The sequence below is a fragment of the Simplicispira sp. GW247-4R2A genome, assembly GCF_059424465.1.
In genome coordinates, this window is sequence record NZ_JBWKZM010000002.1 from 234,277 (window position 1) to 290,656 (window position 56,380).

At 61.6% G+C, this 56,380-nt stretch carries 54 protein-coding genes and 2 pseudogenes; 47 read left to right on the forward strand and 9 right to left on the reverse strand.

Features of this window, described 5'->3' with window-relative positions; genetic code table 11:
* Positions 1–404 (forward strand): annotated as a pseudogene (locus AC07ZH_RS02630) (oxidoreductase dimerization domain-containing protein); the annotation flags it as partial.
* 58 nt (positions 405–462) lie between these two features.
* Here AC07ZH_RS02630 and AC07ZH_RS02635 read toward each other — a convergent pair.
* Positions 463–1,137: a Crp/Fnr family transcriptional regulator gene (locus AC07ZH_RS02635; protein ID WP_495198426.1), complete on the reverse strand. Its 675-nt coding sequence runs from the start codon at positions 1,135–1,137 to the stop codon at positions 463–465.
* A gap of 91 nt (positions 1,138–1,228) precedes the next feature.
* Complete coding sequence (locus tag AC07ZH_RS02640) at positions 1,229–2,221, reverse strand: GlxA family transcriptional regulator (RefSeq protein ID WP_495198427.1); 993 nt, start codon at positions 2,219–2,221, stop codon at positions 1,229–1,231.
* 114 nt (positions 2,222–2,335) lie between these two features.
* Between AC07ZH_RS02640 and AC07ZH_RS02645 the strand changes: the two genes are divergently transcribed.
* The 20 genes from AC07ZH_RS02645 to AC07ZH_RS02740 all read left to right on the forward strand — a co-directional run bounded on the left by AC07ZH_RS02645 (position 2,336) and on the right by AC07ZH_RS02740 (position 24,986).
* Positions 2,336–2,623: a hypothetical protein gene (locus AC07ZH_RS02645; protein ID WP_495198428.1), complete on the forward strand. Its 288-nt coding sequence runs from the start codon at positions 2,336–2,338 to the stop codon at positions 2,621–2,623.
* A 229-nt stretch (positions 2,624–2,852) separates the two neighbouring features.
* Positions 2,853–6,395 carry an indolepyruvate ferredoxin oxidoreductase family protein gene (locus AC07ZH_RS02650; protein ID WP_495198429.1) on the forward strand — a complete coding sequence of 1,181 codons (3,543 nt, stop codon included), beginning with the start codon at positions 2,853–2,855 and terminating at the stop codon, positions 6,393–6,395.
* 2 nt (positions 6,396–6,397) lie between these two features.
* On the forward strand, positions 6,398–7,126 hold the full coding sequence (locus AC07ZH_RS02655) for an enoyl-CoA hydratase-related protein (protein ID WP_495198430.1): 729 nt from the start codon (positions 6,398–6,400) through the stop codon (positions 7,124–7,126).
* Positions 7,123–7,845, forward strand: a complete 723-nt coding sequence (locus AC07ZH_RS02660; RefSeq protein WP_495198431.1) for an NAD(P)H-dependent oxidoreductase — start codon at positions 7,123–7,125, stop codon at positions 7,843–7,845. The genes AC07ZH_RS02655 and AC07ZH_RS02660 overlap by 4 nt, the downstream gene beginning before the upstream one ends.
* A gap of 15 nt (positions 7,846–7,860) precedes the next feature.
* Positions 7,861–8,694 carry an amidohydrolase family protein gene (locus AC07ZH_RS02665; RefSeq protein WP_495198432.1) on the forward strand — a complete coding sequence of 278 codons (834 nt, stop codon included), beginning with the start codon at positions 7,861–7,863 and terminating at the stop codon, positions 8,692–8,694.
* A 44-nt stretch (positions 8,695–8,738) separates the two neighbouring features.
* Positions 8,739–9,515, forward strand: a complete 777-nt coding sequence (locus AC07ZH_RS02670) for an enoyl-CoA hydratase/isomerase family protein (protein WP_495198433.1) — start codon at positions 8,739–8,741, stop codon at positions 9,513–9,515.
* A 164-nt stretch (positions 9,516–9,679) separates the two neighbouring features.
* Entirely contained in the window at positions 9,680–11,029 is a 1,350-nt protein-coding gene (locus AC07ZH_RS02675) for an MFS transporter (RefSeq protein WP_495198434.1), read from the forward strand.
* Between the two features lie 190 nt (positions 11,030–11,219).
* Positions 11,220–12,914 (forward strand): AMP-binding protein, encoded by a 1,695-nt coding sequence (locus AC07ZH_RS02680; RefSeq protein WP_495198435.1) that lies wholly within the window; start codon positions 11,220–11,222, stop codon positions 12,912–12,914.
* Between the two features lie 249 nt (positions 12,915–13,163).
* Positions 13,164–14,348 (forward strand): acetyl-CoA C-acyltransferase family protein, encoded by a 1,185-nt coding sequence (locus AC07ZH_RS02685; RefSeq protein ID WP_495198436.1) that lies wholly within the window; start codon positions 13,164–13,166, stop codon positions 14,346–14,348.
* Between the two features lie 95 nt (positions 14,349–14,443).
* Positions 14,444–15,949: a CoA-acylating methylmalonate-semialdehyde dehydrogenase gene (locus tag AC07ZH_RS02690; protein ID WP_495198437.1), complete on the forward strand. Its 1,506-nt coding sequence runs from the start codon at positions 14,444–14,446 to the stop codon at positions 15,947–15,949.
* 74 nt (positions 15,950–16,023) lie between these two features.
* Positions 16,024–17,190, forward strand: a complete 1,167-nt coding sequence (locus AC07ZH_RS02695) for an acyl-CoA dehydrogenase family protein (RefSeq protein WP_495198438.1) — start codon at positions 16,024–16,026, stop codon at positions 17,188–17,190.
* A 50-nt stretch (positions 17,191–17,240) separates the two neighbouring features.
* A complete protein-coding gene (gene mmsB, locus AC07ZH_RS02700) occupies positions 17,241–18,164 on the forward strand; it encodes a 3-hydroxyisobutyrate dehydrogenase (protein WP_495198439.1) in 924 nt (307 codons plus the stop codon).
* Positions 18,165–18,179: 15 nt separating this feature from the next.
* A complete protein-coding gene (locus AC07ZH_RS02705; protein ID WP_495198484.1) occupies positions 18,180–18,962 on the forward strand; it encodes an enoyl-CoA hydratase in 783 nt (260 codons plus the stop codon).
* A complete protein-coding gene (locus AC07ZH_RS02710; protein ID WP_495198440.1) occupies positions 18,959–20,059 on the forward strand; it encodes an enoyl-CoA hydratase/isomerase family protein in 1,101 nt (366 codons plus the stop codon). The genes AC07ZH_RS02705 and AC07ZH_RS02710 overlap by 4 nt, the downstream gene beginning before the upstream one ends.
* A gap of 27 nt (positions 20,060–20,086) precedes the next feature.
* The gene (locus AC07ZH_RS02715; RefSeq protein ID WP_495198441.1) at positions 20,087–20,302 is read left to right on the forward strand and encodes a hypothetical protein; all 216 of its coding nucleotides are present in this window, start codon (positions 20,087–20,089) and stop codon (positions 20,300–20,302) included.
* A gap of 150 nt (positions 20,303–20,452) precedes the next feature.
* Positions 20,453–21,310: a 3-hydroxybutyryl-CoA dehydrogenase gene (locus tag AC07ZH_RS02720; RefSeq protein WP_495198442.1), complete on the forward strand. Its 858-nt coding sequence runs from the start codon at positions 20,453–20,455 to the stop codon at positions 21,308–21,310.
* A 71-nt stretch (positions 21,311–21,381) separates the two neighbouring features.
* Positions 21,382–22,566: a pyridoxal phosphate-dependent aminotransferase gene (locus tag AC07ZH_RS02725; RefSeq protein ID WP_495198443.1), complete on the forward strand. Its 1,185-nt coding sequence runs from the start codon at positions 21,382–21,384 to the stop codon at positions 22,564–22,566.
* 106 nt (positions 22,567–22,672) lie between these two features.
* Positions 22,673–23,296, forward strand: coding sequence for a 2-hydroxychromene-2-carboxylate isomerase (locus AC07ZH_RS02730; RefSeq protein WP_495198444.1), 624 nt, complete (start codon positions 22,673–22,675; stop codon positions 23,294–23,296).
* Between the two features lie 5 nt (positions 23,297–23,301).
* A complete protein-coding gene (locus AC07ZH_RS02735; protein ID WP_495198445.1) occupies positions 23,302–24,264 on the forward strand; it encodes a hypothetical protein in 963 nt (320 codons plus the stop codon).
* A 2-nt stretch (positions 24,265–24,266) separates the two neighbouring features.
* The gene (locus tag AC07ZH_RS02740; protein ID WP_495198446.1) at positions 24,267–24,986 is read left to right on the forward strand and encodes a Crp/Fnr family transcriptional regulator; all 720 of its coding nucleotides are present in this window, start codon (positions 24,267–24,269) and stop codon (positions 24,984–24,986) included.
* Positions 24,987–25,085: 99 nt separating this feature from the next.
* Here the strand turns inward: AC07ZH_RS02740 and AC07ZH_RS02745 are convergent, their stop codons facing one another.
* Positions 25,086–25,550: an Lrp/AsnC family transcriptional regulator gene (locus AC07ZH_RS02745; protein WP_495198447.1), complete on the reverse strand. Its 465-nt coding sequence runs from the start codon at positions 25,548–25,550 to the stop codon at positions 25,086–25,088.
* 154 nt (positions 25,551–25,704) lie between these two features.
* On the opposite strand from AC07ZH_RS02745, the gene AC07ZH_RS02750 reads away from it, so the two are divergent.
* The 19 genes and pseudogenes from AC07ZH_RS02750 to AC07ZH_RS02840 all read left to right on the forward strand — a co-directional run bounded on the left by AC07ZH_RS02750 (position 25,705) and on the right by AC07ZH_RS02840 (position 43,666).
* Positions 25,705–26,802 (forward strand): branched-chain amino acid aminotransferase, encoded by a 1,098-nt coding sequence (locus AC07ZH_RS02750; RefSeq protein WP_495198448.1) that lies wholly within the window; start codon positions 25,705–25,707, stop codon positions 26,800–26,802.
* 83 nt (positions 26,803–26,885) lie between these two features.
* Positions 26,886–27,737: an acetoacetate decarboxylase family protein gene (locus tag AC07ZH_RS02755; protein ID WP_495198449.1), complete on the forward strand. Its 852-nt coding sequence runs from the start codon at positions 26,886–26,888 to the stop codon at positions 27,735–27,737.
* Between the two features lies 1 nt (position 27,738).
* Positions 27,739–28,446, forward strand: a complete 708-nt coding sequence (locus tag AC07ZH_RS02760) for an RraA family protein (RefSeq protein WP_495198450.1) — start codon at positions 27,739–27,741, stop codon at positions 28,444–28,446.
* A 123-nt stretch (positions 28,447–28,569) separates the two neighbouring features.
* Positions 28,570–29,428, forward strand: a pseudogene (panB, locus tag AC07ZH_RS02765) (3-methyl-2-oxobutanoate hydroxymethyltransferase).
* A 268-nt stretch (positions 29,429–29,696) separates the two neighbouring features.
* Positions 29,697–30,185 carry a YbaK/EbsC family protein gene (locus AC07ZH_RS02770; RefSeq protein WP_495198451.1) on the forward strand — a complete coding sequence of 163 codons (489 nt, stop codon included), beginning with the start codon at positions 29,697–29,699 and terminating at the stop codon, positions 30,183–30,185.
* Between the two features lie 204 nt (positions 30,186–30,389).
* Entirely contained in the window at positions 30,390–31,304 is a 915-nt protein-coding gene (locus tag AC07ZH_RS02775) for a LysR family transcriptional regulator (protein WP_495198452.1), read from the forward strand.
* A 25-nt stretch (positions 31,305–31,329) separates the two neighbouring features.
* The gene (locus AC07ZH_RS02780) at positions 31,330–31,557 is read left to right on the forward strand and encodes an EexN family lipoprotein (RefSeq protein WP_495198453.1); all 228 of its coding nucleotides are present in this window, start codon (positions 31,330–31,332) and stop codon (positions 31,555–31,557) included.
* A gap of 217 nt (positions 31,558–31,774) precedes the next feature.
* The gene (locus tag AC07ZH_RS02785; protein WP_495198454.1) at positions 31,775–33,781 is read left to right on the forward strand and encodes a conjugal transfer protein TraG; all 2,007 of its coding nucleotides are present in this window, start codon (positions 31,775–31,777) and stop codon (positions 33,779–33,781) included.
* Positions 33,778–34,242: a CopG family transcriptional regulator gene (locus AC07ZH_RS02790; protein WP_495198455.1), complete on the forward strand. Its 465-nt coding sequence runs from the start codon at positions 33,778–33,780 to the stop codon at positions 34,240–34,242. The genes AC07ZH_RS02785 and AC07ZH_RS02790 overlap by 4 nt, the downstream gene beginning before the upstream one ends.
* A gap of 50 nt (positions 34,243–34,292) precedes the next feature.
* A complete protein-coding gene (gene trbB, locus AC07ZH_RS02795) occupies positions 34,293–35,258 on the forward strand; it encodes a P-type conjugative transfer ATPase TrbB (protein WP_495198485.1) in 966 nt (321 codons plus the stop codon).
* Positions 35,255–35,632 (forward strand): TrbC/VirB2 family type IV secretion system protein, encoded by a 378-nt coding sequence (locus AC07ZH_RS02800; protein ID WP_495198456.1) that lies wholly within the window; start codon positions 35,255–35,257, stop codon positions 35,630–35,632. Before trbB ends, AC07ZH_RS02800 begins: the two co-directional genes overlap by 4 nt.
* A complete protein-coding gene (locus AC07ZH_RS02805) occupies positions 35,629–35,901 on the forward strand; it encodes a VirB3 family type IV secretion system protein (protein ID WP_495198457.1) in 273 nt (90 codons plus the stop codon). The genes AC07ZH_RS02800 and AC07ZH_RS02805 overlap by 4 nt, the downstream gene beginning before the upstream one ends.
* A 9-nt stretch (positions 35,902–35,910) precedes the next feature.
* The gene (trbE, locus tag AC07ZH_RS02810) at positions 35,911–38,367 is read left to right on the forward strand and encodes a conjugal transfer protein TrbE (protein ID WP_495198458.1); all 2,457 of its coding nucleotides are present in this window, start codon (positions 35,911–35,913) and stop codon (positions 38,365–38,367) included.
* A 10-nt stretch (positions 38,368–38,377) separates the two neighbouring features.
* Complete coding sequence (trbJ, locus tag AC07ZH_RS02815; protein WP_495198459.1) at positions 38,378–39,109, forward strand: P-type conjugative transfer protein TrbJ; 732 nt, start codon at positions 38,378–38,380, stop codon at positions 39,107–39,109.
* 12 nt (positions 39,110–39,121) lie between these two features.
* Positions 39,122–40,450: a P-type conjugative transfer protein TrbL gene (gene trbL / locus AC07ZH_RS02820; RefSeq protein WP_495198460.1), complete on the forward strand. Its 1,329-nt coding sequence runs from the start codon at positions 39,122–39,124 to the stop codon at positions 40,448–40,450.
* Between the two features lie 30 nt (positions 40,451–40,480).
* Positions 40,481–41,182, forward strand: a complete 702-nt coding sequence (trbF, locus tag AC07ZH_RS02825; protein ID WP_495198461.1) for a conjugal transfer protein TrbF — start codon at positions 40,481–40,483, stop codon at positions 41,180–41,182.
* Positions 41,182–42,177, forward strand: coding sequence for a P-type conjugative transfer protein TrbG (trbG, locus tag AC07ZH_RS02830; protein WP_495198462.1), 996 nt, complete (start codon positions 41,182–41,184; stop codon positions 42,175–42,177). Before trbF ends, trbG begins: the two co-directional genes overlap by 1 nt.
* 2 nt (positions 42,178–42,179) lie before the next feature.
* Positions 42,180–43,442, forward strand: a complete 1,263-nt coding sequence (locus AC07ZH_RS02835) for a TraB/TrbI/VirB10 family type IV secretion system protein (protein ID WP_495198463.1) — start codon at positions 42,180–42,182, stop codon at positions 43,440–43,442.
* Entirely contained in the window at positions 43,439–43,666 is a 228-nt protein-coding gene (locus tag AC07ZH_RS02840) for a DUF2274 domain-containing protein (RefSeq protein WP_495198464.1), read from the forward strand. Before AC07ZH_RS02835 ends, AC07ZH_RS02840 begins: the two co-directional genes overlap by 4 nt.
* Positions 43,667–44,181: 515 nt before the next feature.
* Here the strand turns inward: AC07ZH_RS02840 and AC07ZH_RS02845 are convergent.
* Entirely contained in the window at positions 44,182–44,367 is a 186-nt protein-coding gene (locus tag AC07ZH_RS02845; RefSeq protein ID WP_495198465.1) for a hypothetical protein, read from the reverse strand.
* Between the two features lie 24 nt (positions 44,368–44,391).
* The gene (locus AC07ZH_RS02850) at positions 44,392–44,676 is read right to left on the reverse strand and encodes a DUF3892 domain-containing protein (protein WP_495198466.1); all 285 of its coding nucleotides are present in this window, start codon (positions 44,674–44,676) and stop codon (positions 44,392–44,394) included.
* Positions 44,677–44,805: 129 nt separating this feature from the next.
* On the opposite strand from AC07ZH_RS02850, the gene AC07ZH_RS02855 reads away from it, so the two are divergent.
* The 3 genes from AC07ZH_RS02855 to AC07ZH_RS02865 are packed head-to-tail and all read left to right on the forward strand — an operon-like array spanning position 44,806 to position 46,507.
* A complete protein-coding gene (locus AC07ZH_RS02855; RefSeq protein ID WP_495198467.1) occupies positions 44,806–45,165 on the forward strand; it encodes a helix-turn-helix domain-containing protein in 360 nt (119 codons plus the stop codon).
* A complete protein-coding gene (locus AC07ZH_RS02860) occupies positions 45,162–46,040 on the forward strand; it encodes an ImmA/IrrE family metallo-endopeptidase (RefSeq protein ID WP_495198468.1) in 879 nt (292 codons plus the stop codon). The genes AC07ZH_RS02855 and AC07ZH_RS02860 overlap by 4 nt, the downstream gene beginning before the upstream one ends.
* A 56-nt stretch (positions 46,041–46,096) precedes the next feature.
* The gene (locus tag AC07ZH_RS02865) at positions 46,097–46,507 is read left to right on the forward strand and encodes a hypothetical protein (RefSeq protein ID WP_495198469.1); all 411 of its coding nucleotides are present in this window, start codon (positions 46,097–46,099) and stop codon (positions 46,505–46,507) included.
* Between the two features lie 238 nt (positions 46,508–46,745).
* Here the strand turns inward: AC07ZH_RS02865 and AC07ZH_RS02870 are convergent, their stop codons facing one another.
* On the reverse strand, positions 46,746–47,621 hold the full coding sequence (locus AC07ZH_RS02870) for a hypothetical protein (protein ID WP_495198470.1): 876 nt from the start codon (positions 47,619–47,621) through the stop codon (positions 46,746–46,748).
* Between the two features lie 306 nt (positions 47,622–47,927).
* Here AC07ZH_RS02870 and AC07ZH_RS02875 point away from each other — a divergent pair, with 306 nt between their 5' ends.
* Entirely contained in the window at positions 47,928–49,625 is a 1,698-nt protein-coding gene (locus AC07ZH_RS02875; RefSeq protein WP_495198471.1) for a long-chain fatty acid--CoA ligase, read from the forward strand.
* Between the two features lie 25 nt (positions 49,626–49,650).
* On the opposite strand, the gene AC07ZH_RS02880 is transcribed toward AC07ZH_RS02875, so the two are convergent.
* The gene (locus tag AC07ZH_RS02880) at positions 49,651–50,019 is read right to left on the reverse strand and encodes a PilZ domain-containing protein (protein WP_495198472.1); all 369 of its coding nucleotides are present in this window, start codon (positions 50,017–50,019) and stop codon (positions 49,651–49,653) included.
* 327 nt (positions 50,020–50,346) lie between these two features.
* On the opposite strand from AC07ZH_RS02880, the gene AC07ZH_RS02885 reads away from it, so the two are divergent.
* The 3 genes from AC07ZH_RS02885 (at position 50,347) to AC07ZH_RS02895 (ending at position 54,014) form a co-directional block, all read left to right on the forward strand.
* On the forward strand, positions 50,347–52,578 hold the full coding sequence (locus tag AC07ZH_RS02885; RefSeq protein WP_495198473.1) for a putative bifunctional diguanylate cyclase/phosphodiesterase: 2,232 nt from the start codon (positions 50,347–50,349) through the stop codon (positions 52,576–52,578).
* Positions 52,579–52,762: 184 nt separating this feature from the next.
* Positions 52,763–53,488: a 2OG-Fe dioxygenase family protein gene (locus AC07ZH_RS02890; RefSeq protein WP_495198486.1), complete on the forward strand. Its 726-nt coding sequence runs from the start codon at positions 52,763–52,765 to the stop codon at positions 53,486–53,488.
* Positions 53,489–53,576: 88 nt separating this feature from the next.
* On the forward strand, positions 53,577–54,014 hold the full coding sequence (locus AC07ZH_RS02895) for a universal stress protein (RefSeq protein ID WP_119110627.1): 438 nt from the start codon (positions 53,577–53,579) through the stop codon (positions 54,012–54,014).
* A 265-nt stretch (positions 54,015–54,279) separates the two neighbouring features.
* Here AC07ZH_RS02895 and bktB read toward each other — a convergent pair whose 3' ends face one another.
* Both bktB and AC07ZH_RS02905 read right to left on the reverse strand, forming a co-directional pair.
* The gene (bktB, locus tag AC07ZH_RS02900) at positions 54,280–55,464 is read right to left on the reverse strand and encodes a beta-ketothiolase BktB (RefSeq protein ID WP_495198474.1); all 1,185 of its coding nucleotides are present in this window, start codon (positions 55,462–55,464) and stop codon (positions 54,280–54,282) included.
* A gap of 88 nt (positions 55,465–55,552) precedes the next feature.
* The gene (locus tag AC07ZH_RS02905) at positions 55,553–56,311 is read right to left on the reverse strand and encodes an SDR family NAD(P)-dependent oxidoreductase (protein WP_119110633.1); all 759 of its coding nucleotides are present in this window, start codon (positions 56,309–56,311) and stop codon (positions 55,553–55,555) included.
* Between the last annotated feature and the right edge of the window lie 69 nt (positions 56,312–56,380).

The following is a 56,380-nucleotide window of genomic DNA, read 5'->3' on the forward strand; positions in this document are numbered from 1 at the left end:
GCCGAAAGCGCCCCACCCCTTTGAGCATTGTCTTCTCGGATCCACAGATCATGGTGGCGGGCCAGACGCATGCTCAGTTGAGCCAGTCCGGCGTGGATTTCACGGTTGGCACAGTGTCCTTCGCCAACCAGGGCCGCAGCCGAGTCATGCTGAAGAACAAAGGGGCATTGCACTTGTATGCGGCAAGCGACTCCGGGCAACTCCTGGGGGCGGAAATGATCGGGCCTGCTGCAGAGCATGTCGCTCACTTGCTGGCCTGGTCCATCCAGCGTGGTGACACCGTGCACGAGATGCTCGGATATCCCTTCTATCACCCTGTCATCGAAGAAGGCTTGCGCACGGGCTTGCGGAATCTCGCACGAGCCATGCCCGATCGGAAACAAATGGGAGCCTTTCTCGGCTGAGTGCGGTACTGTTCGGTCTCGGTCCGCAGCCGTCCGTTGTCAACGCGTGGCCGCGCTGTCAAATCCCGATGTAGTTGCGCAGGCGTTGTGTGTGGACGATCAAATAGCCTTTAGTGCCTTCGGTACGGACGATTCCATCCTGCTTGAACGAGGCCAGAGCCATATTCACTCGCTGGCGCGAGAGTCCGCAAATCAATGCCAACTCGTGTTGATGGATCGACAGCCTGTGCGCGTCTTCGCTTCCGTTCTTGGCGAGCATCAGGAGTGCCTTCGCAACCCGCTTCTCAGGCCCCAGCAGGCGCGACGCCACAAGCATCCCGACGAATTCGCCCATTCGGGCGTTCATGACATCGCAAAGAAAGTTGCTGAACTCAAGTGACGAACTGCGCAGCACATTGAAGGTGTTCGCAGGAACAAGGCAGAGATGTGCGGAGGTCAGCGAGCGCAGGTCGTACTGCATCAGTTCCCTCTTCAACAAGGAGCCGTCGCCGCACCATTCTCCTTCCCGGAGATAGTACAGCGTCGTCTCGTCTCCTTCAGGGCCGACGATGTACATCTGCAGGTGGCCGCGCATGACGCCGTACCAGTATGCGCTGGGCTCACCGGCGCGGGCAACATACTCGCCAGCGGCCACCTTTATCTCCGCTGACGTTCCTAGCGTCATGGCCCGAAGTTCGGCGGAGAGCGTGTGGAACCATGGCCACTTCCCGAGGAAGTCGGCTAAGCTTGCCATGGGAGTTTCGTCCACTGTGGATGCTTGGATGATTCTTTGTTCCATCATTCGTTTGCAACGCCTCAGCCACTGGCAACTGTGTTGATCCGGCCTAGATCGAGGAGTCCATCTGGAAGCGGCCGCGGTAGGCTCCCGGACTCATCCCAATGCGCTGACGGAAGAGTCTGGAGAAGGAACTGGTGTCGCTGTATCCGACCTGGCTCGCCACTTCTTCTACGCTATGTGAGCTTGTCTCGAGCAGTGCGCGCGCAGCTTCTAGCCGAAGATCTTGAAGATAGGCCAGCGGCGTTTGATCCAGAACGCTGCGGAAGCGCCGGATGAGGGTTCTGTCGCTGACCGCGAGCGCATCGGCAAGCTCGGTGATCCTCAGGTCATTGGTCATGTTGCTCTGCAGCCAGCGTTGGGCTCGATGCACCAGCTCGTCTGAGTGGTTCTTCTGTGCCAACAATGGAAGGTAGGGAATCTGGCTGGTTTGGCTCACGTCGATCAGCATTGCCTTCGCACACTGTGACGCGATGACCGGCCCAGCAAAGCGCTCGATGACCCGCACGGTCTGAATCAGGTACGACGCTGACGCGCCTGCGCAGATCAGTCGATCCATTTCCGTGATTACGGGGCGAAGTTGCAGGTCGACGCGCGGAAACTTCGCCCTGAATTGCCGCTCCAGCCACCATGTGGTCGTTGCCGTGCGCTCATCCAGCAAGCCCGTCTGGGCCAGGATGAAGGTACCCGTGCAGTTCGCAGCGACCCATGATCCTGCATGCCATTGCGCCGATAGCCACGCGCAGGCATCGGCCTGCCGGTCGAGGAACTGGTCGAACTGCCGGTGCCCGCCATAGTGGAAGCTGGGAACAAACACCAAATCATAGCGTTCGCGCGGTCCCAACTTATGGGTTCGCAAAGGCAGCCCATTGCTGGCAATCGCCGGCTCGCCCGACGGCGACACGAAACGCCAATCGAACAATGCCGAAGCCGGCGCATTTTCGAGCTTCAGATGCGAGTTCGCAATCTGAAGGATGTCGGCAAACCCTGCCACGCTGGAGGCGTAGCAGCCGTCGAAGGTCAGGATGGCAGCACGTGTCATTCGTCGTAAACAGCATAGAACATGTCAGTTTCGACAATTTACACCAACCCATGCAAGTCTGCCTAATGAGTGTTGCTGGCCTCTAGACCAGCGACCACAAGAAGGAGCACGGAGATGAGCGGCATACCCTTTGCGTTAGTGCGCAGCAACGTTCCTGACTGCGATCAAGATTCGCGGCATCAGATGGATGTGAAGTCTCGCCACATGGTTGACAGAGAAACTCATCCCGCTTTAGAAGACGGCGATCAGATTTCTGTACTGGGAGGCTGCCAGGGATTCGCTGTTGTCCCGGCCGGTCAAGCGCGGGACTTCTATCGTGGGTACGCGTTGGTGGCCGTCCCAGCCATGGCAATGGCAGCGGTGGTCGGAATCGCCTATTTCGTGTTTGGGCCGTCGTTCTGAGTGCCTCCACTGTCTGCACCTCAGTGCGTTATGGCGGATTTGGCATAAACAAAGTCAATTTCGCCAATGTACGAGAAGGACTGTGTGTCGGTTAATAGAGGGGTGGCATCCCGACCGAGTAACAAATACAAGGAGTTCCCCATGAGCCTGTCACCGCGTGCAACTGCTTCGCGCGAAGCACATTTCAGTGCTGTTCTTTCCGCCTGCATCCAACATGGGGAGGTGGGGCATGTCTGAGGTCACGCCGCCGGCTGGAGCCCTGCTGCGTCCGGCGAAACTCGAAGACCGCTATCAGCTCGATCGCGGCCCCGCCTACATCAGCGGTTCGCAGGCACTGGTCCGGCTGCTGCTCAACCAGAGTGCGCGTGACCGTGCGGTAGGGTTGAATACCGCTGGGTTTGTGAGTGGCTACCGCGGGTCGCCGCTGTCTGGCCTCGACCAGGTGCTCTGGGGTATCCAGAAACTCCTGAAGGAAAAGCAGATCGAGTTCATCCCGGGCCTCAACGAAGACCTGGCTGCGACCGCCTGCTGGGGAACCCAGCAATTGATGCAGCACCCGGAGGAGGCCACGGTCGATGGCGTGTTCGCTATGTGGTACGGCAAGGGGCCCGGCGTCGACAGAAGTGCGGACGCCCTCAAGCATGCCAATGCGGCTGGAACTTCCCCGCATGGCGGAGCGCTCGTCCTGGCCGCCGACGATCACACGGCCAAGTCGTCCTCGTTTGCGCACCAGAGCGAGCAGTTGCTGGTTGCGTCGTTCATTCCCATCCTGTACCCGAGCAACGTGCAGGAATACCTCGACTACGGGATTCATGGCTGGGCGATGAGCCGCGCGTCGGGCCTGTGGGTGGGGCTCAAGTGTGTGGGGGATATCGTCGAGACTACATCGATTGCGGACGTCGATCCGTTCCGGGTCGAATGCCGGCCGCCCGAGGATTTCAAGCCGACGGAAGACGTCCACATCCGCTGGCCCGACGTATGGGCGACGCAAGAGCCGCGGATCGTGCGCACTAAGCTGCCTTTGGCGCTGTCCTACTGCCGTGCCAACGGGTTGAACCGCATCGTCGCCAAAGGCACAAGTTCCCGCATCGGCATCATTGCGGGCGGCAAGCCCTACAACGATGTGCGCGAAGCTCTGGAACTGCTCGGCATCAGCGAGCAGGACATGGCCGCAAGGGGCATAGCCCTTTTGAAGCTGGGCATGGTCTGGCCGCTGGAGCCACAGATCATCCGCGAGTTTGCGCTGGGCCTCGACGAGATCTTCGTGGTCGAAGAGAAGAGGGCGCTGATCGAGCAGCAGGTCAAGGACATCCTCTACCCGCTTGCCGCAAGCGGTGAGAAAGCGCCTCAGGTCGTTGGCAAGTCCAGTGGCGGGCTCCAATGCGCAGAATTCGAGATTCCGCATGAGCATCGCCTCTTGCGTGGGGACTCTGAACTGGGTCCCTTGGATATCGCGGCGGCTCTGCGGGCCCGGCTGCATGCCGCAGGCATGGATGCATGCCAGGCGCTCCCCTTCACGCCAGAAAAGGGAAAGCTTCTGGCGCCCCTTATGCGCACGCCGTACTTCTGCTCCGGCTGCCCGCACAGCAGCTCCACCAAGGTACCGGAGGGCTCGCGCGCCACGGCCGGGATCGGCTGCCACTACATGGCTAATTGGATGGATCGCCGCACCGAGAGCTACACGCACATGGGCGGTGAGGGGGCTCCATGGGTGGGGCAAAGCCGCTTCTCCAAGCGGCCGCATATGTTCGCCAACATGGGCGATGGCACGTTCTTCCATTCGGGCTCGCTCTCCATCCGTCAGGCCGTGGCGGCCAAGACGCCGATGACGTTCAAGGTCCTGTTCAACGACGCTACAGCGCTCACGGGCGGACAACCGCACGACGGGCCTCTCACGGCGCCGATGCTGACGCAGCTGCTGCATGCCGAAGGTGTGACGCGCGTCGTGGTTGTCAGTGACGACGTCGAGAAATACAAGGGGCACGAAGCAGCGTTTGCACCTGGCACGACCTTCCATCACCGGCGCGATCTGGACGCCGTTCAGTGCGAACTGCGCGAATTGCCCTTCGTGACCGCTTTGGTCTACGACCAAACCTGCGCCGCCGAAAAGCGCCGTCGGCGCAAGCGCAACAACTATCCGGATCCTCAGGTCCGCTACATCATCAACCCGGAAGTGTGCGAGGGCTGCGGCGACTGCACTGTCAAGAGCAACTGCGTCTCCATCGAGCCGCTGGAGACGCCGCTGGGCCGCAAGCGCCAGATCAACCAGTCTTCGTGCAACAAAGACTACTCCTGTGCCGACGGCTTTTGCCCGAGCTTCGTGGCCGTAGAGGGTGGGGCCTTGCGCAAGAAGCCGGTCGATTCCGGTGCCGGCTCCGAAGGCGATCCGGCAGCCTGGCCCGAACCGGCACATCCCCAACTGCCTGCGCTGCACACGAGCTATGCGGTGCTGGTCAACGGCATTGGTGGCACGGGCGTGCTGACGATCGGCAACATCCTGGGCATGGCGGCTCATCTGCAGGGTCTGCATTGCTCCGTGATGGACATGGCAGGCCTGGCCCAGAAGGGCGGCGCGGTGTGGAGCCATGTGCGCATCGCGGCATCTGCCGAGGACGTCCACGCACCCCGCATACCGGACGCCGCCGCCGATGCGCTCATCGGGGGCGATCTGGTGGTGAGCGCGCATCCGGACTCCATCAGTCGACTGAAGTCCGATTGCCGCGTCATAGTGAACACCAATGTATCGCCCACCTCCGACTTCCAGCGCAACCGCGACTTCAGCATGCCGAATGAGGCGCTGTGGGCCACCATCGAGCAGGCGTGTGCAGAGAAAAACCTGGCCAAGATTCCGGCGCATGACATCGCAGTGCGTTACTGCGGAGATAGTGTCTACGCCAACATGATCTTGTTGGGTGCTGCTTGGCAGGCGGGGCAGGTGCCGTTGTCGCACGATGCGCTTTGCCGCGCGATCGAACTGAACGGGCAGGCGGTGGCTGCGAACTTGCGCGCGTTCAAGATCGGTCGGCAGTACGTTGTGTCGCCAGAGCGGCTGGTGGCAAAGCCCGCTGCGGTGGTGCAATGGGCTCCAAGGGCAGGCAAGGAAGACGTGCAGCAACTGGTGCAGGACCGCCACATGCGGCTCGTGGCCTATCAGGGTAGCAGCTATGCCCAGCAGTACGAAGATTTTCTGCGGACGGTACGCTCGTCCGGTGCTGTTAGGCCCGCCGGCTACGAGCAGGCCGTCGCCAAGAACCTCTTCAAGCTGATGGCTTACAAGGACGAGTACGAGGTCGCACGCCTGCATTCGTCTGCGGAACTGCGCAAGCTGATTGAAAGCCAGTTCGATGGGGAATACAAAATTGGGTTCTCCTTGGCGCCACCACTCTTTGCCCGTCGTGGTTCTGATGGCCTCCCGCGCAAGAAGCTGTATGGCGGCTGGATGGCGTCGGCCTTCGGAGTCCTTGCGAAGCTGAAATTCCTGCGAGGCACGTTATTCGATCCGTTCGGGTACACGCATGAGCGCAGGACGGAGCGCGCGTTGATCGAGGAATACACGCAGGGTATCCAGGCGACAATCCCTTTCATCGCGGCCAAGCAGAAGGAGTGTCTGGAGCTGGCACGCATACCCGAGCAGATACGTGGGTTCGGGCACGTGAAACTGCAAGCCATCGAGGAGGCGCGTGAACGTCAGCGTGCCTTGCTGGCTGAGATCACTGGCAAGGACATGCCGTCGATGACCCAGCGGCACCGCTTGCAAGGAGCAGCATCGTGAGTATGACGATTACCGATTCCATCCAATGCAGTGTGCAGGACGGGGTATGGCATCTCTGTATAACTCGGCCAGAGAAGCGCAACGCGCTCACCATGCCAATGTTTACGGCCATTGCCAATGCTCTGAACGCAGCAGATCAAAGGGACGATGTGCGTTGTGTTCTGGTGACGGGGGCGGGTGACGTGTTCTGCGCCGGACATGACTTGAAGGCCTTTGACGAATGGCCTCAACAACCGCAGGATGCCGTGCCATTCTTCCTGCACGCCATCGCCGACGTGAGGAAACCTGTCGTGATCGCTGTGCATGGCTCTGCCACCGGGATCGGCGTGACTTGGCTGCTGCATGCCGATTGGGTGGTGACGAGTGCCGACACGGTCTTCTGCCTCCCCTTCATCGATCTGGGCATTGTTCCAGAGGCTGCCAGCACACTGCTGCTGCAGCGTGCCATTGGCATGCCGCGTGCCAAACGCCTGCTCTTTGGTGGTGAGAAATTCACGGGCGCAGAGGCATACGAGTGGGGACTGGTCGCAGAGATCTCGCCCGCTGATGAGGTCGGCTCAAGCGCCTCAGAACGTGCAAAGCTTCTAGCCTCGAAGGATCCGGCGATTCTTCGGCGCATCAAGGACTGGCTGCATCCCAGCAGCGAGTATCACCAACGCATTGACGAAGAGGTGATCGAAATCAACGCGGCCGTCGGCCGCCGTCGAAAGGCTATGGAGAGCACGCAATGAAACGCGCACACATCGTTTACGCACACCCTGAACCGAACTCGTTCGTCGCGGCCATGCGCGACATGACCAAAGAAGCCTTGGAGAAGGATGGCTGGCAGACGAGCGTTACAGATCTGCAAGCTATCAACTTCGATGCTGTAGCAAGTGCAGATGACTTTGGTACCAGGTCTCGCGAAGATTACCTTGTCTACCCACTGGAGCAGCGACATGCCTGGCAAAACAAGACGCTCGACCCGCAGATTGCCGCCGAGGTCGAGGCCGTACGCAATGCCGATCTACTGGTGCTGGTATTTCCAATCTTCTGGTACTCAGTACCAGCGCAGCTCAAAGGGTGGATTGACCGGGTGTTTCTTTCCGGTGTCTTTTACGGTGGGATGCGGGTGTACGACCAAGGCGGCATGCGCGGCAAGCGCGCGATGGTTGTGGCGTCCCTGGGCGGGCGCGACTACATGTTCGGCCCCGGCTCGATCCATGGCGACCTGAAGGACATGCTCAAGCACCTGCTGCAAGGCACGTTAGGGTATGTCGGCTATTCAGTCCATGAACCGTTTTTTGCCTATCACGTCCCATACGTGGAAAACACTGAGCGCACTGGCATGCTCATGAAACTCTTCCATGCCGTGGAGAACATCGACAGCCGGCCAGTACTTCCCATGCCGAGCCTGGATGATTTCGACGACCAGTTCCGGCCCAAGGTGGCGCAGACTTCATCCACCTGACCTAGGAGTAGTGAGATGACCGAAATCATTGATGCCTGGATGCAGCTTCCGAACAAGGCGTACTTGCTCGACCCCATGTTCGATTCGCTGCGCCGTTGGCCGACGGCTTGGCGGACGTTGGCGCAGGACAACCCGGACATCTCGCACCACGAGGCGCTCAAGACGTTCCGCGAGCAGGGTGTGACGCGGGCTATTGCAAGTGCGTGGTGGGGGCCTGCGGGGCCAATGATCACGAACGACGAAGTGTCCGTAGCGGTCAAGGCGAATGCCGGATATGTGGTCGGCATTGCGTCCGTGGACATCAACAGGCCGATGGATGCGGTGAGGGAACTGCGCCGATGCGTCAAGCAGTTCGGTTTTAAAGGGCTGCGTGTCCTGCCCTGGCTGTGGGGAATTCCTCCTGATGATCGCAGGTACTACCCCCTCTATGCCGAATGCGTTGAACTCGATGTCACCTTCTGTCTGCAGGTGGGCCATGCCGGGCCGATGCGGCCTTCGGAGCCTGGGCGGCCGATCCCGTATTTGGACAACGTCGCGCACGAGTTCCCTGAACTGCGCATCGTCGGTGGGCACATCGGATTCCCATGGGTGAACGAGATGATCTCGCTCATGATGAAGCATCCTAACGTGTACGTCGACACCTCGGCCTACAAGGCTTCCCGCTTTCCTCAGGAACTGGTGGCCTACATGCGCGGTCCCGGAAAGCACAAGGTGCTTTTCGGCACCAACTATCCGATGCTGACCCCTGCGGAATGTCTGAAGGACATCCAGGCGCTGGAACTCGGAGACGATGTACTCCCTCGATTCCTTGCAGGGAATGCGCGTCGCGCGTTCAAACTGGAAGATTAAATCCACCGGCCGCTATTTCGCTTAACAACTGAAGGAGACTCCACATGGCATGGGATATCGAAGTCATTGATGAATGCGCCGTCGTGCGCATGAACACCAACAAGGTCAACGTCCAGAACGATCAGTTCTTCGCCGACCTGCACACAGCATTCGATCGCCTCGAACGCGAATTCAGCGAGCTGCCGGTCGTCCTGACGGGGCAGGGCGATGCGTTCTCGGCTGGTATCGATTTCCAGTACAGCTTCGAGATCTTCGGAAGCGGTAGCCTCGACAAGATCCGCGACTGGTACAAGGCGTACCGCGAAACCAATCTGCGCATCTTCCGGTACCCCCGGCCGACGGTGGCAGCTATCAATGGTCATGCCATCGCGGGTGGCCTGATCACTGCCCTGGATTGTGATTTCCGCGTCGCGGCCCGCAAGACCGCGAAATTCGGGCTCAACGAAGTCCCTATCGGCATTCCCATGCCTGCTGCCTACGTGGAGATCATCAAGTACGCCTTGGGCGACAAGGTGGGGGCGCTGACCACCTTGAAGGGCGAGTTATACGGCCTGGAAGAGGCCGAGCGTCTGGGGTTCTTTCATGAAGTGGTGGAACCGGACCAGCTGCTATCCACGGCCATTCGCTATGCACGCTGCATCACTCCTGACTGCAATATCGCCTATGCGATGTCCAAGAAGGCGCTGCAGGATGCGACGAACAAGCAGATCGACGAGCGCACTGTTGCTCTCGATGCCATGCTGCCGAACGGTATGAGCGACCCTGGCAACCGGCAAGCTCAGGATCGCCGTCGGCTAGAGATCATGCACAAGCGCAAATAGGCCGGCACGCAACGCGCGTCGCACCTTCAACGCGCATCTCACCTTACAGACCGTTTCGCCTCCGCCCCTTCACTGAGGGAGGAGGTCACTTTGCCATAGTTTTCAGAACAGATATCTGTGTCAAGACGTTTGGCAGCCTTTCACCATTTGGTGGAGGAGACCGTATGCATCACATCGACATTCAAAAGCTTGTAGACGAAGCCCGATTCAACGGCTTCCACTTTGTTGTTCTCTTCTTGTGCGCCGTGATCATCGTCGCCGACGGCTACGACCTGGCCGTTGCGGGAATCGCGCTCCCGGCCATCATGAAGGACATGAATGTTGACCCGACAACGGCCGGGTTCATGACGAGTTCGGCACTGTTCGGCATGATGTTTGGCGCAATGGGCCTGGGCATGCTTGCCGACAAGATTGGTCGTCGCTGGGCGCTTTCGATCTCGGTATTTCTTTTCAGTGCCTTCACTGCGGCTGCCGCCCTGGCGAGCGATCCCGTCACTTTCAGCGTCTTGCGCTTCATTGCGGGGCTCGGCATTGGTGGCGCATTGCCTTGCACGACTGCGCATATGACCGAGTACGCACCCAAGAAGCTGCGAGGGGTGCTGGCGACAGCGATGCTGTGCGGCTATGCGGTGGGGAGTGTGCTGGCCACGCTGATTGGCAAGCAGTTCTTGGAGATCTATGGGTGGCAGTCGGTGTTCTTCGCGGCAGGTGCACCGGTCATTCTGATTCCATTCATTCTGAAGTACATGCCTGAGTCGATGTCCTTCTTGATGAAGCGCAATGACAATGCAAGCCTTCGACAAATCGTGGCCCGCATCGCGCCGGGCCACTTTCTTCCTGCCGATGCGCGTTTTCAGATGCCGGTGGATGGCAAGGCTGATGGCGCGCCCGTCGGCAAGTTGTTTCAGAACGGGCGCGGCTTCAGTACGGTCATGTTCTCGGCAGCCTTCTTCACTGCGTTGTTCATGATGTATGCGCTGAGTACGTGGCTCGTCAAGCTGATGGCCATGGCAGGCCACAGCGTTGGCTCCGCGCTGAACTTCCTGCTGATCTACAACGGCGGTGCCATCGTTGGGGCGGTGCTCGGTGGCTGGCTTGGCGACAAGCTGAATATCAAGTGGGTCCTGTGCACCTTCTTCGCCGCATCCGTGGTTTCGTTGACGCTGCTGGGTTATGGCGTGCAGCCGCTGGCCCTGGTTATCGCTGTCGTCGGCGCTTCCACGCTGGGCACCGGGATTCTGGTCTATGCCTACGCCGCTCAGTTCTATCCGGCTGCTGTCCGCTCCACTGGAGTGGGATTTGCTTCGGGCGTGGGGCGTGCTGGCGGGATTGCGGCACCGATCGGTATCGGCATGCTGATGTCCATGCAATTGCCCTTGGAGCAGAACTTCATCGCTATTGCCTTGGCGGGAGCCGTCGGCGTCGTCGCGGTGGCCTTGATCGACCACCGCCGCGCTGCGTCTGTCCACGGGGCGGATGCGAAGGGGGGCGTTGCAGCCCCTGCACGTACTTGATGAACCGCTGGTGAGCTACAGATATCGAGCGCGTGAATCATGGTTCACCAGAACATTTCCGTGCTATTGAGAAAGGCGGCCAGGCGCTGTCACACGAAGGCATCCATTCGTTGAGACGAGTGACGTTGGCGCTACGCACAGCTTCCAGGCGCGTGGGGCTTGAGTGAATGAATTATTGGAGACTGAATCGATGACCAAGTTAGAGACGAGCTATTCGCGTGGAGCGACGGACAGGCCACTGATCGAGCAGACGATCGGCGCCTTCTTCGACGAGATAGTCGGAAGGTTCCCCGACAAGGAAGCGGTGGTCTCATGTCACCAAGGCATCCGGTACACCTATCTCGAGTTGCAGCGTGAAGTCAACCGGATGGCGAGCGCTTTGTTTCGAATGGGACTGGAGCCCGGTGACAGGATCGGGATCTGGTCGCACAACAACGTCGAATGGCTCGTCACCCAGTTCGCAACAGCCAAAGCCGGGGTCATCCTCGTCAACATCAATCCGGCGTATCGGGTGGCTGAGCTGGAGTACGCGCTGAACAAGGTCGAATGCAAGGCGTTGATCATGATGCCAACCTTCAAGACGACCGACTATCTGGAGATGATCCGGAGCATCGCACATGAAGTGAGCGGTGCGGTTCCTGGACGCCTTGAGTCCGCCAGACTGCCGTCGCTGAAAACCGTCGTCCAAATTGGAAGCGATACGGTTCCTGGTTTCATGCGCTTCTCGGATCTGCTTGCGATGGGCGAGCCGGCTGATCAGGCCGTCCACTCCCTCGGCGCGCGATTGCGGAACACCGATGCCATCAACATTCAGTTCACGAGCGGCACCACGGGTTCTCCCAAGGGCGCGACCCTGACCCATCGCAACGTGCTGAATAACGGGTTCTTCATTGGCGAAGCCATGCGGCTGTCCCCAGACGACCGTCTTTGCATCCCGGTGCCGCTGTACCACTGCTTCGGAATGGTGGTCGGCAACCTTGCCGCTCTGACGCACGGCGCGACCATCGTGTACCCGAACGATGCGTTCGAGCCTGTGTCGGTGTTGCGGGCCGTGCAAGACGAGCGGTGTACGGCACTTCATGGCGTGCCGACCATGTTCATTGCCGAACTCGACCATCCGCGCTTCAAGGAGTTTGATCTCTCGACGCTGCGCACTGGGGTGATGGCCGGGTCGCCATGTCCAATCGAAGTGATGAAGCGCGTCGTGAGCGAGATGCATATGGGCGAGGTGACGATTGCCTACGGCATGACCGAAACCAGCCCGGCAAGCTGCCAAAGCACCACGGACACCCCTTTGGAGAAACGTGTTTCCACCATCGGAAAAGTGCTGCCTCATCTGGAGTTGAAAGTTATAGCTCCCGAGTCTGGGGAAATTCTTCCTGTGGGGGCCGTGGGCGAGCTTTGCACACGCGGCTATTCCGTGATGGGCGGATATTGGGAGGACGCCGCGAAAACCTCTGAGGCTATCGATGCAGAAGGCTGGATGCACTCAGGGGATCTCGCCACGATTGATGGGAACGGATACGTCAACATCGCGGGCCGCATCAAGGACCTGGTGATTCGAGGCGGAGAGAACGTCTACCCGCGGGAGGTCGAAGAGTTTCTCTATCGACATTCCGCCATCCAGGACGTGCAGGTGATTGGAGTGCCGGATCAGAAATACGGTGAGGAACTGTGCGCATGGGTTGTCCTTCGCGATGGTGCCACGCTCAGTGAAGATGAGTTGCGGTCGTTTTGCAAAGGGCAGATCGCGCACTACAAGATTCCTCGGTACATCCGCTTCGTCGAGAGCTTTCCAATGACGGTCACCGGAAAGATCCAGAAGTTCGTGATGCGAGAGATGATGAAGGAAGAACTTCGTCTCAGTGACTCAGCCTCTGCATGAGTCGCGACTGAGATATCTCTCAATCAGAGCGCTTTGGAAGAGCGCACGGTCTCTTGTTCTTGCCGGGCGCCAAGAACGGATACGTGGCGCCCATCCGTTGTGATTTCATATTGGCGGAATACGCATAGAAACAGTCAATTTAGCCACTGTTCTGTAAGGCCTGAAATCTCTAAAGTACTTGCAGTCGGGTGCCATGCCGTTTCTGGGCATCCACGCAATCTGACCATTTCAGCTTCAGACAGGCCCTCTATGAATGCTCGCGAAATCTTTGTTATCGCCACCGCTCGTACAGCCATCGGCACCTTTGGCGGTGCGTTGAAGGATGTGCCAAACACTCAGTTGGCAACCACTGCGGTCAAGGCCGCATTGGAGCGCAGCGGCGTTGCGCCCGATGCCATCGGGCATGTCGTCATCGGGAATGTGATCCCCACCGATCCGAAGGATGCGTACCTAAGTCGCGTCGCCGCCATCGATGCGGGGATACCGATAGAGACCCCAGCATTCAACGTCAATCGTCTGTGCGGCTCTGGGCTTCAGGCCATTGTTTCGGCTGCGCAGGCCATTGCCCAGGGCGATTGCGAGATCGCTATCGGAGGGGGTTCGGAGTCGATGAGCCGCGGTCCATACATTGATACTTCGGCGCGCTACGGTGCCCGCATGGGCGATGCGACGCTGGTTGACTACATGCTCGGCATCCTGCATGACCCCTGGGAAAAGATCCACATGGGCATCACCGCGGAGAACGTAGCGGAGCGCTTCAAGATCTCGCGCAAGCAGCAGGATGAACTGGCGGTTCTCAGCCAGAAACGCGCGGCCGCTGCCATCGCTGCGGGTCGCTTCAAGGAACAGATCGTTCCGGTGGAAATAAGGACCCGTAAGGGAGTTGTGCTGTTCGACACCGATGAGCACGTGCGGGGCGACACCACGGTCGAGTCCCTCGCCGCAATGAAGCCCGCCTTCAAGAAGGACGGGTTGGTCACAGCCGGAAACGCCTCCGGGATCAACGATGGCGCAGCTGCCGTGGTGTTGGCGGAAGGGAATCGCGTGAATACGCTGGGCCTCAAGCCGCTGGCTCGCTTGGTGGGCTATGCGCATGCGGGTGTGGAGCCTGCCTATATGGGTATCGGCCCCATTCCGGCTACGCGCAAGGTGCTGGCGCGCACGGGCCTGAAAGTCCAGGACCTCGATGTGATCGAGTCGAACGAGGCATTTGCGGCACAGGCTTGTGCGGTGATTCAGGAGCTTGGCTTCGATCCGGACAAGGTGAATCCGAATGGCTCCGGCATCTCGCTGGGTCACCCTGTCGGCGCGACGGGCGCAATCATCACGACGAAGGCAATCGCTGAATTGCACCGCATTGGTGGACGTTATGCGCTGGTGACGCTGTGCATCGGTGGAGGGCAGGGCATCGCCGCCATCTTCGAACGTGTCTGATTGAGTATCGCCCTCGCCTGCCACGTCCTATCGCGGTGAGAGCTCTGTGAATTTCAGGTGTCGAGTTCGATGCCGCATCATGTAAAGGAACCCCCGTGTCTAGTCCAATCCCCACCGTCAAGCTGCTCATCGGCGGCCAGTTCGTCGAATCCAAGACCACCGAGTGGCGCGACGTGGTCAACCCGGCCACCCAAGAGGTATTGGCCCGCGTGCCGTTTGCCACCGCTGAAGAAATCGACGCCGCCGTGGCCTCGGCCAAGGAAGCGTTCAAGACCTGGAAGAAGACGCCCATCGGCACGCGCGCCCGCATCTTCCTCAAGTACCAGCAGCTCATCCGCGAAAACATGGCCGAGCTGGCCGCCATCCTCACGGCAGAACAAGGCAAGACCCTGCCGGACGCCGAAGGTGATGTGTTCCGTGGCCTCGAAGTGGTCGAACACGCTGCCAGCATCGGCAACCTGCAGCTGGGCGAGCTGGCCAACAACGTGGCCGGTGGCGTCGATACCTACACCCTGCTGCAGCCGCTGGGCGTGTGCGCGGGCATCACCCCCTTCAACTTCCCGGCCATGATCCCGCTGTGGATGTTCCCCATGGCGATTGCCACGGGCAACACCTTCGTGCTCAAGCCCTCCGAGCAGGACCCCATGGTGACCATGCGCCTGGTCGAATTGGCGCTCGAAGCCGGCATTCCACCCGGTGTGCTCAACGTGATCCACGGCGGCGAAATGGCCGTGAACGCGATCTGCGACCACAAGGACATCAAGGCAGTCTCCTTCGTGGGCTCCACCAAGGTGGGCACCCATGTGTACAACCGCGCCACCCTGGCCGGCAAGCGTGCGCAATGCATGATGGGCGCCAAGAACCACGCCATCATCCTGCCCGACGCGAACAAGGAACAGTCGCTCAACGCCATCGCCGGTGCCGCATTTGGCGCGGCCGGCCAGCGCTGCATGGCCCTGCCCGTGGTGGTGCTGGTGGGCGAGGCGCAAAAGTGGATTCCCGAGCTGGTGGCCAAGGCCAAGACGCTCAAGGTCAACGGCGGCACCGAAAAGGGCACGGACGTGGGCCCACTGGTCTCCTGTGCAGCTTTGGCCCGTGTGGAAAGCCTGATCGAACGCGGCATTGCCGACGGCGCCACGCTGGAGCTGGACGGCCGCAAGCCCACGGTGCCCGGCTATGAAAAGGGCAACTTCGTGGGCCCGACGATCTTCTCGAACGTGAAGCCCGGCATGGCCATCTACGACCAGGAAATCTTTGGCCCCGTGCTGGCCCTGGTGCCCGCCGCCGACATCGATGAAGCCATCGAGTTCATCAACAGCAACCCGAATGGCAACGGCACCGCCATCTTCACCCAGTCGGGTGCGGCTGCACGCAAGTTCCATGAAGAGATCGATGTGGGCCAGGTCGGCATCAACGTGCCAATCCCCGTGCCAGTGCCGTTGTTCTCGTTCACGGGTTCGCGCGCGTCCAAGCTGGGCGACCTGGGCCCTTACGGCAAGCAGGTCGTCATGTTCTACACGCAGACCAAGACGGTGACCGAGCGCTGGTTCGACGACAGCACCACGAACCATGGCGTCAACACCACCATCAGCCTGAAGTAAAGCTGCTTGGCCGCCAGCACCTAGTCACAAAGGCTGGCAGTGATCAAGCGGCAAACGCGAGGAGACAGTCGTACATGGACTTTGAACTGACCGAGGAGCAAAGCGCCTTCGCCGACACTGCTCGCTCATTTGCCCAAGCCGAGTTGGCACCTTATGCAGCAGAGTGGGATAGCAAGCACATCTTTCCCCGCGAGGCGATCGCCAAGGCCGGCGGATTGGGTTTCTGCGGCCTGTATGCGCCCGAGAGAATCGGTGGCCTGCAGCTTCCCCGGCTCGACGCCACGCTGGTCTTCGAGGAAATGGCGGCGGTTGACCCTAGCACCACGGCCTTCATCACCATCCACAACATGGCGACCTGGATGCTCGGCACCTGGGGTTCAGACGGGGTGCGCGCCGATTGGGGCGAGGCCTTGACCAGCGGGAAAAAGCTCGCCAGCTACTGCCTGACCGAGCCCGGCGCGGGCTCGGACGCCGCTTCGCTCAAGACCCGGGCCGAGCTGTCCGGCAACGAATACGTGATCAACGGCGCCAAGGCCTTCATCAGCGGCGCGGGCAGCACCGACTTGCTGGTGCTCATGGCGCGCACGGGCGATGCAAATTCGGGCGCGAGCGGCATCAGCGCCTTTGCCGTGCCGGCCAACGCCGAGGGCGTGAGCTACGGCAAGAAGGAAGAGAAGATGGGCTGGAACAGCCAGCCCACGCGCACCATCAGCTTCGACAACGTGCGCATCCCGGCGGACCACCTGCTCGGCCGCGAGGGCGAGGGCTTCAAGATCGCGATGAAGGGCCTGGACGGCGGGCGCATCAACATCGCCACCTGCTCGGTGGGCGCCGCCCAGGGCGCGCTCGCGCAGGCCCAGCAGTACATGCAGGACCGCAAGCAGTTCGGCAAGCCGATTGCGAGCTTCCAGGCGCTGCAGTTCAAGCTGGCCGACATGGCCACCGAACTGGTGGCCGCACGCCAGATGGTGCGCCTAGCCGCGAGCAAGCTCGATGCGGGCGACCCCAACGCCAGCACCTACTGCGCCATGGCCAAGCGCTTCGCCACCGACGCGGGCTTCACCGTGGTGAACGATGCGCTGCAGCTGCACGGCGGTTACGGCTACATCCGAGAGTACCCGTTGGAGCGCCTGCTGCGCGACGCGCGCGTGCACCAGATCCTCGAAGGCACGAACGAGATCATGCGAGTGATCGTCGGCAGGCGCATGCTCGAAGGCGATGCGCCGGACGTGATTCGCTAGGTCTTGAATCCCTCGCACTGACCCCATTCCAGCACTCCCAGGAGATACAAATGAAAGTCGCCTTCATCGGCCTAGGCAACATGGGTGGCCCCATGGCCGTGAACCTGCAAAAGGCAGGCTACTCTGTCACCGCGTTCGACCTGAACAAGGATGCCTGCGCCAAGCTGCAGGCCGAGGGCGTGGCCGTGGCCGCGAGCGCGCAGGACGCCGTGCAGGGCGCCGAGGCCATTGTGACCATGCTGCCCGCCAGCCAGCACGTGGAAGGCCTGTTCCTGGGCAACGGCAATAGCCCAGGCCTGTTGGCCTCCGTTGCCAAGGGTGCGCTGGTGATCGACAGCTCCACCATCGCCGCAGCCGCCAGCCAGAAGGTGGCCAAGGCCGCCGAGGCCGAGGGCATCGCCTTCATCGACGCGCCCGTCTCGGGCGGCACCGGTGGCGCCATCGCTGGCACCCTCACTTTTATGGTGGGAAGCAGCGACGCCCACCTGGAACGCGCCCGCCCATTGCTCGAAAAGATGGGCTCCAACATCTTCCACGCCGGCAGCGTGGGCGCGGGCCAGACCGCCAAGATCTGCAACAACATGCTGCTGGGCATCCTGATGGTGGGCACCAGCGAGGCGATCTCCCTGGGCGTGGCCAATGGCCTGAACCCCAAGGTGCTGAGCGAAATCATGCGCCGCAGCTCAGGCGGCAACTGGGCGCTCGAAAAGTACAACCCCTTCCCCGGTGTGCACGAGAACGCCCCGGCCAGCAAGGGCTACGCAGGTGGCTTCGGCACCGACCTCATGCTCAAGGACCTGGGCCTGGCCCAGGAAAACGCCATGGCCACCAAGGCCAGCACCCCGCTGGGCGGCTTGGCACGCGCGATCTATGCGGCGCACAGCATCGCCGGGCATGGCGGGGAAGACTTCTCCAGCGTGATCAAGCTGCTGCAAAAGCATGGCTTATGCGCGGTGCCGGAGCAGAGATCATAAGGAATGGACATGGAAATGACTGACTACCCTGGACTCAAACTCGAGAAGCGTAACCACATCGCACTGGTCACGCTCGATAACCCACCCGCACATACCTGGACGTTGGAAAGCCTGGCAGCGCTGACTCGACTCGTGGCTGACTTGAATGCCGACCGTGAGATATACAGCCTCGTACTCACCGGCGCAGGAGAGAAGTTCTTTTCGGCAGGCGCAGACCTCAAGCTTTTTGCCGACGGGGACAAGGCAATGGCGCGTGCGATGGCACGCCGCTTCGGCGAGGCCTTTGAGGCGCTTGCGGGTTTTCGGGGGCTGAGCGTGGCTGCCATCAATGGTTTCGCGATGGGGGGCGGACTGGAATGTGCGCTGGCCTGCGACCTGCGCATTGCCGAGGAGCATGCGCAGATGGCACTCCCCGAGGCGGCAGTCGGCCTGCTGCCCTGCGCAGGCGGATCGCAGTGGCTTTCTTGGCAGATTGGCGAGGCTTGGGCCAAGCGCCTGATCTTGTGTGGTGAGCGTGTCAATGCCGACACTGCGCTGCGCATTGGACTGGTGCAGGAGGTGGTTCCGCGTGGCCAAGTGCTTGAGCGCGCACTGGCGTTGGCCAAGTCAGTGGAGCGACAAAGCCCAACCAGTGTCGCGGCTTGCAAGCAACTGATCCATGGTGCACGCACGCAGTCGCCGACTGCCACGCTGGTGGCGGAGCGCGAGGCATTCGTGGATCTCTTCGACACTCAAGACCAGCGAGAAGGTGTCAGTGCCTTCCTTGCCAAGCGCGCACCGCAATGGAGCAATGCATGAGCGTCAGCTTCGAGGAAATCCCCACTGGGTGCGGGCGGCGTTTTGGCCGTGCCACGCTGAGTTCGCCAGGCACCTTGAACGCGCTGTCGCTCGACATGATCGATCGGTTGGCGCCGCAGCTGACGCAGTGGGCGCACGATCCGCGTATCGCCCTGGTAGTGTTAGACGCCGAGGGCGATCGTGCTTTCTGCGCAGGCGGCGACCTGCAGCAGCTCTACGCCTCAATGCGCAGTACGCCGACGGACGAGGTGCCTAGCAAAGCCGCTTCCTTCTTCGAGCGCGAGTACCGGCTCGACTACCAGATCCACACCTACCCAAAGCCGATCCTGTGCTGGGGGAACGGCATCGTGATGGGCGGCGGCATCGGGCTGCTGGCTGGCGCCTCGCACCGCGTGGCCACGCCGAGCACGCGGCTGGCCATGCCAGAGATTTCCATCGGGCTGTACCCGGACGTTGGCGGCAGCTGGTTCCTGCGGCGCGCGCCTGGCAAGATTGGCCTGTTCCTGGCGCTCACCGGAGCCTCGTTCAACGGTACCGATGCGCGGTTCGTAGGCCTGGCAGATTTCGTGCTGCCGCACGAGCAGCACGGCGCGGTGCTGGCTGCCATTGCCGCCGGCCACTGGCTCGATGAGGGCGAGCAGAATGCTGCCCGGCTCAGCCACTTGCTGCGCGAGCACGCATTGTGCGAGGGCGAGGCGCAGTCGAAGCTGCGCCAGCACTACGACTTGATCGACCAGACCATTGGCCACGACAGTCTGGCCGACATCGCCGGGCGACTGCAGAGGCTGGCGGGACACGAGGACCCCTGGCTGGCCAAGGGCGCCGAAACCTTCATGCGCGGCTCACCGACCTCGGCGGCACTGTCGTTCGCGCTGTGGCAGCGTGTGCTGCACCTGTCGCTGGCCGACGTCTTGCGTCTGGAGTACCACGTGTCTGTGGCCTGCGCGCGCTTCGGCGACTTCGCCGAGGGCATACGCGCCTTGATAATCGACAAGGATCGCAACCCGCGCTGGAAGCCCGCCACGCTCGCCGAGGTTACGCCGATCTACATGCAGTCCTTCATCTCCTCACCGCACCCGCTGGCCGACCTGGCGTGACGTGTCCGCTCCCGAGAGACAAGCAGCGTGCCCACCGAAAACCGGCAACGCCTGTTCGGCAACTGGACGCAAAACTGGATGGCAATCGCCACCGTGGCCTCGGCCCCCAATCCGCGGGCCGATGATCCGCGTCCCACGCAACTGCTGCAGGGCGCATGGGATGTGCATACGCCGGTGCACATGGCGCATGCGGCAGGCAGCCCTACATACGGCTGCAAGTGCGCGCGCAATCTATGGTGTTGAAGTTGAAACGGATCGAGCTCCATCACCGAGTTGCGAATTCCTGGAGTCACGGTGTGCGTGGCGAATACGGCATTAAATGTGTCATATTTGCCAATGGCTTTTAAGAGCAGGCCACCGGACACTGATGATTCTTACTCCTCCGAATTCATCATGAACAGACAGCACATTGGCGTGATCGGCGCCGGAACCATGGGAAACGGCATTGCACAGGTGTGCGCACTTTCCGGACTCGATGTCACGATGCTCGACGTCTCCGAAGAGGCGCTCGGGCGCGGCATCTCGACCATTGCCGCCAGCCTGGATCGGTTGGTGAAAAAAGAAAAATTGCGCGCTGAGGACAGGGATTTGGCGCTTGCCAGGATCCGTCCGACGGTTTCCTATCAGGATCTGCGCGGTGCGTGCCTGGTGATAGAGGCGGCTACCGAAAGGCTCGACATCAAGCTGCGCATCCTCCGTGACATCGAGGCAGTGGTCAGCGACGATGCAGTGATTGCGACCAATACCTCGTCCATTTCAATCACGCAGCTGGCTGCCGTCCTGAATCGGCCGGATCGTTGCATCGGCATGCACTTCTTCAACCCAGTTCCTGTGATGGGACTGCTGGAACTGATTCGCGGATTGCAAACCTCTGATTCGGCACACGAACAGGCCTTGGCCTTTGCACGGGCGATCGGCAAGAGCGCGATCACGGTTAAGAACAGTCCCGGGTTCGTAGTGAACCGCATTCTCTGCCCGATGATCAACGAGGCCATCAACGTCCTGCAGGAAGGGCTCGCGAGTGCCGAGGAAATCGACGTTGGCATGAAGCTTGGCTGCAATCATCCGATCGGGCCTTTGGCATTGAGCGATCTGATCGGTCTAGACACGATGCTAGCGGTGATGCAAGTCTTCCATGAAGGATTCGGCGATCCGAAGTACCGGCCGGCGCCCCTGCTCAAGGAAATGGTGGATGCCGGCCGCCTGGGACGCAAGACTGGCCAGGGCTTCTACTCCTACGGCGGGCGTTGAAAAATTCGAGGGTTGGGGGCGCAGCACAGAGCCTCAGTCCACTTCCAGAGCTTTTTGATCGGGGTCGAATCATGAGAATTTCCAAGCGCGCTGAGCGCATCGAGCCTTTTTACGTGATGGAGGTGGCCAAGGCAGCCTCGCAGTTGGCGCGTGAGGTCGCTCATGGCGACAAGCCCATGGTCTACCTGACGATTGGCGAGCCGGACTTCACTGCGCCGCCTCTGGTTCAGGAGGCTGCCGTGCGCGCTGTGCGGAATGGCACGACGCAGTACACACCGGCTATCGGGCTGGAGTCTTTGCGCGAGCGCATCAGCGACTGGTACAGGCAGCGCTTCGGCGTGAATGTCCCGGCACGCCGGATCGCGGTGACCGCGGGCGCTTCGGCCGCGCTGCAACTCGTTTGCCAAGCCTTGATCGAGGCCGGCGATGAAGTCCTGATGCCCGACCCGAGCTATCCGTGCAATCGGCATTTCGTGATCGCCGCTGAAGGCCAGCCTGTCATGGTGCCCACCACGGCAGCCGAGCGATACCAACTGAGTGCGGAGAAGGTAGAAGCGCACTGGGGTGACAAGACGCGTGGCGTGCTTCTCGCTTCGCCATCCAACCCCACGGGGACATCCATTCATCCGGACGAGCTGCGCCGCATCCATGCCTGCGTCCAGGCCAAGGGAGGCGTCACGTTGCTCGACGAAATCTACCTCGGGCTGAGTCATGACGACGCTTTCGGCCAAACCGGCCTGGACATAGACGAGAACGTGATCAGCATCAACAGCTTTTCGAAGTACTTCTGCATGACCGGGTGGCGCTTGGGCTGGGTGGTGGCGCCAGAACCCCTGATCCCAGTGATTGAGCGTCTAGCACAGAACTTCTTCCTCTGCCCCAGTACTGTCGCCCAGCATGCCGCGCTGGCTTGCTTCGAGCCCGACAGCATCGCTGAGTACGAGCGCCGACGGGCTCAGTTCAAGGCGCGCCGCGACTGGTTCATCCCGGCGCTGGAGAAGATAGGGTTCAAGGTTCCGGTGGTGCCCGATGGCGCGTTCTACGCATGGGCGGATTGCTCGTCGTGGTTCGATGCCTGGAACGTTTCGAACAGTTGGGATTTTGCGTTCGAGGCCATGAAGCGGGTCCATGTTGCGATCTCGCCCGGACGCGATTTCGGCACGGCCGAGTCGGCGAGGTTCGTTCGTTTCTCGACGGCCAACTCGATGGAGCAGTTACAGGAGGCTGCAGCGAGATTCGCCGCTCTGCGCCCGTGACGCTGAACAGGGGGCAGGTCAGATCTGCACCCGCACCCGCGCACGATTCACGCGACAAAAATCGACGATGACCTAGGTTTCTCAACTGCTTTCAATGGGGACTGACATGGAACAGGCTCTTTGGTTCTTTGACCTCGTATCGCCGTTCTCGTACCTGCATTACCACAAGCTTGCGCCCCTGCGCGAGAGGCTGGAGATACGGGCAGTGCCCGTGCTCTTCACGGGATTGCTGAAGCACTGGGGAACCAAGGGGCCGGCCGAAGTACCACCGAAGCGTCTGCACACCTATCAGTACTGCGTCTGGGCTGCGAGCCAGCAAGGGTTGCCGTTTCGCATGCCTGGGCGGCACCCATTCAACCCGCTTTCAGCCCAGCGCCTCCTCGTGGCCCTGGGCTCGCCCGACGAAAGCGTGGTGTCGGCATTCCGCTTCGTCTACGGAGAGGGCCGTGATCCCGAACTCGAATTGAGGACCTTGGGCGAGCGGCTCAATGTGCCCGACGTCCCGACATTGATCTCCTCGTCGGAGGTGAAGCAGCAGTTGGTGCTCAACACCCAGCAGGCCATTGACCTCGGTGTCTTCGGCGTGTCGACGCTGGCTATCCGCAACAGAATTTTCTGGGGAGGCGACACGGTCAAGTGGGCGCTGCAGTTTATCGACGAGCCCGATCTGTTCGAGCAGCCGGCGTACCGCGCCGCCGCCAGCGCCGAATTCGGGGTTGCAAGGAACTGATGCCCATGCGCACGCTCCTTGCCACTTTGCTGAATTTCGTTGGCGAACGTACGCCGTGCCCGGAGTTGGCACAGTGGCTGCCGATCTGGCGAACGGTGCAAGCGGCATCTGCCAATCGTGACCCGTTCGTTGCAAGCCTTATCGCTGCGCTTACGGCCGATCGGCTTGCCTGGGCGTTTTTTAGTGGATACCAGGGCGCGCTGCAATCGGCCTTTCCAGATTCGATAGAGGACGGGCGTGTCGGCGCGCTTTGTGTCCACGAGGCTGGCCGGAAGATGACCGAGGTCACGACGAGCGTGGAGTTTCGTGACCGTATCCTGCACTTACATGGGAAGAAATCATGGGCCTTAACGAGCATCGAAGACCTGACCCTGCTGGTGCTTGCCAGGCGCAGTGATGGCCCTCAGAAGGGGCCCGGCAGTCTGGTGATGGTTCGTCTTCCATCAAGCGCTGTGGGTGTCGCCCTGGGGCATTCGCGCCCACAGGCCGTTGTACCCGAACTCGCTCACTCGGAAGTCTGTTTCGAGGCGGTTCGTTTGATGCCTGAGCAGTTGGTACTTGGCGACGGGTATGCCGAGCATGCTAAGCCATTCCGAGTACTTGAGGATATCTTCGTGACGGGAAGCACCTTGGCGTATCTGTTTGCAGAGGCGCAGTCCGGAGACTGGCCGACGACATGGCGCCAACGCTGTATTGCGGCTATTGCGATGCTTCACGCATGCGCTGATCTGGACCCTCGCGACACGCGTGCGCACATCCTGGTGGCGGGATCCCAGTCCTTCGCGGGTGACGTAATTCGGGAGAGCGAGAACCATTGGCAGGCTGCGCAGGCGATTGCCCACAACCGGTGGCAGCGCGACAGGCCAATTCTTTCGCTGGGCAAGGAGGCGAGGCGTCAGCGAGCCATCGGGTCTTGGGCGCGTGCTCGGCAGGAGACTGGCGGCACAACCCGGGTACAAGGAGCATGAACATGGGAACAGCGGGCCACCTAGCGCAGACATCGGTGCTTTCCTTCGTAGAGCGATGGCCGTGGTATCACGCACTGAGTCCCGAACTGCGTTCGCTGGTCATACAGACGGCGACCGAACGCGTGGCCGACGCGGGAGAGTACATCGCCCGCGCGGGAACTCCTTGCACGGACTGGTATGGACTCATGCAAGGCTTCCTGCAGATGTACGTGATCGGCGCCCGCGGCTCTGAGACCACGCTGTACTGCTTGAGAGAAGGCGAGTGGGGCGGTGAAGGCTCCCTTCTTAAAGGGGAGCCGCGCCGGTATGACCTGCGTGCCCTTACCCCGGTCAGACTGTGCACGATTCCATTCAAGACCTTCGAGCTGCTGCGCAACTCGTCGATCGAGTTCAATCACTTTCTTTGCGAGATCATGAACGCCCGCATGTGCGTATTCGTTGGGATGCTGGAGGCCTCCCGGCTGCTCGGGCCGGAGATGCGCGTGGCGAGAACACTCATGATGCTCGCCGACGGCCAAGCTAGCGATGCACAAGAGATTTCGATTCCGCAGCATCAGTTGGCCTTGATGTGCGGTCTGTCGCGCCAACGAGTCAACGTGGCGCTCAATACATTGAAGAAGTCTGGATTGGTCCGGAGCGAGCGCAGTTGGGGCCTCGTATCTGTTCATATGCCGCGCTTGCGCAACTACGTTGCCCGGCAGAGCTTGGAGGGCGGTGAGTGAGTTCAACCCCTGAGGAACGTATCGCGGAGCCGGCCCGCCGTGATGGGGCTGACGGGATCCATAGCGCGCGTCATGTTGCAAGTTGCTGAGGGATTCGGCTCACAACGGGAGCTTCGAGGTCATTTTGATTTTTTGCATCGGGAGTTCGCTCTTGACGCTCTGGACCCCCTTGATGCGGGTCAGATACTCACCTTGAAATTTCCTGTACGCGTCGAGATCCGCTGCTACTACGCGAAGCAGAAAGTCGCAGTCCCCGACCATCAGATGACATTCCACAATTTCATCAAGTTGCAGTACCTCTGCCGTGAATGCTTCGATGGTCTGGGCATCCTGGCTTTTCAACCAAATGCGGACGAACACAGTCAGACCCAGCCCAACCTTGGGGGCATTGAGCATCGCGACGTATTTTTCAATAACACCAGACTCCTCCAGGTGCTTCACACGCCTCAGGCATGGCGATGGCGATAGCCCCACTTTCTCGGCCAGTTCCACGTTCTGAATCCGTCCATCCTCTTGCAGCACTTGAAGGATTCGGCGATCAATTCTGTCTAGATCCTTAGTCATTTGATCGCTCCGCAATTGAGTGCTAAAAAAATATTCGAATGTGGCATCGCATGCTGATGTTATTTGATTTCTGGGTTACAAGGCAACCAAATTGCGCATCATGAGGCCTAGAATTTCTTCAGTTTTTATGAATCCTTGTCTATGGAGCTAAAGCGTGACCTCGGTTGACATACGGCCCTTCGCTATCGAAAAAAATCCCGTCCCGATGAGTGATGAACAGCGCCGAGTGCTGCTGGAGAGTCCTGTTTTTGGAGAGGTATTTACCGATCACATGGTCACCATCAGGTACACCAGGGACAACGGGTGGCACGACGGAAAAGTTGGGGCACGGACGGAACTGCGCCTGGATCCTGCTGCGCTGGTATTCCACTACGCGCAAGAGATATACGAGGGGATGAAGGCCTACAGTCTTGAAGGAGGCGGCAGTGGGTTGTTTCGGCCAGACGCCAATGCTCGGCGCTTTCAGCGATCGGCCACGCGCCTTGCCATGCCGTTGTTGCCCGAGGAGATGTTCGTCGAGTCGGTGCGGGCACTGGCCCACATAGATCGGGCGTGGGTGCCTTCGACTCCTGGTTTTGCGCTCTACATCCGGCCGTTCATGGTCGCAACCGAACCTGTCCTGGGGGTCAGGGCATCGGCCGACTATCTCTATTGTGTTGTGGCGTCGCCGGTTGGGCCTTACTTCAAGCGTGGGGCGGCGACAGTGACGCTCTGGGTTTCGGATCGCTTCACACGTGCAGCCCCGGGTGGGACTGGAGACGCCAAATGTGGGGGTAACTACGCCGCCAGCCTGGCTGCACAGGCTGAGGCAATCCAGGAGCAATGCGACCAAGTCATCTTCCTTGATGCGGTGGAGCGGCGCTGGGTTGAAGAGCTAGGAGGAATGAACGTCTTCTTCGTATTCGATGACGGCTCGATTCAAACCCCACCGCTGACCGGCACGATCTTGCCAGGCATTACCCGCGAGTCTCTGATCACGTTGGCGCGCGATATGGGCTTGGTCGTTCGTGAGGAGCCCTACTCCATCGACCAATGGCAACAGGATGCAAAGAGCGGGCGGCTGCGGGAGTCCTTCGCTTGCGGTACTGCTGCGGTGGTGGCCCCAATCGGGGGTGTGAAGGGCAGAAATCACTGTTTCCAGATCGGGAACGGTGGCCCTGGGGCCATCACCGAGCGCTTGAAGACCGTGCTCACGGATATCCAGTTCGGGCGTAGTGCTGATCCGTATGGCTGGGTCAATCGGCTGTCTTGATTCAGGCGTCGCAGAGATGAACCTCATCGCCTCCACAGTCCATTGGCGTGGACTGCATCTTTTCTTCCACTTGAGGAGTTTATATGACACGTTTTGCAGCGTCCCAGGGTTTCATGGGGCCGTTCTCTCACGACGGAATGGCAAGCATCGCCCCGACTCCACCGTGGCACTACGCAGCAGACTTCACTACGGTCGAGTGTTGGGCCGAGCCGGCGGCGATTGAGGCGCTGCTGCCGCCTGGGTTGAACCTTCACCCGGACGAGCGCGGCCTGATGACGATCTCTTTTGTCGATTGGCAAGCTTGTACTGACGCAGGGGGCGAATTGCTGGATCCTATTCGGGCCCAGTACCGTGAGTGCATCGTGCTCGCGAGCGTCCAGTATGAGGGCAAGCTCATGCAGTACTGCCCCTACATCGTGGTTGACCAGGATACGTCGCTTGCGCGCGGTTGGGCTCTGGGTTATCCCAAAAAGATCGGCTCGGTGTGGGTCACGCGTTCAATGGGCGTACCTTCTATTGCCTCTCCCAGGCTCGAGCCTGGTGCAACTTTTGCAGGTACGGTTGCAGTCAAGGACAGACGCCTTGCGGAAGGGCACGTGAAGCTCTCTGGCCCTGCGGACAACTCTGCGGTCACGTTTGGGAGCCGGCCAATCGTTGCCCTTCGGCACTTCCCATCGATGTTGGAGGGGCAGCACGATCAACCGGCTGTCTACGAACTTGTCCGGCTCCAGGCCGAAAACGTGCAAGCCGGCCCAGTCTGGAAAGGGGATGCGGCCTTGACGGTCTTCGATTCGCCAACGGAGCCCTTGGCTGCCCTACGTCCAACCAGGATCGGTCGCGGCTGGCGGTACTCAATTGCGATGACGAACCGGAACAACTATCTGCTTCGGGACCTTCGCGGCCTTGCTCAACCCGGTTCGTCCGAGGAGAAATGACATGGACTCTTTGCAGCTTCAACGTACTTACCTTGACCTCACGACGCCGCACGTCGCAGATGCATGCATGCGTCTGGGCATCGCGGTTCGCTGTGCACCCGCTGGAATTCGTCCCTTGTGGAGCGAATCTCACATCGTCGGTCGAGCATGTCCTGCTCGGCACTACGGCAGCGTCGACGTTTTTCTCGAAGCGGTCGACCGTGCGGCTCCCGGAGATGTTCTGGTGGTCGACAACGGCGGGCGTCTGGATGAGGCCTGTATTGGCGATCTCGTAACTTTGGAGGCGGCCCTGGCTGGCCTCCGCGGCATCGTCATCTGGGGTTTGCATCGTGATTCATCTGAGTTGCGGACTATCAGGCTACCGATCTTCAGTCTCGGCACGTTGCCGGCGGGGCCGCAGCGTTTGGAGACGCAGGAGGCGGCCGCGCTCACTTCTGCCAGGTGTGGAGAACATGTGGTCACTTCTAACGACTTCGTCTTGGGTGATGACGATGGGGTGATCTTCTTACCCCTGAGCCAAGCCCAAGAGGTGGCGGAGCTGGCAACCGCGATTCGAGACACCGAGCGCAGTCAGGCGGCACGCATGCAACTCGGTACGAATTTCAGGAAGCAGGCTCGCTTCGATGAATTTCTGGCGGCCAGGACCGCTGACGAGAGCATGACGTTCCGACAACATCTGCGCTCAATCGGTGGTGCGATCGAGGAGTGAATCTCTGGCAGAGAGCATGGGGACAGCCGGACTTCAGTTCTCTTCCATTTCTTGTTCAGAGAGCCATCTTCAGTGACTAAAAGTTCATCGAGAGACAACCATGCCGCACAAGCCCGCGTCGCCATCGATGCGACGGCGCCGTATGGAGGAAGCGAACGCAGCACAGATCGGAAATGCAAGAAGGTCACCACTTCGCGAATTACCGAAATGCGAGCCAGTGGGGAGAAGATTGCGGTGCTTACGGCCTATGACGCCACATTCGCGGCAGTCGCAGATGCCGCGGGCGTCGACTGCCTTCTGGTCGGCGACTCTTTGGGAATGGTTTGCCAAGGCCGGACTACCACGGTGGGCGTGTCACTCGAAGAAATGCGGTATCACACCCAATGCGTATCTCGGGGACTGGAACGCTCGCAGGGCTGCTCTCTAGTCGTTGCTGATCTTCCTTTCGGCAGCTATCAGCAGTCGCGTGAGCAGGCCATTGCGTCGGCGGCACTTTTGATGCAAGCGGGCGCCCATATGGTCAAGCTCGAGGGGGGTGGGTGGACCGTTGACGTGGTGGCCTTTCTGGTCGAGCGCGGAGTTCCTGTTTGTGCGCACCTGGGATTGACGCCGCAACCGGTGTCGGCGTTGGGTGGATATCGCGTGCAGGGGCGTCAAGAAGAGGTCGGCGACAAGATCCGACGCGACAGCACTTGAGGCTGCTGGCGCCTCGATGATGGTGCTTGAGATGGTCCCCCGGCAACTTGCGACCCACATCACCAGTGACATGAAGTCTTGCGCCACGATCGGCATTGGGGCTGGTAGCGGCACGGCGGGACAGGTCCTGGTGATGCATGACATGCTGGGACTCAATCTGGGACATATGGCAAAGTTCGTGCGCAACTTCATGCGCGATGCGTCTGCCGTGGATGCCGCCTTTGCGGCCTATGTCGCAGCGGTCAAGGATGGTTCGTTTCCAAACGACGAACAGCACGCTTGGTAGTGCCCGCATACATACCTGCTCGGTAACGGCCAGGGCGTATCTATTCCCAGAAGTAGACCTATGTTCCCCTCTGCTCGCCCGATTTCAGCCAGCGTAGCACCGCGAATGTCGAAAACGGCCATGAATATGGCGTTTCAGCCAATGTACGGAAGGCCTGCGACGAGCAACACTGGGAACGTAGCGTGCCACACATGGAGCGAGAGCGCAGCACTCGCTCCATGTGTGGCTGTCCAACGACCATTCATGGTTTTCATTGGTAACTTTCATCATGAGTCTCCAGTCCGTCAAACAGTTTCTCGCCGAGAAGGCCCCGGATCTTTCGATCATTGAGGTGGACGCGAGCGGCGCTACGGTTGCAATGGCGGCCACGGCGTTCGGTGTAAATCCAGGACAGATTGCCAAGACGCTGTCTCTGAGCGTAGGCGAGCAAGTCATCTTGCTCGTCGCCCGAGGCGATGCTCGACTTGACAACAGAAAGTACAAAGACCAGTTCGGGGCAAAGGCCCGCTTCCTCGCGGCGAGTGAGGTGGAGAAGGCAACAGGTCACCCAGTTGGCGGCGTTGGGCCCTTTGGGCTTGCCAGTCAGCTCGATGTCTATTGCGATGTCTCGCTGCGGATATTCAGCGAAGTACTTCCCGCTGCTGGCGCAAACAATGCAGGTGTCAGGGTCTCGCCTGAGCGGATGGCGGAACTTGTCAACGCACGTTGGGTGGATGTCATGCAGCATGAGATTGCCGCCGATTCGCTGGCTGTTTGATGCGTCATTGTTCTGCATTTTCAGCAAGATATTTGGAGCCCAAATTGCTGCTTTCGCTTCGCCTTCATTCGATCCTGGCAGTCGCATTGATCGACGTCGCCGGCCATGCCGCGCATGCGCAGACGGACGGTTGGGGTCATGCGGGCGATAAGAGGGAAATTTCGACGTAGACGAATGCGTCGAGCTTGCATCAAGGAGTTGAATATGGAGCTAAGACACCTGCGCTGCTTTACCGCTGTTGCGGAGGAACTCCACTTCGCGCGCGCAGCGCAGAAGCTGCATGTTGATCAGTCTCCGTTGTCTCGCACTATCAAGGAACTGGAGGAAGAACTGGGGGCGCAACTTTTTACGCGGACCACACGCAGCACCCGGCTGACCCATGCCGGGAAGGTTTTCCTGGAGCGGGTGCCTCGCATCTTCGAGGCTTTGGAGCAGGCGCGTGACGGCGTTAAGTCCGCCGCCAGTGGATTTCAAGGGCAGCTGCGTATCGCGTTGTCCGATGGCATCACCCCGTCGCGCATGCCGGCGCTGCTGGCGCGATGCCGAGAGGAAGATCCAGAGATAGACATTCGGTTGTTTGAGGTGTCGCTCGAGCAGCAGATCAAGGGCTTGCATGATGATCTGTATGACGCTGGGTTTTCGATGGCCGAAGAGGTAGGCGACGGCATCTTGGTACGTCGTGCGTGGGAAGACGAACTGATGGTGGCAGTCCCGGCTCGCCATCCCGTGCTGGCCCACAAGCACGTTCCATTGGAGGAAGTGTTGCGCTTTCCGTTGGCGCTATGTGATCCGGCGATATGCGAAGGCCATGCACGTCAAGTTGATCGCATTTTGCATCGATACGAGCAAAGACCGCTGATCGCGCAGCGCGTGGCCTCCTATGAAGTGATGATGACCCTGGTCTCCGCTGGATTGGCGCTAGGTTTGGCGGGTGCTGCGCACATTGCATCCGGCCGTGGGCCAGGCGTTGTGGCCCGGCGCTTGGCGGGCAAGCCACAGATGCTTACCACCTATCTGCTACACCGTGACGTGGATCCTTCCGAAATGTTGGACCGGTTCATCGAGCGAGTGGGCTCCATTGATGCGGCGGATGACCTGCGCACTGCCGATGATTCTTGATCCACCCGATGAAAGGACCGGAGCCATGAGCAAGGTGATGTTGCTGATGCTGGCTGTCGCTCTGACCGCATGCAGTCCCTCTCAACCGTCGGAAACAGTGGACTTCCTCGTGGCCCATCCCGACCGTCTCAAGGACGCTCAACGCCTGTGCAAGGAAGAGCGTGCAAAGGTTGGCGAAGAACTCTGCCGCCGCGCTGCCGAAGCCGCCAACCGGCGCTTCTTCGGCGATCAGCCAGCGCAGAAATCCAAGTAGTACCCTTCGCCGTCGCCCCGCTGCGACGAAGTTCTCGCTGTTACCTCATTACGCCGCAACGTGCTCGCGCTTGCGGCTTCTTTATTGTCTTCGCCACAGCAAGAAGTCCGGCTTTTTCGGCCTGAATCCAAGCCATAACGGTCTTTGACCGGTACATCCCACTGCACTGATCCTGACGCCTGCGGCACATCCCTGTGCCGTGATGGGAGGTCAGTCAATGCAAGGGACGAACGTGCTGTTCGGCCAGATCGCCGTCGTGTTCGGCATCGTGATCGCCGGCGTGTGGGGCGCAACACAATGGACGGCAGCGGCCTTGGGCTACCAGCTACGCCTGGGACTGCCGTGGTTCGATTTGCTGGGTATACCTGTTTACCACCCTTGGAGGCTGTTCGAGTGGTGGTTCTTCTTCGATGCCTACGCACCACGCGTCTTTGACATCGGTGGCGCGATCGTGGGCGGCAGCGGCCTAGTGGCCGTGGTGGTCGCCATCGGCATGTCGATCTGGCGCTCGCGCCAGTCCAAGCTGGTCACGACCTACGGTTCGGCGCGCTGGGCGAACGCGGAGGACATTCGCAAGGCCGGCCTGATCCAGGCAGTCGGCGTCTTCCTCGGCCTGCATGACGGCCAGTACCTGCGCCACGAAGGCCCGGAACACGTCCTGACCTTCGCGCCCACGCGCTCGGGCAAAGGCGTGGGCCTGGTGGTGCCCACGCTGCTGTCCTGGCCCGCGTCCGCGGTCATCCACGACATCAAGGGCGAAAACTGGCAGATCACCGCCGGCTGGCGCTCGCGCTTCTCGCACTGCCTGCTGTTCAACCCCACCGATGCGAAGTCAGCGGCCTACAACCCGCTGCTGGAGGTCCGGCGCGGCGCGCATGAAGTGCGCGACGTGCAGAACATCGCGGACATCCTGGTAGATCCCGAAGGGGCGCTGGAGCGCCGCAACCACTGGGAGAAGACTTCGCACGCGTTGCTGGTCGGCGCCATCCTGCATGTGCTCTATGCGGGCGAGGACAAGACGCTGCGTGGCGTCGCCAACTTCCTGTCGGACCCGGCATGCCCGTTCGAGCTGACGCTACACCGGATGATGACGACGCGGCACTTGGGTGAAGCCCCGCACCCTGTCGTCGCTTCGGCCGCTCGCGAAGTGCTCAACAAGAGCGACAACGAGCGCTCGGGCGTGCTGTCCACGGCTATGTCCTTTCTGGGGCTGTACCGTGATCCCACGGTGGCCGAAGTCACCTCGCGTTGCGACTGGCGCATCGCTGACCTGATTTCGGCAGAGCATCCGGTATCGCTGTACCTGGTCGTGCCACCTTCGGACATCAGTCGCACCAAGCCGCTGGTGCGACTGATCCTCAACCAGATCGGCCGGCGGCTCACCGAATCGCTCGATGGCTCGGACGGCATCGCGCGCCGCCACAAGCTGCTGTTGATGCTCGACGAGTTCCCGGCCCTGGGGCGCCTGGACTTCTTCGAGACGGCGTTGGCGTTCATGGCCGGCTACGGCATTCGCAGCTTCCTGATCGCGCAGTCGCTCAACCAGATCGACAAGGCCTACGGCCAGAACCATTCGATTCTCGATAACTGCCATGTGCGCGTGACCTTCGCCACCAACGACGAACGCACCGCGAAGCGAATTTCCGAAACCCTCGGCACGGCCACCGAACTGCGCGCCCAGCGCAACTACGCAGGCCATCGGCTCTCTCCGTGGTTGGGCCATCTGATGGTCTCTCGCCAGGAGACGGCACGGCCACTGCTCACTCCTGGGGAAGTGATGCAGCTCCCATCCAACGAAGCGGTGGTCATGGTGTCCGGCGTCGCACCGATAAAGGCAACGAAGCTGCGCTACTTTGCAGATGCCAATTTCAAGCAGCGCGTGCTGCCTGTGCCGGTGCTCACAACCAGCCGCTACAGCGATGCGCCGCCCACACGGCTCGACGACTGGAGCGGTCTGGCAATTCCAACCGCCCCAATGACACCAGCCGCAGGTGCAGGCCTGGCGGATGTTGAAACCGACACCGCCGATGACGGTGGTCCGCGGCGGCAACCAGAACTGTCCGAGGTCGCCGAGTACAGCCCTGAAGAGCTGCCGCAGGCAAACGACCTGGCGCTGCTTGACGACGACGACCTGCCATTGCCACTTCCTCGCCAGCTCGATCCGGCCATGCAGCGCACGGCCCGGCTGGCATCCCTCGACCCTGACGACGGAATCCAGCTATGAGCCAAACCCGCCTCAATCTCTTCATCCAGCCCGAACACGCCAAGCGCCTGGACGAGCTGGCTGCCATGAAGGGCATCTCCAAGTCGTCCATCGTTGCGGCAGCGCTCGCATCCTGGCTGTCGCCAGACGCGGGCGACCAGCGCGAGGCTGCCATCGCCAAGCGCCTGGACCGGCTGACACGCCAGTTCGAGAGGTTGGAACGCGATCAGAACATCGAGATCGAGACGCTGGCGCTGTTCATCCGCTACTTCCTGACCGTCAGCACGCCTGTGCCCGAAGCGCATCAGGATGCGGCCCGCGCCCAGGGCAAGGCCCGCTTCGAGCAGTTCGTCGAACAGCTCGGCCGCCACCTCCTGCGCGGGCGCAGCCTGGTGCGCGACATGGTGGAAGAACTCCAACCCGACTCCGCTCGGCTCCATGAGACGGCAGCCATGGCCGAAGCACAGGAGCGATCCCGGTGAGTGGCGCTCCGCAGTCGCCCATTGCCACTTCGCTGGACCGCCGCATCCGCATGCTGCGCACGGCCATGGGGCCGGTCATCGCCGCAGCGCTGGAAGACCCGGATGTGGTGGAAATCATGCTCAACCCCGACCGGACCCTCTGGATTGACCGGCTGTCGTCGGGCCGCGCGCCGCTGGGCGTGGAGCTGTCCGAAGCGGATGGCGAACGCATCATCCGGCTGGTGGCCGCCCACGTCGGTGCGGAGGTGCATCGCGGCCAGCCGCTGCTGACGGCAGAGCTGCCAGAAACGGGCGAGCGCTTCGAGGGCATCCTGCCGCCTGCCGCACCGGGCCCTGCCTTTGCGTTGCGCAAGCGTGCCGTGGGTGTGATTCCGCTGGCGCGCTACGTCACCGAAGGGATGATGACCGCCGACCAGGCGAGCTTTCTGGTGGAGGCCGTGCGTGAACGGCAGAACATCCTGATCGCTGGCGGCACCAGCACCGGCAAGACCACGCTTGCCAACGCGCTGCTCGCGGAGATTGCCGCGACTGGCGACCGTGTGTTGGTCCTCGAAGACACGGTGGAGCTGCAATGTGCCGCCCGGGACCATGTGCCGCTGCGCACGCGCCAGGGCGTGGTGTCCATGCAGGAGTTGGTGCGTTCCTCGATGCGCCTGCGCCCGGATCGTGTCGTCGTGGGCGAAGTGCGCGGTGGCGAGGCGCTGGACCTCATCAAGGTTTGGGGCACGGGCCACCCTGGAGGCATCGCCACCATCCATGCGGGCTCCGCGCTGGGCGCGCTGCTGCGCCTGGAGCAATTGATTCTCGAAGTGGCGGTCCATCCGCCCCGCGCGCTGATCGCCGAGGCCGTCAACGTCGTGATCCACATCGCCGGGCGAGGGCGCAAGCGCCGCATCGATCAGGTCGCCTGCGTGGTCGGCTTCGATGCCTCCAGCTACCAGCTCGACGACGCGCTGGCATCGCCGTCTCGCTCCGTTTCCGTCCCTTCCTCAACCCAACCTGGAGAACTTCCATGACACACGCTGCTGCTTTCCGTTTTTCCGCAAATCCGCATTCCAAGCTTTCGGGGCTCCAGGGCCTGGCCCGTCCTGCCCTGCAGGGCTTGCTGCTGGCCGCGTTGCTGCTGCTCCTGGCCGGCACCGCGCAGGCCGCGGGTTCCAGCATGCCCTGGGAAGGGCCGCTGCAAGCCATCCTGGAATCCATCCAGGGGCCGGTGGCCAAGATCATCGCGGTGATCATCATCATCTCGACCGGCCTGGCGCTCGCGTTTGGCGACATGTCGGGCGGGTTTCGCAAGCTGATTCAGATCGTCTTCGGCTTGTCCATCGCTTTCGCGGCGTCCTCGTTCTTCCTGTCGTTCTTCAGCTTCTCGGGCGGGGCGGTCGTATGAGCCCGCACGAGAGCATCGCGGCGGGTTTCGAGGTGCCGCTGCACCGCTCGCTGGCCGAGCCCATCCTGCTGGGCGGCGCACCACGCACCATGGCCATCGCCACAGGTACGCTCGCCGCTGCCGTGGGGCTGGGTCTGCAGCTGTGGATTCCGGGTGCCGTGCTCTGGATAGCCGGCCATGCGCTGGCGGTCTGGGGTGCGCGCGTCGATCCGCAGTTCATGCAGGTCTTCGCGCGGCACATCAAGCACAAGCCGCTGCTGGACGTGTGAGGGAATGCCATGCTGAACCTTGCCGAATACCGCCGGCGGCCCGCGCTGCTGGCCGACTGGCTGCCCTGGGCCGGCCTGGTGGCGCCGGGCGTGGTCTTGAACAAGGACGGATCGTTCCAGCGCTCCGCACGTTTCCGCGGCCCGGACCTGGACAGCGCCACGCAGGGCGAGCTGATCGCCACCTCGGCGCGGCTGAACAACGCGCTGCGCCGGCTGCGTTCGGGCTGGGCCTTGTTCATCGAGGCCGAACGCCGGCCGGCAGCGCACTATCCGCATTCCGACTTCCCGGAGCCGCTGTCCTGGCTGGTGGATGAAGAGCGCCGCGCTGCCTTTGAAGGATCGGGCCAGCACTTCGAGAGCGGCTATCACCTGACCCTCGTCTACCTTCCGCCAGAAGAGTCCCGTGCGCGGGCGGCCAACATGCTCTACGAGAACACGCCGACGCAGGGCGTGGACTGGCGCGAGCGCCTGGCCGCCTTCATCGCGGAGACCGACCGCATCTTCGACCTGCTCGATGGCGTGATGCCGGAGATGGCCTGGCTCGACGACAGCCGGACGCTGACCTATCTGCACGCCACCGTGTCCACGCGGCGCTACGCGCTGTCGGTGCCTGAGGTTCCGTTTCACCTCGATGCGCTGCTGGCCGATTGCGCTCTGGTGGGCGGCCTGGCGCCCATGCTGGGCGATCAGCACATGCGCGTGGCGACGGTACGGGGTTTTCCCACCGCGACCTGGCCCGGGATTCTGGACGACCTCAACCGGCTCGGATTCGCGTACCGCTGGAGCACCCGCTTCCTGTGCATGGACAAGGCCGAGGCCGAGAAGGAACTGCGGCGCTTGCGCCGCCAGTGGTTCTCCAAGCGCAAGAACATCGTGGCGCTGCTGCGCGAGACCATCTTCCAGCAGGAATCACCGCTGGTCGATACCGACGCCAGCAACAAGTCGGCGGACGCCGATGCAGCCCTGCAAGAGCTCGGCGGCGACCAGGTCGCGTTCGGCTACGTTACCGCCACGCTGACGGTGCTCGATGCCGATCCGGCCGTGGCCGACGAGAAGCTACGCATGGTGGAGCGTGTGATCCAGGGACGGGGCTTCGTCACCATCCCGGAAACCCTCAATTCGGTGGAGGCTTGGCTGTCGTCGGTGCCGGGCAATGCCTATGCGAACGTGCGCCAGCCCATTGTCTCGACGCTGAACCTGGCACACCTGATGCCGGTGTCCGCGATATGGGCCGGGCCGGAGAATAACGCGCATCTTGGCGGCCCACCGCTGATCGTCACGCGCACCGAGGGAGCCACGCCATTCCGGCTCGTGACGCACATCGGGGATGTGGGGCACACGCTGGTGGCCGGCCCCACGGGGATGGGCAAGTCGGTCCTGCTTGCCACGCTGGCCTTGCAGTTTCGGCGCTATCCCGGTTCGCGCGTTTTTGCGTTCGACATGGGGCGCTCGATGCGGGCCACGGTGTTGGGCCTCGGCGGTGAGTTCTACGACCTGGGGGGCGACGACGAGATCGCATTCCAGCCCCTCGCACGCATTGACCGCGAAAGCTACCGAACCTGGGCAGCCGAGTGGGTGGAGGGTCGGCTGCTGCAGGAAGGCGTGGCCGTAGGCCCCGAAGAGCGGGCCGCCATTTGGTCGGCGCTGGTCAGCCTCGCCGGTGCGCCAGTGGAGCAGCGCACGCTGACGGGCCTGTCGGTGCTGTTGCAATCCAATGCGTTGCGCCAGGCCTTGGCGCCCTACGTGCTCGGAGGCGCGCACGGCAAGCTGCTCGATGCGGACCATGATCGGCTGGGCGATGCCAGCGTGCAGTGCTTCGAGATGGAAGAGCTGATGCACAGCAAAGCCGCCGTGCTGGCCGTGCTGGGCTACCTGTTCGCGCGCTTCGAAGAGCGGTTTGACGGTGCGCCCACGCTGTTGATCCTGGATGAGGCCTGGCTGTTCCTCGACGACCCGGTGTTCGCGGCGCGCATCCGCCAATGGCTCAAGACGCTGCGCAAGAAGAACGTCTCGGTGATCTTCGCCACGCAGAGCCTGGCGGACATCAAGGACTCGAGCATTGCGCCCGCCATCATCGAGAGTTGTGCCAGCCGGATTTTCCTGCCCAACCCGCAGGCCACCGAGCCGCAGATCCGCACGATCTACGAGGGCTTTGGGCTGAATGCCCGCCAGATCGAGATCGTGACGACCGCCGAGCCCAAGCGGGACTACTACTACCAGTCGCGCCTGGGCAATCGCCTGTTTGACCTGGACCTGGGGCCCGCCACGCTGGCCTTCGCGGGTGCTTCCACGCAGCAGGACCAGAACGCCATCGACAGGGTGCTGGCGTCAGTGGCTTCAGAGGTTTCTTCCGCTCCATCGTCTTCGCCCTTCGCAGACGCATGGCTGCGCCATCGCGGCCTGCACTGGGCCGCGCAGCTGCTGGCTTCATCGCCTGCAGCTGCTTCCCTTCCTGTCCAACCCTAGGAGAACTGCCGTGCAACTTCGTACCGTTTTCACCCCCAGGCTCGCCGCGCTGGCCACCGCCGGCGTTCTGGCCTTCGCCGCTGCACAGCCGGCCTTGGCCCAGCGCATCGTGTTCGATCCCTCCAACTACGTACAGAACACGCTGACGGCCATCCGCACGCTGGAGCAGATCAACAACCAGATCAAGCAGTTGCAGAACGACGCGCGCAACCTGGCCAGCCTGCCGTTCAACGCCGTGGGCCGACTGCGCGCCAACCTGGCGACTACCCAGCGGCTGATCGCGCAGGCCAAGGGGCTGGCCTACGAGCTGACGACCATGGACCGGAATTTCGCGCGCCTGTACCCCGAGCAGTACGCCGCGACGATCAGTGGCGACCAGATGTATCGCGATGCGCAGGAGCGCTGGAAGAACACCCTGCAGGGCTTGCAGACCACCTTGCGCATGCAGGCGCAGGCATCGCAGAACCTGGGCGAGGACGAAGGCGTGCTCGCCGATCTGGTGAGCCAGAGCCAGTCGGCGGTGGGTGCCCTGCAGGCGATGCAGGCCACGAACCAGCTGCTAGCCCTGCAGGCCAAGCAGTCGATCCAGGTGCAGCGGCTGCAGATCACCCAGGACCGAGCCGCATCGCTGGAGCTGGCCCGCCAGACCGCAGCCGTCGAGCGCGGGCGGGAGGTGACGCGCAGGTTCATGGGCACGGGTACCCCGTACTCGCCGCAGGCCACCAGCTTCTATGGCAACTGACCGGATCAGGCCATGAACGATGTGACGGTCATCGACCGCTTTCTCAATACATTCTCGCGCTACATCGACTCGGGGTTCGGGCTGCTGCAGGGGGAGGTCGCCTTTCTGACGGCCACGCTGATCGTGATCGACATGACGCTGGCGGGGCTGTTCTGGGCGATGGGCCATACCATCGGCCAGGGCGAGGACGTGCTTGCCAGACTGCTGCGCAAGGTGTTGTACGTGGGCGCCTTCGCCTACATCATCGGCAACTTCAACATGCTCGCGGGGATCGTCTTCCGGTCCTTCGCGGGGCTGGGACTCACGGCCAGCGGCTCGTCCCTGAGCATGGGCAACTTCCTGCAGCCAGGGCGGCTCGCGAAAGCGGGCATCGATGCGGGAACCCCCATCCTCAAGCAGATCAATGACCTGGCCGGTTTCCCCGAGGTGTTCGTCAACCTCGCGCCCATTGTGGTGCTGTTCATCGCGTGGTTCATCGTCGTCCTGAGCTTCTTCGTGCTGGCAGTGCAGCTTTTCGTGACGCTGATCGAGTTCAAGCTCACGACACTCGCGGGCTTCGTGCTGGTCCCGTTCGCGCTGTGGAACAAGACGGCGTTCCTCGCGGAGAAGGTGCTGGGCAATGTGGTGTCTTCGGGCATCAAGGTGCTGGTGCTGGCGGTGATCGTGGGCATCGGCTCGGGGTTGTTCGCCGAATTCCGGGGGCATCCCAGTGAGCCGTCCCTCGACCATGCGTTGGTCATCATGTTGGCGTCACTCGCGTTGCTGGCACTCGGGATCTTCGGGCCTGGAATAGCGACGGGACTGGTTTCCGGTGGCCCACAACTTGGCGCGGGAGCCATGGCCGGTGCGGCAGTGGGGGCCGCAGGTGCTGCCGTTGCCGTGGGCGCCGCCGCAGGTGGTGTTGGCGGCGCGGTGGCTGCTGGTGCGCGCATGGCGCCTGGGGCAGCCCGGCTCGCGGGCAGCGGTGCGCGTGGTGCCAAGGCGGCTTTCGACGAAGGCTCCGTGGCTGCGGGTGGTGGCGTCCGGGGAGCTGCGGTTGGCGTGGGCAATGTCGCAAAGGCTGGCGCGCAAGCGGCCGGGCAGAAGGTCGCGGACGGAGCGCGCTCGCTCAAGGAGCGCGCGGCCGCCGCGTTCCGGCCCGAGGACACGGCCCCGGCATCCAGTGGCACTGCCGCCGAAGGCAGTGCTCCAGCCGCAGCCACCGAGCAGCCGGCATGGGCCAAGCGCCTGCACCGCCGGCAGCAGCTCACCCATGCTGCGACGACCGCCGCCCACTCGCTGCGCGGTGGGGATGGTGGCGGCTCCAGCCAGGGCCCCAGCCTGCGCAGTCCTGATGAATGAAGCGATTCCTGATCTTCAAGGAGAACCCCCATGCGATTCAAACGACCGCAGGTGCGCTATGGCGATACGCCGCAGCCTGCGACCCCTTACCAATCGGCCGCCCAGGTCTGGGACGAGCGCATCGGTTCGGCCCGCGTGCAGGCCAAGAACTGGCGGCTGATGGCCTTCGGCTGCCTGAGCCTGGCTTTGCTCATGGCCGGTGGCCTGGTCTGGCGCTCGGCGCAGTCCATCGTCACCCCCTACGTCATCGAGGTGGACGAGGCCGGGCAGGTGCGCGCGGTGGGCGAAGCGGCCACGCCGTACCGGCCGAGCGATGCCCAGGTGGCCTACCACCTGGGGCGCTTCATCGGCCTGGTGCGTTCGCTGTCCATCGATCCCATCGTGGTGCGGCAGAACTGGCTCGACGCTTATGACTACACCACCGACAAGGGCGCGGTCGTGCTCAACGACTACGCACGGGTGAACGACCCGTTCACCCGCATCGGCAAGGAGTCGGTGTCGGTGCAGATCACCAGCGTGGTTCGGGCGAGCGATGCCTCGTTCAACGTGCGCTGGACGGAGCAGCGCTTCGTCAACGGCGTGCCCGCCGGCACGGAGCGCTGGAACGCCGTGGTTTCCACGGTGCTGCAAGCCCCGCGCACCGAGCAGCGGCTGCGCAAGAACCCATTGGGCATCTATGTCAACGGCCTGTCGTGGAGCCGGGAGCTGGATGCAAACGAAGGAGCCAAATGATGAATCCCTTGAAACTGTTTTCTCGCACCGGTGCATTCTTGCTGGTGGTTGTGACCCTGTCGGGCTGCGCCACGCAGGGTAAGCCACCCCCGACCATCGCGCTCGATGAGCCTGTGCAAGCCAACCCACTGCCTGAGTTGCCCAAGCCGGTCGAAGTGGTGGAGGTGCCGAAGGTGCTGCCGATGCCGGCGCAGATGAAGCCCCTGGGGGCCGGCGAGGCCAAGGCGCCGCCCGAGTCCGCTGATGAAAAGCAACGGGTCTCGCGCGCCAACTTCGAGGCGCGTGTCGCGCCCACGCGCGAAGGCTATGTCAATGCGATCCAGGTCTGGCCCTTCACCGATGGGGCGCTGTACCAGGTCTATGCGGCAGTGGGGCGCGTGACGGTGATTTCTCTCCAGGCGGGCGAGGAACTGGTGACGGTGGCCGCAGGCGATACGGTGCGCTGGATCGTGGGTGATACCTCCAGCGGCACGGGCGATGCGCTACGCGTCAACGTGATGGTCAAGCCGATCCGCTCGGGGCTCAAGACCAACCTGGTCATCACCACCAACCGCCGGACCTACCTGGTGGAGCTGACCTCGACCGAGAAGGCCTGGATGGCATCGGTGTCCTGGGAATATCCCAAGGACAAGATGCTGGCCCTGCAGCGCCAGGCGCAGGCTGCCAGCGCCGCCGCACCGGTGGAGTCTGGCCTGACACTGGAGAAGATCCGTTTCCGCTACGCGGTCAGCGGCAGCAATCCGCCGTGGAAACCGCTGCGGGCCTTCGACGATGGCGAGAAGGTCTACATCCAGTTCCCGCAAGGCATTGCCCAGGGTGAGTTGCCCCCGCTGTTCGTGATCGGAACGCAGGGGAATGGGCAACTGGTGAACTACCGGTTTCGCGCACCGTACTACATCGTGGACCGGCTGTTTGGCGCGGCGGAACTGCGCCTGGGCGGGGACAAGGGCGAGGTAGTGCGGATCGAGCGCACGGATGGCAAGCGGGGAGGCTGAGCATGAGCCAGGACGACACTCCCGATCTCGCCGCGCCGCAGGCGGGCAAGGTGGCACCTGAAGCGGTGGCGCTGCGCGCTCAGCCTCGGCCTGTGACACGCCTGAACCGGCGCACACTGGCTCTGCTGACCGGCGGCTTGTCGGTCGCCGTGCTCGGTGCCATGATTTGGTCGCTGCAGCCGCATCGGCGTGGTGCGGGCGAGCAGTCTGAGTTGTACAACGTGGACCGCGTGTCGAAGTCGGAAGGCCTGGACCAGCTTCCATCCGATTATTCGAAACTACAGAAGGTGCCTGCGCTGGGGCCGCCACTGCCGGGCGATCTGGGGCCGGCCATCGTGAAGTCGCAGCAGCCGGTGTACGGGCCACCGGGACACGATCCCGAGGACACGCTGCGCAAGGAGGCCGAGGCGGCAGCGGCTTCATCGGTGTTCTTCCGCTCGGCCAGCCAGCGTACTGCGGCTGCACCTGCAGGGCAGGGTGCAGCCCCACCGAATACCCTGGCAGCCGGTTTGGCGGGCTTCGACCCGCTCGCCGCAGGCCCGGCCTCGACGGCGGCCCAGCCTTCCGATCCAACCGCTGTGCAAAATCGGCAGGACCAGAAAGAGGGTTTCCAGAAAGCCGGACCTGCTGAAACCCGCAATTCCGGCAATCTGCAAATGCCGGCATCCCCCTACCAGGTCATGGCAGGGACGGTGATCGCAGCGGCGCTGGTGACGGGCATCAAGTCCGATCTGCCGGGCGATGTGATCGCCACGGTGACGGAGCCGGTCTATGACACGGCCACTGGCAAATTCCTGTTGATCCCGCAGGGCTCGCGCATCCTGGGCAAGTACAACAGCGAGGTGAGCTATGGGCAGAGCAGGGTGCAGATGGTGTGGAACCGCGTCATCCTGCCCGATACCTCCTCGCTGACGCTGGACAATCTCGTGGGGACCGACCCGGCGGGCTATGCCGGACTGGAGGACGGCGTGGACCGGCACTGGGGGCGCATCCTGGCCGGTGCGGCGCTGACCACGCTGCTGGGTGTGGGTGCCGAGCTGGCCGCGCCCGAGAACCGGCAGGATGGAAACCGGATCGTCATTGTCGGGCGCGATAGCGTGCAGGACAGCGTGAACCAGATCGGGCGGGAGATGACCCGGCGCAACATGAACATCCAGACGACGCTCACGGCGCGGCCGGGGCTTCCGGTGCGGGTCATCGTGAACCGGGACTTGGTGCTGCGGCCGTACCAACCGATGTTCTTCAACCGTGGAGGTGCGAAATGAACGGGGCCAGGAAGCTGCGGATAGGGCCGCTGCCCAAGGCCGAGAGCACGAAGATCACGTTCTCCTGTCCGACAAGCCTGAAGGCTGAACTTGACCGCTACGCCGCGCTGCATGCGCAGACCTACGACGAAGCGGTCGATACGACCACTCTGATTCCCCACATGCTGGAAGCGTTCATGGTCGGAGATCGGGGATTCAAGAAAAGGGGCAGGGCAAGCAATTGAGCAATCGAGTCGGTCTCGCGATAAACTGAGCGCACCAATCACAACGAGGAAGCATTGGAGCGAGAAGACCGATAGTTCAATCAGCCTGACGTATCAACAGATTCAGAAGACAGAGCGAACCGTCCGATTGCTGGGTGAAATTCCCACTAACAACAAGCACCGTACCCTTACCAACGCACAACAAACCAAGGAGGTAACTATGAAGAAATCAAACTTCAAACTTAAATTCGCGGCAAGCTGGGCTGTGGCACTGTCGGTCTTCGTTGGCGCTGGAGGCGCACAGTGCATCTGTGCTCGATCCAATGCTTCTTCGGGATGAGCTGACGGAGGACCGTGGCGCCGTCACGTACCAGGCATGTAGCAAGCTGCCTTCATCCAATCCGGCTCGCCTGTAGCGTGAAGCCAGCAGCTTGGCCGACGAAAGAATGCTGGATCTCGTCGCCTAGTCATGGACTTATCAAACTTCGCAATATGAAAGGGCGGCCTAGGCCGCCCTTTTTCGCTCACACATGGGATCACCGATCGCTGGTCGGCGTGACCTTGACCGGGGTCCACATGTGGCCCGGCTTGGTCGTCGGCGGCAGCTGCCGGTTGTCCGGCACCGTGCTGTAGTTCGGCTGCTTGCCACCATGTGGCCCTACTTGCTGGTAGATGCCGCCGTTGTTGCCGGTGCTTTGACCGGGCTTCTTCGTATTTGCCATATCGAACTCCTTTTGGTTACGGCGTTAGGACACAGTGCACTGGGTGAGGGACAACAGGTTGTTGTTCCACTTGCCGTCCGCGTATGTGCGGACGTAGGGAGCCTTGCCTTGCTCGCGGACTACACCGATGTCGGCGCGCTTCCCGCTCACAGGGTCCAGGACGTAAAACGTGTTGGTCTTGGCCTCGATGCTTTCGATCACCTTTTCACGCGTCCAGCGCCACTGGCTGCCATTGCCCAAGTGGGTAATGTGCTCGTGGGCACTCTGCGGGTTGGGTTTCGTGATGCAGGTTACTTGTGCGTCTGCCATAGCAAATCCTTTCTCTTGCTTTGGCCGGGGGCGTCATTTAATATATGACGAACTCGTCAAGCCCCCGGCCAAAAGATAGGCCCGGCAGGGCCATGACGAGTGTGTCAATTTAAACTATACGATATCGTCATGCCGCCGTCAATTCCCCCACAGCCGTCATTGGTTTTCCCTGAGCGCCTTCGAGCGGCTCGGGAGTACAGAGGCCTTAACCAGCAAGAGTTGGCCGGCCGCGCAGGTCTGCAGCCTTCGGCCATCTCTCATTTCGAGACCGGAACAAGAAAACCTTCCTTCGACAACCTTCATCTGCTCGCCGAAACTCTGGATGTGACTATCGACTACCTGCTTGGACGGGTCGCTGAATTCAAAGCGCTTGCCGGAGCGGACCAACTGCATCGCCACTATGACAAGCTCGATGGCGCGGACAGAAAGATGGCAGATGACCTCATTACGATGCTCGCAGCGCGGGCCAAGGAGAAAGGCAAATCATGAGCACCAGCGATCCCTACCTCTTCGCAACGAGTCATGCTGAGTCGATCGTTAAGGGGTTGAAGATCGCTGCCCTTCCCATTAATCCGCGTTCTGTCGCGGAAGACCTCAACTTCATCGTCGAGGCGAAGCCTGTAGAGGACAGGGGGTGCTCTGGGATGCTGGTCCGGTATGGCAACGACTTCGCGATTGCCTACGCTACCCACCTTCAGAACGAGGGCTTCGAGAACTTCAGCATCGCCCACGAGCTTGGGCACTACTACATACCAGGTCACCCTGAAGCGTTGATCCCTAGTGGTCAAGGCACGCATGTTTCGAGAGCCGGTTTCAATTCTGGAGACAGGTATGAAGCGGAGGCGGACCGCTTCGCTGCGGGATTCCTGATGCCGCGCCACCTTTTCTTTCCGGCTTTGGAAAATGCCGGCAAAGGCCTGGAGGCAATCGAAGCCCTTTCGTTTTTCTGCAAAACTTCGCTGCACGCCACGGCGATTCGATATGCCCAGTGCACTCGTGACCACATGGCCATCGTGATCAGCGAGGGAGGCATCGTTGACCACTGCTTCATGTCCGAAGCCCTAAAGCAGGTTCGTGGCATCGATTGGCTGAGAAAAGGGCAAGGGCTTCCCGCACGCTCTTCAACCCTGGCCTTCAATAGGGACCCTGATCGCATTGCCCACGCGGAGCGGGTCCAGGATTTCACGAACCTCCAAGACTGGTTTGGTGGCAGGCGCCGTCTGGAAATTCGCGAAGATGTGGTTGGGCTCGGAAGCTACGGCAAGACTCTGACCGTGCTCTACGACATCAACGTGCCCGATGAAGAAGATGAGGAAGACGAAGAGCGTCTTATCGAGGCGTGGACGCCGCGTTTCAGATCTTAGGCCAGCGTGGCACGCCCCATGCTGAACCCACTACCAACGAAGGCACAGGCACATTCATGACGAAATTTTTCACTGCCAAGGTCGAAGTCAAGTTGACCAAAACCGTTCTCGTGCAGGTATCGGCCGAGAACGAAGCAGATGCTACCGAACTTGCAAAAGCACAGGCTCGGCTCAAAGAGCCAGGGTTCTCAGTCCAAAAAGTTGGACTCACTTTGGTGGCAGAGAGCGAGTTGGGCGTTGGCTCGCGCGTTGTGCACAAGATCTTTGGCCCCGGCCTCATCGAGGAAATGCACGCGATGGGCGGCACCCACCAGTTCATCATGCAGATCCGATTTGACACAGGCGACACCAAGCGCATCCATGGTCCAGGTGCAATCATCCGGCCAGAGGAGATTGTTGTTGAGAGTGAGACTTCGGCTTCAGACCAGCTGCGCACCACTGATGGCTTCGCTTCGCATAGGGCTTAGAACCGGTCAGACCGTTATGATTGAGGCCGATTGACGATAGTGCCGCCAAAGTCGCCGCCCCGCAAATCGCTCCATCTCCCGCGCCAACAAAAGATGCGCGCTTCTTACGGTAAAAGTGACGGTAACGCCCTATGTTGATCACAGCCAATCCCTTTAACCACACGGGTTTCGGAGACTTTGTTGATGATGGAGTGGGAGTGACAGCCGGATTCGCGTAATTGGCTGCCAATCACCTGCTTCAGGCTGACGCCTGACCCGTCAGAGGGTCATAGGTTGTTCCATCGAGATCGACGATCAGACCATTTGCAGGATCATACTTGGCGAGGCGATAGGTACCTGCTCCATTACCATCCAGGCCAATATAGTCGGCCTGTGCCAGGGTGGCGCGATTGTCGTTGGGCACTACGCCGTCAGCGGTCCACTTGTTTTCCGTTAACCATTCGGTCGTGTTGGTGCCGTACGGTATGTCTAGTTTTCCATCCAATTGCATCTTGTAGAGCGTTGGATCCATGCTGAATCCTTCTGCCATTCGCAACGCAGCGGGATTTTCTTTGTAGTACGAGGCGGTCTCTTCCGGCATGGCGGAAAGATCGCTCTTGATCAGAGTCGAACCATCGGTCGGGAATTTGGATACGGCGCCACTGTGGATGGCTTCGTAATCTGCGACGTACTGTGGATTGTCCTTGAAGAAAACGTAGCGTTTGACCGCATCCTGATCGCCACCTTGAAGGGACAGCCCCATCATTTTCACGTAGTCAGGTGTCTGATAGTCAGGAGAGAAGGTGCTGCCTAAGCCATTTTCCCAGGTGCGAAACTCATCAAGATTCGTGAATGGGAGTGGGTCGGTCGTGGCAGCGGCATCGGGTGCAAAGGTCTGTTGCGTACTTTTGTAAACACTGGATGTGGAGGGCGCCTGGGTGTCGGATGTCACTGCAGTGTTCCCCGATGCGGATGTCGCAGGCGAAAGCTGCTCGAGGCTGGCCTGCAGCTGCTTGAGGAAATCGACGGGGTCGCTGTTGCCGCTGCTGGCCGCCTGCTGCGCCGCCTTGGATGCCGTGGCGCTGGTGACACCCAGCGACTGCAGCAGGCTTGAGGCTTGAGAAATATCGAGCATCTTTAACTCCTTTGATGGTGGTATCTCTGGAACAAAGGGTCTGAATGGGCGTTACCTTGTTCGAAATATGCACCCCGAGTGTTGTGGATTTTCCGGATGACAAATACCGGGTAAGCCGAGGAAATACCGGGTTGTTCTTCCGTTGAAACCATCCCGGCCGTCCGCTGGACGCGATCACGATCGCCCCAGGGTTGCAGCACTCAATGCCCGTGCGTTCGCCTGACCCGTATGTGACAGCCATTCCGGGCAAACCCGCGAGAGCAACCGCGGATGCACCACTAGACTTCGGTCAAAAGGAATCTGACCATGCGTTCGCACTATGCCTTCTGGCCCCGCCGGCTTCCCAAAGCTATTTCGGTACCGGCCACCTCCCTTTGGGACAACTTGTCAGTCAACGCGCACCGCTATCCGGACAAAACTGCGCTGGTGTTCTTCGGTTCCGAGATAAGTTATCGCCAGCTTGCTGAGGGCGCAGAGCGTCTTGCGGCGCACCTTTGTGCTTTGGGGATCCAGCGCGGCGATCGCGTGCTGCTGTGTATGCAAAACTGCCCCCAATGGGTGATGGCGCATTTCGCCATTCTGCGGGCCAACGCGGTTGTTGTACCGGTTAATCCGATGAACCGGGCGGAAGAGCTCAAGCATTACATCACCGACCCGCAGGCGAAGTTTGCCTTCACTACGGCTGATTTGGCGGCAGAGCTTGCGCTTGCCAGCAACAGCCTGCCTGAAGGCGAGGGGTTGCAGCACCTGGTGGTGGCGCGTTTCATGGATGCGTTCGACCCTGCAGTTGCCGAGGGTGATGCACCACCAGCAGCCTGGCGCCAATGGCTTACCACTGAACATGCGATGCCAAGTCTGGCCGGTGGCCAGGTGCACCGCTGGAGTGATGCGCTCGCGTGCACCGCCCCTGTTCCCGCCCATGTGGTGGGTAGCAGCGACTTGGCCGTTTTGCCCTACACCAGTGGGACCACCGGTTTGCCCAAAGGCTGCATGCATCTGCACCGCAGCCTCATGCACAACGCCGTGGCGAGCGCGCTGTGGGGCAATGGTTCCTCTGAGAATGTCGCGCTTGCAGCGGTGCCCATGTTTCACATCACCGGCATGGTCAGCGTGATGCATACCACCGTGTACTGCGGTGGCACGCTGGTGCTCATGCCGCGCTGGGACCGCGATCTTGCGGGCCGGATGATCTCGCGCTACAAGGTCACCAACTGGACCAATGTGCCCACCATGATCATCGATCTGCTGGGGAGCCCGAACTTTGCGAGCTACGACCTCTCCAGCCTGGTGTACATCGGCGGCGGCGGGGCTGCGATGCCGCAGGCGGTTGCCCAGCGCTTGTTTGACCAGTACGGTCTTCGTTACGCCGAGGGCTATGGCTTGACCGAGACGGCGGCGCCCTCGCATTCCAATCCGGTAGATGCGCCCAAGCAGCAGTGTCTTGGCATTCCGTTCATGAGCACCGACGCCCGGGTGATTGATCCCGATACCCTGCAAGAGCTTGCGGTGGGCGAGCAAGGCGAAATCATCGTCCATGGGCCGGAAGTATTTGAGGGGTACTGGCAGCGTCCAGAGGCGACGGCTGCCGCGTTTATCGAATTCGAAGGCAAGCGCTTTTTCCGTACCGGTGATCTGGGCCATGTGGATACCGATGGCTATTTCTTCCTCACCGACCGCTTGAAACGCATGATCAATGCGTCAGGCTTCAAGGTATGGCCTGCCGAAGTGGAAGCCCTGATGTTCCGCCACCCTGCTATTCAAGAGGCCTGTGTGATCGGTATGCGCGACAGCTATCGAGGCGAGAGCGTCAAAGCCGTGGTGGTGCTGCGCGCTTCGCACGGGCACACCAGCGAACAAGAGATTCTGGACTGGTGCCACGAGAACATGGCAGCGTACAAGGCGCCGCGTGTGGTGCAGTTTGTCGACGCCTTGCCCAAGAGCGGCAGTGGCAAGGTGATGTGGCGCGCGTTGCAAGAGGCAGAAAAGCAGCCGGCAGACCGCTGAGCCTGAGATCGTTCTAAGCTGGTTCTCAGCCGGCCCCTGCAACCAGTTCGCGCAGATCACGTTCAAGCAGCGCGGGGTCACCCAACTGCAGTTCGATGAGACGGCGCAGGTGGGTGATGCTGTCGATGTCCGAATGCAGGCACAGCAAGCCCAGTTGCGCACCTTCGACATGGGCGACCTGCATCTCCATCTCGATGTGTCCGCTGCCGCTTGTGAGAGGCAGGGTCAAGGTGCAAAGTGCTTGCTCGCGCACACTGGCCCCGGCGGGCAAGGTAATCAGCGCGCCTTTGAGCGAGAGATCCAGTACCCGCACCTCGAGTGTCACCTCGTTGCACGCAAGCTGTGCCGGGGCGGCAAACACAACCCGGACAAAGTGACGGCGTTCATAGGGCATGTTGGGCATTCCATTGAAACGAATTTGCATGCAAAGCGGCAACCGGGTCTATTTGCATACGCCGGTGCGAACCGCAATCTCGGCAGTGTGCGCCTGGTTCGGGTTCTGATAGCAAATCCGTATGAGAGCAAGGCGGTGGATTACAGGCAATCATGCTAACAAATCAGGCAAAAAAGGGGCCGAAGCTTCGCCTGTGGCGCCTGCGCTTCCTGGGTCGAATATGGTTACCATGGGTTGCATATTCCAACGTAGGTGCGCAATGTGATTTTGCTCTCGATGCGCAAGGCTTGCTTGCGTGGTGCGGCAGTGCTTGTCTGGTGGGGGGGTGTGCAAGTTCCTCTGGCAATTGCCCAAGGCGCGGGTGCCACCATGGAGCGAATGGATCTGCCCGATCTGCTATGGGGGCAGTGGGGGCTGCTGGGGCTGGGCCTGTTTTGTCTCATTTTGCTGCTCAATATCCTGGTGCTGCGCCGCAAGGTGGCGGAGCGTACCCAGCACCTGCGCAACAGCGAGCAAAAGCTGGCTGCAATTCTCGACAACGCCGGTGCGCTGGTCTATATCAAAGACCTTGATTTCCGTTACCAATATGCCAATCGCCAGTCGGCACAGAACTTGGGCCGCACCCCCGGCGAAGTAATCGGCAAGACCGATGCGGACCTTTTCGGAACTGCAGCGGCCGAAGCCATGCAGCAGAGTGATAGGCAGGTATTCGATCGCCGTGAACGCATCGAAGTGGAAGAGAGCATGACCCTTCCCGACGGTGAAGAGCGCCAAACCTACCTTACGGTCAAAGTGCCCCTGTTCGATGGCAAGGGTGCGGTCATGGGCTTGTGTGGCTACTCCACCAATATCACGGCGCTGCGCCGTGCGGACGAGGCGCTTCGGCTTGCGGCGACCATTTTCGAGTCGCAAGAGGGCATGCTGGTCACGGGCCCGGACCGTCGGATTCTTCAGATGAATCGCGCGGTGTACCGACTGACTGGCTATGCCGAGGGTGAATTGCGTGGCCAGGATTTCTCGTGCCTGCAATCGGGGCGCAATGACGCGGCCTTCTACCAAGGTGTCTGGAGCGCGGTGGCCGCGACCGGGCAGTGGGCCGGGGAGATGTGGATCAAGCGCAAATCCGGCGAGAACTACCCCGCCTGGGTCAACATCGCTGCGGTGCGCTCGCCCACAGGCGAGATCACGCACTACGTCAGCACGCAGATGGACATTTCCGAGCGCAAGGCGGCCGAAGAAGAAATTCGCACCTTGGCGTATTACGACGCCCTGACGGGGTTGCCCAACCGCAGGCTCATGTCAGACCGCCTGCAGCGCAGTCTGACCAACAGTGGGCGCAGCGGTCTGGGCGGCGCGCTTCTTGTGGTGGACCTGGACAATTTCAAGGATCTCAACGACACCTTGGGGCATGAGATCGGCGACGATCTGCTGCGCCAGGTGGGTGAGCGTCTGGAGCAATGCGCGCGCCGCAGCGATACCGTGGCCCGCCTGGGGGGCGACGAATTCGTGCTGCTGCTCGACGGGCTCAATAGCGACCCCGCGCAGGCAGCCGACGAGGCACAGCGTGTGGCGCGCACCGTGCTGCGCATGCTGGGCCAGGCATTCACGCTGGGCGAGCGAACGCACCATACGTCGTGCAGTATTGGCATCGCGTTGTACGCCGACGCGTCCAACAATCCCGACGAACTGCTCCAGCGTGGCGACTTGGCCATGTACGAGGCCAAGGCCCAGGGGCGCAACACGCTGCGGTTTTTTGACCCGCGGATTCAACAGGCAGTGGCCGAACGCACGGCGCTGGAGGCCGACATGCGCCGTGCCTTGGTGCAGCAGCAGTTCATCCTGCATTACCAGGCACAGGTGGAGGCGGGTGGCAGGCTGGTCGGGGCAGAGGCTCTGGTGCGCTGGGAGCACCCTGACCGTGGCCGCGTCTACCCGAACGATTTCATCGGCATTGCCGAGGCGACCGGCCTTATTGTTCCGCTGGGCGCCTGGATCTTGCATACCGCTTGCATGCAACTCGCAGCGTGGGCGAAGAATGCGGAAACGGCGCATCTCACACTGGCGGTCAACGTCAGTGCAAGGCAGTTCAGACACCTGCATTTCGTCGCAGAGCTGTTGGAAGTGCTGCGTGAGACAGGCGCGGACCCAACGCGGCTGAAACTTGAATTGACAGAGTCGCTGCTGCTGGACGATGCTGAAGCGGCCATTGCTCGCATGATTGAATTGCGCACCCACGGCGTGCGGTTCTCGCTTGACGATTTCGGTACGGGGTACTCCAGCCTGTCCTACCTCAAGCGCCTGCCCCTCGACCAGCTCAAGATCGATCAGAGCTTTGTGCGTGATTTGATAACCAATGCCAACGATGCCGCCATCGCCCGCACCATCGTCGCGCTGGCGCACAGCCTGGACCTGGCGGTCATCGCTGAAGGCGTGGAGACCGAAGAGCAACGGGCCCTGCTTGAGCGCTTTGGCTGTTGCCTTTGGCAAGGATTCTTGTTTGGGCAGCCCGCGCCGGCCGACCAGATGCTGCAGCAGATTTCTACCCTTGTTGCGCCATAAATCGCTTCATTTTCAATAGCTGTGTATTTAATGTGGGTAAGCGTTAGCGATCATTATTTCCTAAAATTTGACAATGGAAACCTCTCCCAGCCCCACCTGCGTTGAAGAGACGCCGCAGGCGCCTACAGGGCGCGGCGCACCGCCACTTTTCGCACCACCCTATTGCCCCCCGGAACAAGCGCCGATGCGGCTGCGCGAGCAGGGCTACGCCTTGCTTGACGCCACGGCTGTGGCCAAGTGGTCAGGCGCCACCCCTCAGGCCCTGCAGATGCTGGCTCGCACCTGGAATGACCTGCCACCCGACGACTATCTGCTCGACGGAGGCAAATACCGGCGTCGGCGCCATGCCAGTTTCGAGGTGCAGGGCCAGGGCGTTCTGCCAGTGGCGCACCGTGCGCATTGGCAGCCGGTCGAATACAACGCCTTGCACGGCGGTATCCAGCGCTGGTTTGCCCCTATGGCGCCCGCGGTGCTGGCGCAGCCTGCCTGGCGCTCCCTGGTCGGCGCGCTGGGTGGTCTGTGCGACGCCGTGTTTGCGCCCGGCGAAGCAGCGCAGCGCTGGTTCGTGGAAGCGCACCAGTTTCGTATCGATACCGGGAACGGCATCGGCAGGCCGACGCCTGAAGGCGCGCACCGAGACGGCGTCGATCTGGTGGCGGTGTTCCTGGTCGAGCGCGGTGCCATCAAGGGGGGCGAGACGCGCATTTTCGAAGCTGCGTCGTCTGCGGGCCAGCGCTTCACGCTGACCGAACCCTGGTCCGTGCTGTTGCTGGACGACGCCCGCATGATCCATGAAACCACGCCCATCCAGCCCTTGCAGTCCGCAGATCCAGAGGCGTGTCAAGGTGCGCATCGGGACACGCTGGTGTTGACGTGGCGGCGCATGGGCTTCCAGGGCCCGGGCGTGTGACGCGTCCCCTATGATGCGGGTCAAGGTGCGATGCAGACACGGCGCGCACACTTAATCAAGCGCAAGGTATTCAACCAAGGAGGACAACATGTTCAAGCACATTCTGGTTCCAGTCGACGGCTCTCCCACCTCGATGCAGGCGGTTTCCAAGGCCGCCGAACTCGCCAAGGCCTTTGGTAGCAAGGTGACGGCACTCTATGTGATCGATCCGTATCCCTTCACTGGCGTGGGCGCTGATTTCGCCTATGGGCAATCGCAGTACCTCAGTGCGGCCACCGCAGAGGCCAACACGGCGCTCGACGCCGCCAAAGGCACCCTACAGGCAGCGGGGATTACCGCGGATGCCGTGATCGGTGAAGGGCACGCGGTGCACGAGGGCATCGTGCGTGCGCTGGAAAACACCGGTGCCGACTTGATTGTCATGGGGTCACATGGGCGCCGTGGCCTCGAAAAGCTCATGCTCGGCAGCGTCACGCAACGCGTACTCGGCGTGGCGCACGTGCCGGTGCTGGTGGTGCGCAGCTGACGCTGCCACTCCTCTGACCACGGCGCTTTCGGGCGCCGTTGGTCCATTTGCAATCGGATTTTGCTGGCCCGAGGCTGTAAAGACCTGCAAAGAAGACGCTATGGCGTTCGGTTTATCCGCCCAGGGTCTTCGCGGTAGCACTCTGGTAGCCGTGTCTGGAGACCGTCCAGTTTGGGCGCATCAAACAAGGTACTGTGGGCGCTCGTGGATGCCGCGCTGGCCGGCGGGTGCGCCGGCATGGCGCTCTCAGAACGTGTTCACGCTCTCAGATGCGCTCGAAGATCGCCGCAATGCCTTGGCCGCCGCCAATGCACATGGTGACGAGCGCGTAGCGCCCCTGAATACGCTGCAGTTCGTACAAGGCCTTCACGGTAATCAGCGCGCCCGTCGCGCCAATCGGGTGGCCGAGTGAAATGCCCGAGCCGTTGGGGTTGACCTTGGCCGGGTCCAGCCCCAGGTCGCGCGAGACAGCGCAGGCCTGGGCGGCAAAGGCCTCGTTGGCCTCGATCACATCCAGGTCGTTCACCGTGAGGCCGGCGCGCTTGAGGGCAAGCTGCGTCGCCGGCACCGGGCCGATGCCCATGTATTTCGGGTCCACGCCCGCATGGGCGTAAGCCACCAGGCGTGCCAGCGGTGCGAGCCCGCGCGCCTTGGCGGTGCCGGCTTCCATCAGCACCACGGCAGCGGCGGCGTCGTTGATGCCCGAGGCGTTGCCGGCCGTCACCGTGCCGTTCTCCTTCAGGAAGACAGGTTTGAGTTTGGCCAAGTCTTCCATGGTGGCGCCGGGGCGGAAATGCTCGTCGGTGGCGTACTGCACGTCGCCCTTGCGGCTTTTGAGCGTGACCGGGACGATCTGCTCCTTGAACACGCCGTTCTGCGTGGCGCGCTCGGCGCGGTTGTGGCTCTCGACGGCCAGCTTGTCCTGGTCTTCGCGCGTGATGCCCCACTTGGCGGCAATGTTCTCGGCCGTCACACCCATGTGGATGTTCTGGAACGGGTCGTGCAGCGCGCCGATCATCATGTCCACCATCTTGGTGTCGCCCATGCGTGCGCCCCAGCGCATGTTCAGGCTGGCAAAGGGCACCCGGCTCATGTTTTCGGCGCCGCCGCCAATGGCAATGTCGGTGTCACCCAGCAAAATGGCCTGGCTGGCGCTGACGATGGCCTGCAGACCCGAGCCGCACAGGCGGTTGACGTTGAAGGCCGGGGTGCCTTCGCCGCAGCCGCCGTTGATAGCGGCGACACGCGAGAGGTACATGTCCTTGGGTTCGGTGTTGACCACGTGGCCGAACACGACGTGGCCCACGTCCTTGCCCTCTACCTTGGCCCGCGCGAGCGATTCGCGCACGACCAGTGCGCCGAGCTCCGTGGGCGGCACATCCTTCAGGCTGCCGCCAAAGGTGCCAATGGCGGTGCGCACTGCGCTGACGACGACGACTTCACGGGACATGGTGGACTCCTGACAATAAATTTAAGTAAAAATAGGCTCTAGCGCTTATCTGGTATGCGCCTTCAGCTATGAAATTGGTAGTGATTGATCACGCGTCGCGCACATCCGCCACGGGGTGCTGGCCGAAGTCCTCGCGCGCAAGCCACGCCAGCACGCGGGCGGCCGCTTCCTCGGGGGTGGCGAGGTTGCCGGCGGTTTTCAGCTGAGCGAAGTTCCCCACGTCGGGAAACAGCGCCGGGTCGGTATTGCGCAACTGCACCTGCATGTCGGTGTCGATGACGCCGGGCGCCAGCGAGCACAGCTTGGCGCCGTGCGCCTTTTGCGCTTCGTCCAGCGCCGCACAGCGCGTGAAGTGGTCCATGCCCGCCTTGGCCGCGCAGTACGCCGCCTGCGACGCCATGGCGCGCCGCCCCAGCCCCGAAGAGATATTCAGCACCTTGCGCGGCACCAGCCAATGCTCGGTCTCGCCGAGGAAGGCGCTGGTGAGCAGCATGGGCGCTTCGAGCCCGACGCGCAGCGCCTTGCTCAGCTCGCCGGCATCGCTCTCCGACAGTGGCGCAATGCGCGGCAGCACGCCGGCGTTGTTGATCAGCGTGGCGCTGCCAAAATCGTCGAGCGACTTGCGCGACAGCCACTGGCGCAGCCGCGCAGCGGCGCCCGCGCCGTCCGACAGGTCGTGCTGCCATTGCAGCAGCGTGCAGCCTGCCGCATCGGCAGCGTCCTGCAAAGCAGGCGCTTCGCCACGCGAGATGCACAGCAGCGTGTCGGTGGGCTGGATAAGTCGTTGCGCCATCGCGAGGCCCATGCCACGCGAAGCGCCGGTGAGGATGGTCAGATGTCGGCTCATGCCAACATGGTACTCGCGCGGCTTTTCATGCGCTGTCAAGCAGGCGAAACGTGGCCGGAACGTGGTGAT

Coding starts and splice junctions, on each gene's coding strand:
- AC07ZH_RS02680 (WP_495198435.1), top strand. CDS start 11,220: ATGACCAAGTTAGAGACGAGCTATTCGCGTGGAGCGACGGACAGGCCA.
- AC07ZH_RS02740 (WP_495198446.1), top strand. CDS start 24,267: ATGGGAACAGCGGGCCACCTAGCGCAGACATCGGTGCTTTCCTTCGTA.
- AC07ZH_RS02745 (WP_495198447.1), bottom strand. CDS start 25,550: ATGACTAAGGATCTAGACAGAATTGATCGCCGAATCCTTCAAGTGCTG.
- AC07ZH_RS02770 (WP_495198451.1), top strand. CDS start 29,697: ATGAGTCTCCAGTCCGTCAAACAGTTTCTCGCCGAGAAGGCCCCGGAT.
- AC07ZH_RS02665 (WP_495198432.1), top strand. CDS start 7,861: ATGACCGAAATCATTGATGCCTGGATGCAGCTTCCGAACAAGGCGTAC.
- AC07ZH_RS02835 (WP_495198463.1), top strand. CDS start 42,180: ATGAGCCAGGACGACACTCCCGATCTCGCCGCGCCGCAGGCGGGCAAG.
- AC07ZH_RS02775 (WP_495198452.1), top strand. CDS start 30,390: ATGGAGCTAAGACACCTGCGCTGCTTTACCGCTGTTGCGGAGGAACTC.
- trbG (WP_495198462.1), top strand. CDS start 41,182: ATGAATCCCTTGAAACTGTTTTCTCGCACCGGTGCATTCTTGCTGGTG.
- AC07ZH_RS02725 (WP_495198443.1), top strand. CDS start 21,382: ATGAGAATTTCCAAGCGCGCTGAGCGCATCGAGCCTTTTTACGTGATG.
- AC07ZH_RS02895 (WP_119110627.1), top strand. CDS start 53,577: ATGTTCAAGCACATTCTGGTTCCAGTCGACGGCTCTCCCACCTCGATG.
- trbF (WP_495198461.1), top strand. CDS start 40,481: ATGCGATTCAAACGACCGCAGGTGCGCTATGGCGATACGCCGCAGCCT.
- AC07ZH_RS02860 (WP_495198468.1), top strand. CDS start 45,162: ATGAGCACCAGCGATCCCTACCTCTTCGCAACGAGTCATGCTGAGTCG.
- AC07ZH_RS02735 (WP_495198445.1), top strand. CDS start 23,302: ATGCGCACGCTCCTTGCCACTTTGCTGAATTTCGTTGGCGAACGTACG.
- AC07ZH_RS02875 (WP_495198471.1), top strand. CDS start 47,928: ATGCGTTCGCACTATGCCTTCTGGCCCCGCCGGCTTCCCAAAGCTATT.
- bktB (WP_495198474.1), bottom strand. CDS start 55,464: ATGTCCCGTGAAGTCGTCGTCGTCAGCGCAGTGCGCACCGCCATTGGC.
- AC07ZH_RS02840 (WP_495198464.1), top strand. CDS start 43,439: ATGAACGGGGCCAGGAAGCTGCGGATAGGGCCGCTGCCCAAGGCCGAG.
- AC07ZH_RS02785 (WP_495198454.1), top strand. CDS start 31,775: ATGCAAGGGACGAACGTGCTGTTCGGCCAGATCGCCGTCGTGTTCGGC.
- AC07ZH_RS02645 (WP_495198428.1), top strand. CDS start 2,336: ATGAGCGGCATACCCTTTGCGTTAGTGCGCAGCAACGTTCCTGACTGC.
- AC07ZH_RS02805 (WP_495198457.1), top strand. CDS start 35,629: ATGAGCCCGCACGAGAGCATCGCGGCGGGTTTCGAGGTGCCGCTGCAC.
- mmsB (WP_495198439.1), top strand. CDS start 17,241: ATGAAAGTCGCCTTCATCGGCCTAGGCAACATGGGTGGCCCCATGGCC.
- AC07ZH_RS02695 (WP_495198438.1), top strand. CDS start 16,024: ATGGACTTTGAACTGACCGAGGAGCAAAGCGCCTTCGCCGACACTGCT.
- AC07ZH_RS02850 (WP_495198466.1), bottom strand. CDS start 44,676: ATGGCAGACGCACAAGTAACCTGCATCACGAAACCCAACCCGCAGAGT.
- AC07ZH_RS02905 (WP_119110633.1), bottom strand. CDS start 56,311: ATGAGCCGACATCTGACCATCCTCACCGGCGCTTCGCGTGGCATGGGC.
- AC07ZH_RS02790 (WP_495198455.1), top strand. CDS start 33,778: ATGAGCCAAACCCGCCTCAATCTCTTCATCCAGCCCGAACACGCCAAG.
- AC07ZH_RS02855 (WP_495198467.1), top strand. CDS start 44,806: ATGCCGCCGTCAATTCCCCCACAGCCGTCATTGGTTTTCCCTGAGCGC.
- AC07ZH_RS02755 (WP_495198449.1), top strand. CDS start 26,886: ATGACACGTTTTGCAGCGTCCCAGGGTTTCATGGGGCCGTTCTCTCAC.
- AC07ZH_RS02760 (WP_495198450.1), top strand. CDS start 27,739: ATGGACTCTTTGCAGCTTCAACGTACTTACCTTGACCTCACGACGCCG.
- AC07ZH_RS02670 (WP_495198433.1), top strand. CDS start 8,739: ATGGCATGGGATATCGAAGTCATTGATGAATGCGCCGTCGTGCGCATG.
- AC07ZH_RS02675 (WP_495198434.1), top strand. CDS start 9,680: ATGCATCACATCGACATTCAAAAGCTTGTAGACGAAGCCCGATTCAAC.
- AC07ZH_RS02730 (WP_495198444.1), top strand. CDS start 22,673: ATGGAACAGGCTCTTTGGTTCTTTGACCTCGTATCGCCGTTCTCGTAC.
- AC07ZH_RS02655 (WP_495198430.1), top strand. CDS start 6,398: ATGACGATTACCGATTCCATCCAATGCAGTGTGCAGGACGGGGTATGG.
- AC07ZH_RS02870 (WP_495198470.1), bottom strand. CDS start 47,621: ATGCTCGATATTTCTCAAGCCTCAAGCCTGCTGCAGTCGCTGGGTGTC.
- trbL (WP_495198460.1), top strand. CDS start 39,122: ATGAACGATGTGACGGTCATCGACCGCTTTCTCAATACATTCTCGCGC.
- AC07ZH_RS02635 (WP_495198426.1), bottom strand. CDS start 1,137: ATGGCAAGCTTAGCCGACTTCCTCGGGAAGTGGCCATGGTTCCACACG.
- AC07ZH_RS02780 (WP_495198453.1), top strand. CDS start 31,330: ATGAGCAAGGTGATGTTGCTGATGCTGGCTGTCGCTCTGACCGCATGC.
- AC07ZH_RS02650 (WP_495198429.1), top strand. CDS start 2,853: ATGTCTGAGGTCACGCCGCCGGCTGGAGCCCTGCTGCGTCCGGCGAAA.
- trbB (WP_495198485.1), top strand. CDS start 34,293: ATGCTGCGCACGGCCATGGGGCCGGTCATCGCCGCAGCGCTGGAAGAC.
- AC07ZH_RS02890 (WP_495198486.1), top strand. CDS start 52,763: ATGCGGCTGCGCGAGCAGGGCTACGCCTTGCTTGACGCCACGGCTGTG.
- AC07ZH_RS02845 (WP_495198465.1), bottom strand. CDS start 44,367: ATGGCAAATACGAAGAAGCCCGGTCAAAGCACCGGCAACAACGGCGGC.
- AC07ZH_RS02660 (WP_495198431.1), top strand. CDS start 7,123: ATGAAACGCGCACACATCGTTTACGCACACCCTGAACCGAACTCGTTC.
- AC07ZH_RS02865 (WP_495198469.1), top strand. CDS start 46,097: ATGACGAAATTTTTCACTGCCAAGGTCGAAGTCAAGTTGACCAAAACC.
- AC07ZH_RS02720 (WP_495198442.1), top strand. CDS start 20,453: ATGAACAGACAGCACATTGGCGTGATCGGCGCCGGAACCATGGGAAAC.
- trbE (WP_495198458.1), top strand. CDS start 35,911: ATGCTGAACCTTGCCGAATACCGCCGGCGGCCCGCGCTGCTGGCCGAC.
- AC07ZH_RS02705 (WP_495198484.1), top strand. CDS start 18,180: ATGACTGACTACCCTGGACTCAAACTCGAGAAGCGTAACCACATCGCA.
- AC07ZH_RS02685 (WP_495198436.1), top strand. CDS start 13,164: ATGAATGCTCGCGAAATCTTTGTTATCGCCACCGCTCGTACAGCCATC.
- AC07ZH_RS02880 (WP_495198472.1), bottom strand. CDS start 50,019: ATGCCCTATGAACGCCGTCACTTTGTCCGGGTTGTGTTTGCCGCCCCG.
- AC07ZH_RS02640 (WP_495198427.1), bottom strand. CDS start 2,221: ATGACACGTGCTGCCATCCTGACCTTCGACGGCTGCTACGCCTCCAGC.
- AC07ZH_RS02710 (WP_495198440.1), top strand. CDS start 18,959: ATGAGCGTCAGCTTCGAGGAAATCCCCACTGGGTGCGGGCGGCGTTTT.
- AC07ZH_RS02800 (WP_495198456.1), top strand. CDS start 35,255: ATGACACACGCTGCTGCTTTCCGTTTTTCCGCAAATCCGCATTCCAAG.